This is a genomic window from Pseudomonas sp. Z1-29 (assembly GCF_051131995.1).
GTDB lineage: Bacteria > Pseudomonadota > Gammaproteobacteria > Pseudomonadales > Pseudomonadaceae > Aquipseudomonas.
In genome coordinates, this window is sequence record NZ_CP071645.1 from 3,433,547 (window position 1) to 3,491,217 (window position 57,671).

A 57,671-nucleotide genomic window follows, 5' to 3' on the forward strand; every position below is an offset into this window, starting at 1 on the left:
CAGGCCCGAGTTGAGTCCCTGCCCGGCCCAGGGCGGAGAAATGTGCGCCGCATCGCCCACCAGCGCCACGCGGCCGGCGACAAACCGCGCCGCCACTCGCGAGTTGTGGGTGTAGGCACGGATCCGGATGATTTCCAGCTGATCCACCGCATCGCCGATATGGCCACGGATCAGCTGTCGGATCGTTGTTTCTTCGCACATGCGGGCCTCGTCCTCGCCTTCCAGCAGCATGAACTCCCAACGTCGTTGCTGGTACGGCAAATAGATGCACACGAAGGGCCGCTGGGGATCGGCATGCAGGGCTGTGTACGGCGCATCCAGGGTGTCGTTGGCCGTGTCGACCACCACCCATTTGCGCGGATGGGTCAGCCCCAGCAGCTCGATACCGAGTTTCTTGCGCACGCTGGAGCGGCCGCCGTCGGCACCGATCACGTACTGTGCACTCAACTGATACAGCTCACCCTGGGCATCGCGCACCTGCAAGGTCACGCCCGCTTCATCCTGCTCCAGGTCGAGCATTTCATGGCCTTGACGCAGCTCGACGCCCGCGTGCTTGCCCAACTGCTCACGCAAGGTGCCTTCAAGCAATTGCTGCATGAAGATGTTGCGCATCGGCCAGCCATAGTGGGCCGTGCTCGGCTTGACCTCGGCAAAGCACACACCGCGTGCGTTGTAGTAACGCAGGGGCACGTTGCAGATCATGTCCCGCGCAGCCAGCTCCGCAATGCCGATGCCTTGCAGCACGCGCAGCGCTTCATCGTCCATGCCCACCGCCCGGGGATACGGCAGGATGCCCTCGGCCAATTCGAGGACGATGCAGTCGATGCCGTACAGCCCCATGTAATGCGCCGCCGTGATCCCGTTCGGGCCGCCGCCCACGATGACAACCTGGGTTTTGTCCTGCTTCATCGCTATCCACCGCTTTATTGTTGTAGTTGCAAGAGTTGATCACGCAGGTAATCCGCGACAACCCGGTTGAACACGTCGCCCTGGTCGTCATGGACATAATGGCTGGCGTCCGCGATTTCCGCCGTCAGCACCCGCGGATTGGCCTCGCGCATCGCCTCCAGGGTTGCCAACGGAAGAAAATCCGAACGCGCGCCACGGATGAACAGCGTCGGGCAGTCCAGCGCCCGCACCGCGGGCCACAGATCAGTCGGGGTGATGCTCAGGCGCGCCTCGGCAATGCCCTTCTGGTCATGACGCCATTCGATGCCCGTCGGCGTCTGCTTCATGGAAAAGCGCAATCGGGACGCCAGCGCATCGGCCGACAGACCCGGTCGCGACTGCCGCCAGAACTGCGCGGCGCTGTCCCAGTCGGGAAACACCAGCGGCGTCTGGCTCATCTCGCGGCGGATACGCTCGGCGCCCTCGCCACGGATCGACGAACCGGGGCCGATGTCCTCGATTACCAGCGCGTGCAGTCGCCCTGGATTGAGCCGGGCGTACTCCAGCGCGTTGGTGCCGCCGAGGGAATGGCCCACCAGGACAAAACGCTCCAGGCCCAGATGAGCCACCCAATCTTCCAGGTCGCTCACATAGCGCTCGGTGCGATAGCTGGACGCCTCGGCCCAGTCACTCTCGCCACGGCCGCGCTGATCCAGCGCATGGCAGACATACTGCTCGCCCAGCGCAGCGGCCAGCGGCGCCCACGTCTGGGCGTAGGAGCGCAGCCCATGGAGCAGCAGCAGCGGAATTGCTGACGGGTTGCCCCAGCGCACATAACGCAGGCGCATCCCCGTCCGATTGGTGAAAAACTGGCTGTTTGCCGACATACGTTTGCTCCCGCGATCAGCGCGCTTCAGTACAGGCCGTCGTTGCCCTTGACGTCCGCTGCCTGGAGGCCGCCCAGACGCGCATGCAGACGTCCGCGCGTGGCGAAGGCCCAGATGATGATCAACTCGTCCGCTGAAGGACCGTCACCGAACGAAAGCGAAATGCTGTCGTAGTGCGAACGCACATACAGCGCGTCCTTGTGGGCCAGCGGCACATCGATGGCCGTACCCGGCCCACCGCGCTTGCCGGTGGAAGGCACCCAGGATTTGCCGCCGCCCAAGGCCAGGCGAATCGGGTCCGCCGCCGGGTTGGTCAGTAGCGCATTGCCGTGTTCGTACTCACCCTGGCTGCCCACCAGGCAAGCCTTGCCGTAGCTGATGATGTGCCGCCCGCCCGCCAGTGCCTGGATACGCCGGCCGAATTCCTCGCCCAACAACGGTGACGGTTCGATCAGCTCGGCCAGGCTCTCGCTGAAGCGTCCGGCATAAGGATTGGCGATCACCGCACCGATGGCGTATTTGAACAACGGCTCGCCATCGGCGAGCTGGCCGGTTTCGTTGGCCAGGGTTTCCTCGACGAAGCTGTACCATTTGCGGATGTGGTAGCTGGCGAAATTCGCGTTTTTCATAACGGAAGCCTCTTTCAAAGTGGGTCGAGATCGAAGTGCCGGCTGGGCGCGCCAGCGGCCTTGAAGCGGGCCTTGCCGCGCTCGTCGTCGTGTTCGGACTCGAGGAAAAATTCCATGCGATTGCCATCGGGGTCGTTGAAATACACGCCGTTGCCGATCTCGTGATCGGTGATTTTCACCACCTCGACGCCCTTGTTCAGCAACATGCCGTAGAGCTGGCGCAGGGTGGTCATGTCACCCGCGATCTCCAGCCCGTAGTGCTGCAATCCCAGGCCGCCCTGATGGGCCCCCGGTGCTGCGCGGATCAAGGCGATGTCGTGGTGCTTGGCACCGAAGGCCATCATGATCCAGCTTTCACCGCGGGCACTTTCATGCATGCCCAACACGTCGGCGTACCAGCGCGCCGACACTTCAGGGTCGCTCACGAACAGCGACAGATGAGTACGAACGACCTCGACTTTCATCGCGCGATACCTCAGTTTTTCTTGACGATGGATTGATGCCCGGACTTGATCTGCGCCACGGCGGGCGTCCAGAGCACATCAGCGATTTCGCTGAATTCACGCCACTGCTTCTGCCAGCCATCACCGCCGTTCTCGGAGGTGAACAGGTGTCCGTACTTGGTGCCGGCGACGATCTGCCGAGGATCAGCCGGGTTGAAGGCAATCGCCCAGACACACGAGTTGGGTTGTTGCGACAGCGGCAACACTTCCCAGCTCAAAGCTGCGTCCCGGGAAACCAGCACCTTGCTGGTGGTGCCTGGCGTGCCGTCGGAGATGCTCAGGTACAGGGTGTCCTCGCTGCCCAGCGGCGCGTTCATGGCGCGCACGTAATACAGGCCGAAGGTTTCCCGGGCGACGATGCCGGTCCAGGTCTGCCCCTCGTCGAGGCTGCGGTAGACGGCATTGACACAGACCACCACGATGACTTTTTGCCCATGGTTGGGCAGGACCAGGATGTTGTGCACATCCGAGTTGTAGTCCCACAACAAGCGGTCATCGACGCGGGTCCAGCTGTCGCCGCCATCGCGGCTATGGAACAGCCCGCCCTCTTCCAGGCCGAACCAGAGCTGGTTGCGATCCGTCGGGTCGTAGGCGAAGGCCAGCAAGCGTGGACGACTGACGCCGTCGCAGAACTCCGGGATCTCAACCGGGGCACGGTCCCAGCTCTGGCCACCGTCGAGGGTGCGCCACAGCACCGCCCGGGAAGGCGCGCCGGTGCCGACGAAAATGCGTTGTGCGTCCTGCGGATCCACGGCGACCTTCCAGACGGTCTGGCCATTGAACGGCGAATCCACCCGCTGCCAATAACCACCGGCATCCCGGCTGATGCACAGGCCGACGTCGGTGCCGGCGTAGATCACTTCGGGAGTGCCTGGGTGGAAACTCAGGGACCGGGTGATTGCATCGAATTCCAGATCCTGGCCCAGGCCCAGGCGATGCCAGGTGCGGCCATCGTCGGCGCTGCGGATGACCGCCTGCCCTACGGTGGCGACTAAAAGCGTTCCGTTACTCATCACTGCTGCTCCTCAAATGAAGATGCCACGGGTCAGGCCGCCATCGATGCCGATGGATTCGCCGGTCACCGCGCCGGCCTTGGGGGACGCGAGGAAACCGATCAGCCAGCCCATTTCGATCGGCGCCAGGGTGCGCCGGATCGGCGTCGCGTCGATGTAGCCCTGCTCCACCTGCTCGGGCGTCTTGCCCTGCTTGACCCCTTCGCGCTCGTACAGCTCCTGGATGTGCGGGGTGTCGACCACGCCGGGGTGAATCAGGTTGACCGTGATGCCGGATGGGCCCAACTGATCGGAAAGGGTCTTGGTCATGTGGGCGATGGCCAGGTTGCGCATGCCCGAGAGCACCTTGCTGCCGCGCCCGGTCAGGCCACCGATGTTGATGATGCGACCGAAGCCGCCGGCCTTCATGTGCGGGGTCACGGCCTTGGCGCACCGGAAATAGCCGATCACCTTGGTGTTCAGGTCCGAGAGCAATTCGTCGTCGCCGGCATGCTCGATGTCGTTGCGCACCACGCCGGACGGGGCCGCGGCGCCGTTGACCAGGATGTCGATCCGGCCGAAGTGCTTGTGCGCGGCCTGGACCATGTCGGACACGGCCGACATCTGGTTGGTGTCACAGAACAGCGGCAGCACGTCGTTGCCGGTTTCGGCGCTGATCTCCTCGGCGGCTTGCTGGAGATACTCCATGCGCCGCGCGCAGATCACCACCTTGCAGCCCTCCTGGGACAGAAAACGCGCGACTTCCTTGCCGATACCCATCCCACCGCCGGTGACGATTGCCACGCGGCCTTGCAATTCCAGATCCATAACAGTTCCTCTTGTGATTATTCGCTCAGGCCAGATCGACAAAGACACTTTTGGTTTCGGTGTACGCATCGATCACGTTCTTGCTCATTTCCCGTCCCCAACCGGATTGCTTATAGCCACCGAAGGGCGACGCCGGGTCGACGACGTTCCAGCAGTTGATCCACACCGACCCGGCCTTCAACTGCGCGGCCACGCGATGGGCGGAACGCAGGTCACGGGTCCAGAGACCGGCCGCCAGCCCGTACGGCGAGTCGTTGGCGCGCAGCACCAGTTCATCGATTTCGGTCCAGCTCATGACGGTCAGCACCGGGCCGAAGATTTCTTCCCGGGCGACGCAGGCGCGCTCGGCACGGTCAAGAAACACGCTGGGGCGAATGAAGTGGCCCTGCTCCAGGTGGTCCGGCCGGTCGCCGCCGCAGATCAGTTCGGCACCCTCCTCCTGGCCCCGTTGCAGGTAGCCACGGACCGTGCCCAATTGCCGGGCCGAGACCAGCGGGCCCATGCTGCTGGCCGGATCCAGGCCTGGCCCGAGGACATGCGCGGCCGCGTGGCGCTGGAGTTCTTCAAGCACTTGGTCGAGGACGCTGGCGTGTACGTAGAGACGCGAGCCGGCGGTGCAGACCTGGCCCTGGTTGTAGAAGATGCCGTCGGCGGCACCCTTGGCGGCGCGGACGATATCGGCGTCCGGCAAGATGATGTTCGGCGACTTGCCACCCAGTTCCAGGGAGACCTTCTTCATGTTGCCGGTGGCCGCCTGGGCGATCAGCCGGCCGACCTGGGTCGAGCCGGTGAAGGCGATCTTGTCGACGTCCGGATGCCCGGCCAGCGGTGCACCGGTCTGGGCACCGAGGCCGGTGAGCAGGTTGACGACGCCGGCCGGGAATCCGGCGGCCTCGATCAACTGCACCAGGCGAATCGCAACCAGGGGCGTCTGCTCGGCGGGCTTGAGCACCGCGACACAACCGGTCGCCAATACCGGGCCGAGCTTCCACACGCACATGGTCAGGGGGAAGTTCCACGGCACGATCAATGCGCAGACGCCCACCGGTTCGCGCAGGGTGTAGTTGAGCATCGGTGCGCCGCTGGCGGGCGACACTGGCAGCGTGCTGCCTTCGATCTTGGTCGGCCAGCCGGCGAAGTAGCGAATGATGTTGGCCGCGCTCGCCGCTTCTCCACGGGCCGTGGCAATCGGCTTGCCGTTTTCCAGGGTGATCAGTTGCGCCAGGTCTTCGCGATGCTGATCGAGCAGCTCCGCCAGACGAAACAGCAACAGGCCGCGCTGGGCCGGCGACTGCTGCGCCCAACTGCCGGTGAAGGCTGCGCGGGCGGCAGCGACCGCGGCGTCGACGTCCCGCTCAGCGCCTTCGGCCACTTCGGCCAGGGTCTGTTCGGTGGCCGGGTTTTCCACGGCGAACCGGCGGCCGCCGGTGGCGTCCTGCCAGGTGCCGCCAATGAACAGGCGCCCCGGCTGCGACAGGAACTGCTCGATGGCAGGTAACAATTGGATCTGGCTCATATCCGCTCCTTCACAGCGCCATTTCGATCAGGCACGGGCCGCCGTCGGCCTTGGCGTTTGCCAGGGCGCGCTGCAACTCGCCATTGGTATGCACCGTGCTGGCCGGCATGCCGTAGCCTCTGGCCAGGGCTTTCCAGTCGATGCGTGGACGGTCCAGCACCGTCAGACTCAAGGCCTCGGGGCCCAGCTCGGTCATGCCGAAGCGGCGCAGTTCGTTCTGCAGGATCGCGTAGCGATGGTTGGCCGCGATCAGGATCACCACCGGCAATTGTTCGCGGGCGATACTCCATAACGTCTGGATGGTGTATTGGGCGCTGCCGTCCGATTGCAGGCAGAACACCTTGTTGCCCCGCTCGGCCATGGCGGCGCCGAATCCCACCGGAATCCCCTGGCCGATGGCGCCACCGGTATTGGTCAACACGCGGTGCCGCGCGGCATGGGCCGAGGCGGTGAAAAACGGATAACCGCACGTGCCGCCTTCGACGGAAACGATACTGTCGTCCGGCAGCGACGCGGCCAGCACCTGCCCGACCGACTGAGGCGTCAGTTCAGCCTCGGCGGCGGGCAGCTCGATCCCGATCGGCGTAGGTATATGCGCCGGCGCCTCAAGCGCATCGGCCAGTGCGGTGAGCGCTCCGGCAACGTCGTCGCCCACCTCGGCCAGACACAACAGCCGCTCACGCTCCGCCAGCCGCGACGCAATGCCTTCGTAGCCGAAATAGCTGATGGGCTCGGGGACGCCGGCGCAGACCACGGCGTCGTATTGGTCGAGGATTTCGATGGCCACTTCGGGAAAATAAGGCAGGCGATCCAGGTCCGGCAGGCCACCGCCGCGATAGCTCAAGCGCGGGAAGGTTTCGGCGAACATCCGCACGCCGGCCAACCGGGCCAGGCGCCCCGCCGCTTCCAGGCCGGCGACCGAGAGACCCTGGTCGCCAACGATGAACACCAGCCGCCGACCGTCACGCAGCGCCCGCGCTACTGCCTCGACCCGATCACCGGCAAAGCGCCGGACCGGGGCCTGCAAAGAGCTGAAGGCTTTTTCCCGCTGCACCGGGCTGGCTTGCAGATCCATCGGCAGGATCAGGCTGGCGATCTGGCCCTTGGCTTGCCAGGCGGCGCGCACCGCTTCCTGGAAATCTTCGCCAATGCCCGCTGCCGTGCGCGAGGTGCGCACCCAGCCGGATACGCTCCCGGCCAACGCCTGGATATCACTCGCCAGCGGCGGATCGTAATTGACGTGCCATGAGGCGTGGTCGCCGATGACGTTGACGATCGGCGTGTTGGCGCGACGGGCGTTGTGCAGGTTGGCGATGCCATTGGCAAAACCCGGCCCGAGGTGGGTCAGGGTCATCGCCGGCTTGCCGGCAATCCGGCCGTAACCATCGGCGGCACCGGTGCATACCCCTTCGAACAACGACAACACCGGCTTGAGGGCTGGCGCGCTGGCCATGGCCGCTACCAGGGGAATCTCGGTCGTCCCGGGGTTGGCGAAGCAGTACTCGATACCGCTTGCCACCGCCGCCTTCACTATCAGTTGCGCACCATTCATTTCCAGCCCTCTTCATCGAGCGTTTGCAGTGGCTGAGATTTATCACACATGAAAATCGACAAAACAAGTTATTTTTTAACGTAAAACTCGTATTTTGAGATTTACGTGATTTTATCGAGCTTAAACGTCGGTCTTGAGACTTGTATTTCTCAGGTATTGGGTTACCTTGGCAGCGCACGCATGGACGACCTCGCAGGCTTTTCATCAGCGACGCGCCTACCTATAGTGCTCACCCAAACGGCCACCTACGCGCCACTCCCCCTTTAGGAGCGAAATGAGCAGCCTGAGCAAAATGCTGAGCGTCCTGGACCTCTTCGGCCCGGATCGACTGAAGATCGACCCCGATACCATTGCCGAACGCATGGGCCTGTCGCGGGCGACCGTGTACCGCTACGTCAAGGACTTGTGTGACGCGGGCCTGTTGACCCGGGTGGATGCCGGCAGCTACGGCCTGGGGCCGCGCATCATCGAGCTTGACTGGATGATGCGTCAGTACGACCCGATCCTCGTCGCCGGGCGCGAGCTGATGCACGAGCTGTCCGAACAGACCGGCCTCGCCGTGTTCGCCAGCGTTTTTTATGACGGTCACATCATCAATACCTACATCGCCGACCCGAATGACACCTACCAGTTCTCATTCGGCCGCGGCCACCCGCTGCCGTTTTTTCGCGGTGCCCAATCCAAGGTATTGATTGCTTTCCAGAAAGGTCGGCGGCTGCAGCGGCTGTTCGACGAGCACCTGGCCAACGACCCCGCGAACACCTACGACTGGGCGGGCTTTTCCAAGGCGACAAAAAAAATCCGCAAGGACGGCTATTGCCTGACGCACGATGAGCTCAATCAAGGGCTGACCGGTATCGCGGCGCCGATCATCAATCCCGGGCTTGATGAAGTGGTGGGCAGCCTTTCGGCCGTCGGCAGCACCCACAGCTTCAAGCTGCTGCGCCAGGAGACCGTGATTGAAATGGTCATGGAGACTACTCGGCGGATTGCCGAGCGGATGCAACATCCGCCTGCTGTGGGCTAGAAAGGGATCTTGCGCCATACCGACCACTTAAAAAAACACCCAACCTGTGGCGAGGGAGCTTGCTCCCGCTGGACTGCGTAGCAGGCCCAAAAAAGAGGGGCCGCTGCGCGACCCAGCGGGAGCAAGCTCCCTCGCCACAGGGTTTAGCGAACAGCCCCTGCCTCAGAACGGCACTGCCACCGTCACTTGGCTGTACACGTTGGTGCCGTTACCGCTCACCTGATTGCCCCCTGTCGTCGCATCCCGATCCGGTTTGTAGAGGCCCACCAGCGGCGTGACGATCAAATGCTCGTTCACCGCCCACTCGGCGTACAGGTCCAGCTCCCGGGCATCCAGGTTCACGGCGTTGTCCTTACGCACCGTGTTGAAGTCGAAGTACAACGCACCGAGGGTCAGGTTCTCCAATGGCCTGGCGGTCAGGCCTAGATGGTGGATGCCGGTACTACTGTTGAACGGGCCGGCATAGTTCCCCGCGACTTCGCCCTGGAACCAGGTGCCGTAACCGGTGCTCTGGCCGGTGAACAGCGAGTCCCATTTTTGCGAATAACGGGTGTAGCGGTAGGTCAGCTTCGGCGTCCAGGCGATATCGGCAAAGGTGTAGCCGGCCTCGGCGTACCAGGCGCTCTGCGGGCCGGCGTCCTTGTCTTGCCAGGCGTATTCGAAGGCCAGGCTGGCGTTCTCGATGCCGGCATCGCCCTCGCCGCGAACACTGTAGACGTCCATGCCCTTGCGCTGGCGCTGGAAATCACTGGCCCAGCGGTCGTTCACGTCCATGCCATGCACCCAGGTCAGCCCCAGCGTACCGGCCTGGGTGGTGTAGTCCAGCGTGCCGGCGGCCAGTTCGGTTTCGGCCTGGGCGCGGTTGTCGGACTTGAGCCACAGCACACTGCCGTGCAGCCCATCCTGCCCGCCCAGGCGCAACACGGCGGTTTGGTCGAACGCATGCCGGGCGGCCAGGTAATAGGCGCCACCGCGGTTCAAACGTCCGTCCGCCGGGCCTTTGCCCAGGTTGGGCCCGTCATCGTTGATCAGGAATCCCCGGCCCAGCTTGACCACCTGGCGGCCGCCGGAGATATCGATACCGTCCCGTCCCAGCACCGGGAACAGATCGGCTGAGCGCCAGCCCAGGTAAGCGTCTTCGATCTTCGTCGTGCGCTCGCTGCCCAGCGTATTGCCGGCCGCGTCGCCATCGCCCCAAGTGGCCGAACTGACCAGATTGAACGCACCGTAGGCGGTGCCACGGTCGGCAAGACCCTGGTCGCCGCTTAATCCGTACTTGATGAAGCCCTCACGCCAAGTCGAACCGCCGGACCTGCCGTTGTAATTCTTGCGGCTGTTGAAATGGCCGAACACCGCCAGCATGTCGGCGTTGAGGTGTGTGTCGTCATCGGCATACAGCTCATAGGCCTGGACCTGGCTCGCGGCGCAGAGCGCCAGCGTGCAGGCAAGACCACTGCCGAAAAATTCCATACGCGCTAGGGACCGCATGGCTGAGCTCCTTGTGGTGCGCCTTTGCAGGCTGCTTTTTTATTTGGGGAGCCGGCGCAGCACGCTACGCCGGTGGACCGGGTCAGCGGCAGTTGGCGAGCGCGTCATCCAGCGCGTCGACCATCAAGCCGGCCTCATCGGAGGTGAGGGTTAGCGGCGGCGAGAGGACGATCTTGTTGCCGATCGGGCGCACCAGCACGCCGGCGCGGCGCGCATGCTCGGCGATGCGCGAGGCCAGCCCGGTGGCCGGGTCCAGCGGTTCACGGGTGGCCTTGTCCGCCACCAGGTCGAGAGCGATCATCAAGCCCTTGCCGCGTGCTTCGCCGACCACCGCGTGACGCTCAGCCAACGGTTGCAGTTGCTCCAGCAACTGGGCGCCGACCTTGCCGGCGTTGCGCGGCAAATCTTCGGCCTCGACGATGTCCAGCACCGCCAAAGCCGCGGCGCAAGCGGTCGGGTGTCCGCTGTAGGTGTAGCCATGCATGATCACGCTGCTGAAACCCGGCCCGTTCTCGATCGCCTCGACGATGCGCCGGTTGAACACGGTAGCGCCCATGGGCACGTAGCCGGCCGTGATGCCCTTGGCCAGGCACAGTACGTCTGGCGAGACGCCCCAGCCACGACTGCCGAGCATGCAGCCGGTGCGGCCGAAACCGGTCACCACTTCATCGGCGATCAGCAGGATGCCGTGGCGATCGCACACCTCGCGCAGGCTCTTCCAGTAGTTGGCCGGCGGGACGATCACGCCGCCGGCGCCCTGCACTGGCTCGGCGATCAGCGCGGCGATGGTCTGCGCACCGAGCAAGGCGATCTGGTCCTCCAACTGACGAATGCAGTGGGCGGTGAGCTCCTGCGGGTCGCGGCAGTCCCAGGGGTTGCGATACAGCCAGGGCGTGTCGAGCAAATGGCAGCCGGCCAACAGCGGCCCATGGTTGTAGTGATAGACGCCGTTGCCACCCACCGAGGTGCCGCCCATGTGCACGCCGTGGTAACCGTTGCGCAACGACAGAAAACGGGTGCGTCCGGGTTCGCCGCTGGCGATCCAGTATTGGCGGGCCATTTTCAACGCGGTCTCGACTGCGTCGGAACCGCCGGAACTGAACAGCACCCGCTCCATGTTTTCCTCGGCAAACATCGACGTCAGCCGCTCGGCGAGATCGAACACCCGAGGATGCGCGATGCCGTCGAAGGTCTGGTAATACGCCAGTTCATCCATCTGCGCGGCAATGGCCGCCTTCACCGAAGCCCGGTTATGGCCGACGTTCACGTTCCACAACCCGCCGACACCGTCGAGCATGCGATGGCCTTCGATGTCGGTGATGTAGTTGCCGTCGCCCCGGGCAATGACCAATGTCTTCGAGCGGTTCGCGGGGGCCGATGAACTCATCGGATGCCAGAATTTCTTTTGCGCTGTCTTGTAGTGCTCGTACATGGTTGCAGTCCTCACTGTGTTTCACGCTTGCGTACGTACAGCAGTTGCTGGCCGGTGAATTCCAGCAACCCCTCAAGGCCGAACTCGACGCCGAACCCGGACATCTTGCTGCCGCCAAACGGCGTATTCGGCTGGATCTGCGCGTGGCAGTTGACCCAGGCCACGCCGCTTTCAAGACGACTGGCCAACGCCTGGGCCTGCTCGATATCGCTGCCCCAGACCGAGCCACCCAAGCCCATGTCGCCGGCATTGGCGCGGCGCAGGACATCCTCGACGTCCTGATAGGCGATCAATGGCAACACCGGGCCAAACTGTTCCTCGTCCACCAGGCGATGGCCATCGGTGACGTCGGCGACCAGGGTTGGCGGGTAGAAGAAGCCCGGCCGGTCCAGTCGCGCACCGCCACACAGCACCCGCGCGCCATGGCCACGGGCGTCGGCTACCAGCGCCTCCACCAGCGCCAATTGTTCAGCGTTCTGCACCGGGCCGAAGGTCACCTCGGGCTCCAGGCCATCGCCCACTACCTGGCGCGCCGCAATGCCCGTCAACGCATCGGCAAAGGCCTCGTATTGGGATTGATGGACGTACAGACGCTTGAGGGCGGCGCAGGTCTGGCCCATGTTGAGGAAGGCCGCCTGGAAAATATCCTCGGCCACCGCCTCGACCGGCGTGCCGGGCAGCACGATCGCAGCATCGTTGCCGCCCAGCTCCAGGGTCAGGCGCTTGAGGTTGGCGGCGGCGCCGCGCATCACACTCTGGCCGGTGGCGGTCGAGCCGGTGAAGACAATCTTCTGAATGCCGGCGTGGGCAGTGATCGCGCTGCCGAAACCTTGTTCACCGGTCACCACATTGATCACGCCATGGGGCACATGACCGGCGATGATTTCCACCAGGCGCAGGGTGCTCAAGGGTGTCAGGCTTGAAGGCTTGCTGATCACGCAGTTGCCGGCCCGCAACGCCGGCATGATGTGCCAGACGGCGATCATGAACGGCCAGTTCCACGGTGTGATCGAGGCCACCACGCCCAAGGGTTTGCGATGCAGCTCGATGCGCTGGGCCGGGGTCTCTTCCACCAGTTCGACGGGAATCTGCTGCTCGGCGGCATAGCGGGTCCAGGCCGCCGCGCCCATGACTTCGGAGAACGCCAGCGCCAGCGGCTTGCCCTGCTCCAGGACGATGAGCCGGGCCAATGCGTCGGCCTCCTGCTCGATATCATCGGCGATATCCAGCAAACGTCGGCGGCGGTCTTCGTGGCTGCTGTGTCGCCATTCGATAAAGGCCGACTGGGCCGCTTCGACAGCAAGGTCCAACTGGGCCAGGGAACCGGCCGGGCAACGGGCGAACGCGGTACCGGTGGCCGGATTGAGCACATCGAAGTGGCCATTTTCACCGTTGACCGGGAGCCCATTGATGAGCATTTGATAATCGTGCATGGAACCTTCCTTTCACGCACTGCCGGACCGTGCGGAACGGCAGCGAACGGGTTTTCTGGGTGACTGGCGTTGCCGGGTTGGCGCCCTAGAGCTTGTGGCTACCCAGTGCGCTATATCGCTCGGGCGCGACCTTGCGCAGTCGGGCGGCGAGGAACACACCGACGATCAGCGCGACGGGAATGACGGCGCACAGGCCGTAGGACAAGAGCTGGCTGGCGCCGGTCAGCACATCGAAATGCAGCACGGCAAGGACTAGCACCGCGAGTAACGCCAGGCATGAAAAGCCGGGAAGGATCCGACCGCGCCACAGCCCGAGTTTCAGTTCCGGGTGTTTGCGGAAATAGACCAGCACCGCAGCCGAAGTGAGCGCCATGAGCAGGATGACGCAGAGGGTGGCCAGGTTGGAGAACCAGGCGAACAGTTGCAGGATCGGGTCGGCGTCCAGCGCGGCGAAAATCAGCACCACCACCGCGGCAATCAGGCTTTGCAGGACCGAGCCCATGTGTGGGCTCTGGTGAACGCGATGGGTCGTCCCCAACCGGCTATGCAGCAGCCCGTCCCGGCCGATGGCGTAGAAGTAACGCGCCGCGGCATTGTGGAACGCCAGCAGCCCGGCGTAGATGCTGACCATGAACAGCACGCGGATGACCTGGGTCAGCTGCGGGCCGACAAAATGATCGGACAGGCCGTAGATGAACGTGGTCGGATCCTGCAGCGCCTGCAGGGTCGGGACGATCTTGTCGGCCCCGACGCCGATGACCATGGCCCAGACCGACAGCGCATAAAAACCACCGATCAACAGCACCGACGCGTAGGTGGCAATGGGAATCGTGCGCTGCGGGTTCCTCGCCTCCTCCCCGTAGATCGTCGTGGCCTCGAAGCCGATGAAGGCGGCAAAACAGAACAACAGGCCGATTGAAGGCGTGCCGCTGAATACGTGGCTGCGGTCAAACGAATCGAGGTTGATGCCACTGTCGCCACCGGACTTGAGCATGGCGAAGTCCAGCGTCAGGATCGCCAGGTATTCGGCAATCACCACTACCGACAACACACGGGCCGACAGGTCGATCTTGCGATAGCCGAGAATCGCCACGCTCGCCATCGCCAGCAGCGAATAAGCCCACCACGGCAATTCCAGGCCGAACATGCTGGCCATCGTGCCACTGACCACACCGCCAAACATCCCGTACAGGCCGACCTGGAGAATGTTGTAGGCAAACATCGCCAACACGCCTGCCGCCCCGCCCGCCAACCCACCGAGGCCACGGGAGGTAAAGGCGTAGAAGCCCCCCGCATTGGTCATGTGCCGGGACATGGCGGTGTATCCCGCCGAAAAGGCCAGCAACACCAACAACGCCAGAAGCAGCAGCGCGGGCGTACCGGCGCCGTTGCCGAGCATGATGCCGATGGGAAAGCCACCGGCGATCACGCTCAGGGGGCTCGCCGCCGAAATCACAAAGAAGATGATGAAGCCGACACCCAGGGCGCCGCGCTTCAACTCCGTCGAGCCATTGATCGGGAAAGATACGCTCATTGTTCTTGACCTTATTGTATGAGGCAGTGTTGCGGGATCGGGACGGCCAACGGCGCCGTTCGCCAAAAGCTTATTGTTCTGGTTGTACGCTGGAATCGATGCTATGCCCTCGCCAGAACCCTGCGCTATCCCAAAACGGCAGCATCCGAAGCGACGCCCCAAAACTGCTCAGCCTGTTTGGTCCGGGGACATGGCGGACCTGTGGCGAGGGGATTTATCCCCGTTGGGCTGCGAAGCAGCCCTGAAGCAGTGAAATCAATCTTCCTGGCACACAGAGCGGCCTGGTTTGGGGCCGCTTCGCAGCCCAGCGGGGATAAATCCCCTCACTACAAATTCAGCGTGCTCTTGAGTGACGCGTATTGGCCCGATGACGACGCACAACGGCTGCCGATTCGGGATAACCGGCAGGCGTTTCCTGGCGCAAGATAACGTTGCCCACCGGTCAAACGACGCGGAGCCCAAAACAATAAAAATCCCCAAGCGCAGGAAACCTCAGCATGTTCTTCGCTCGTCTCTCTATCCAATGGCGGATCACGCTGTTGAGCGGTCTGTGCCTGCTCGCCGTGGTCGGGGCATTGACCGCTGCCTCTCTGTATCAGAACCAGCAAGGCGCGACGCTGCTGAAGCAGCAAAGCAGCCAGCTGCTAGGGCAATCGGCCTTGGAAGGCCTGCGGGCACAGGCCCTGGCACACGGTCAGCGGGTGGAGCGTTTTTTCAGCGAAACAGCGATTTATGGCGAAGGCTTTGCCCAACAAGTGCTTCAACTGCGCACCCAGGCATTGCACGGGCGACTGACGCCAGGGCAACTGCGCCAGGACCTGATCGCCGCAACCCGCCAGGCCCTTGCGAATCGCGAAAAAGTCCTCGGTTTCTACGTGGTGCTGCTTCCCGACGCGCTGGTCGGTCCAGACGCCGGTTTCTCCGGGCAGCGCGACCTGGCCGGCAATGAAAACGGCCGCTTTGCCCTGTACTGGTCACAAAGCCAACCCGGCCATCTGGTGCAAGAAGTGCTCAGCGAAGCCCAGATCAGCGCCAACACCGCGCCACCGGGCAGCGAGCCGGCAAATGCCTGGTACATCTGCCCGCAGACCCAGGGGCGCACATGCGTAACAGAGCCCTACGCGATCGAAGTCGAAGGCCGCAAGACCCTGATGAGCAGCATTTCCATACCGCTGCTGGACGAGGGCAAAGTCATCGGTATCGTCGGCATGGACATCAGCCTGGATACCCTTCAGCAACTCGCCGCCAGCCTTGCCGATGACTTGTACCCCGGCCACAGCGAGATCAGTATTCTCTCCCCCTCCGGGCAGATTGCCGGCCACAGCGGCGCCGTGGCGGGCGCTTCGGTCGATGTGCAGCAAACGGTGCAAACCGCTCCGGCCAACAATCCCTGGCAATTGCAGATACGCGTGCCGGAAGCACTGGTGCAGGCGCCCGCCCTGCACATGCAGGCGCAACTGGACGACAAGCAGCGCCAGTCCAACGGGTTCAACCTCAGCCTCGGCTTGCTCTGCGCCGGGCTGGGACTGTTGCTTGTCTGGCTTAGCGCATACGGCGTGACCCGGCCACTGCTGAGGGTGGCACATATGCTCGATGCGATTGTCGAAGGCGACGGTGACCTCACCCAGCGGCTGCCGAACACGCGGCACGATGAACTGGGTCGACTGGCCGACGGCTTCAATCGCTTTCTCGACAAACTGCAACCGATCATCCGGGATATCCAGCAAGCCTCCCTCGACACCCGGGAGACCGCCGACACCTCGGCGCGCGTTGCCCGCGAAGTCAGCGCGGGCATGCAGCAGCAATACCGCGAGGTAGAACTGGCGGCGACGGCTTTGCACGAAATGAGCGCCAGCGCCCAGGAGGTTGCCCGCCATTCCCACCAGGCCGCCGATGCCGCAACGGTAGCCCAGAATGCCAGTCGATCGGGGCAGGAGATGTTCGCCAGTGCCGTCAACAGCATCGATGCCCTGGACCAACGGCTGGAGGCAACGCTTGGGCAGGTCAGAGTACTGGCGGACAACAGCCAGCAGATCAGCCAGGTGCTCGACGTCATCTGCGCCATCGCCCAGCAAACCAACCTGCTGGCCTTGAATGCCGCTATCGAAGCGGCCCGCGCCGGCGAACAGGGCCGCGGCTTCGCGGTGGTGGCTGACGAAGTCCGGCATCTGGCGAGCAACACGCAGAACTCGGTCGAGCAGATACGCACGGTGATCGAAGCGTTGCAGCAACTGAGCCAGGAGGTGGTGCACAGCACCCAATCGAGCCGCGAGCTGGCCAGGGGCAGCGTGGTCCAGGTCGAGCAGACCCACGGGGCACTGCAACGTATCACCCGGGCGGTGGAAGTGATCGAACAGATGAGCCAGCAAATCGCCAGCGCAGCCCTGGAACAAAGCTCGGTCGTGGAGGACATCAGCCATCGGGTGAGCGGCATTCGCGGCATCAGCGAAACCTTGAGCGGCCAGATGCACGAAGCCTCCGAGGCCAGCCACTCGCTGCATGCCATGGCCAACCATCAACAGCAGTTGGTGGAGCACTTTCGGATCTAGCGCGGTTACACAATTTCACAGAGCGCCTACAAAGCTTCACCCCTGACCTTGGCTCCGGTCCCTACCATGGGCGGTTCAATATTGGGGAAGCACCATGTCCAAGATTCCTTTCGTCACACTGGGCCTGTTGGTCGGGGCGTTGCTGAGCGGCTGTGACAGCGCCTCGACCCCGGAAGAATCCGCGCCGCTGGCAAGCGTGCGTATCGAGACCGTCCAGGCCGGGCCACTGTCGATCAGCAACGAACTGAGTGGCCGTATCGCCGCGCCACGGGTGGCCGAGGTCCGTGCACGGGTAGCCGGCGTGGTCTTGCAGCGAGTGTTTCGAGAAGGCCGCGACGTCAAGCAGGGCGACGTGTTGTTTCGCATCGACCCGGCGCCGTTCAAGGCCGACCTGGACAGCGCCGAGGCGGCATTGCGCAAGGCCGAGGCCAATGCGTTCCAGGCCCGGTTGCAGGCGCAGCGTTATGCCCAGTTGATCGATGACCAGGCGATCAGCGGCCAGGAATATGACAATGCCCGGGCCGCCGTGCGCCAGACCGCAGCCGACGTCGCCGCCAACAAGGCGGCCGTTGAACGGGCGAAGCTGAACCTGGGCTACGCCACGGTGACCGCACCGATTTCCGGGCGCATCGGCCGGGCCCTGGTGACGGAAGGCGCGCTGGTGGGGCAGAACGAAAGCACGCCACTGGCGCTGATCCAGCAGTTGGACCCGATCCACGCCGACCTCACCCAATCGACCCGCGAACTCAACGAGCTGCGTCGCGCGTTCCGTGCGGGGCAGCTGCAAGCCGTCGGCCAGGGCCAGGCCAAGGCCACCTTGATCGAGGACGACGGCAGCCCTTATCCGCTGCCGGGCAAGTTGCTGTTCACCGACCTCAGCGTCGACCCGAGCACCGGCCAGATCACCCTGCGCAGCGAGTTCCCCAACCCCGACCTCGATCTGCTGCCCGGCAGCTTCATTCGCGTACGCCTGGAACAGGCGGTCAACCGCCAGGGAATCACCGTGCCGCAACGGGCGATCCTGCGCGACAGCGCCGGCGTCGCGCAGGTGCTGCTGCTGGACGCCGAGCAGAAGATCAGTCAGCAACCGGTGCAACTGGGCGCGGCGCAGAACGATCGCTGGATCGTCACGCAAGGCTTGAAGCCGGGCGATCGCATCGTCGTCGAAGGCCTGCAGCATGCCCGCCCCGGTGAACAGGTCCGGGTCGACGACGCCCCTCTCCCCCTCGCCCAGGTTCCCGGGCCACAGGCAGGACACTAAGCCATGCCGCATTTTTTCATCGACCGCCCCGTCTTCGCCTGGGTCGTCGCGCTGTTCATCCTGCTAGCCGGGATCCTGGCCATTCCGCAACTGCCGGTGGCGCAGTACCCGGTCGTGGCTCCGCCGCAAATCGAGATCTACGCGGTGTACCCGGGCGCTTCGGCGCAGACGGTGGACGAAAGCGTGGTCAGCCTGATCGAGGAGGAGCTCAACGGCGCCGACAATCTGTTGTATTTCGAATCCCAGAGCAGTCTCGGCAGCGCGACGATTACCGCGACCTTTCAACCGGGGACGAACCCGGAACTGGCCCAGGTCGACGTGCAGAACCGCCTCAAAGCCGTGGAGTCGCGCTTGCCGCAGGCGGTTACCCAGCAGGGCTTGCAGGTCGATAAGGTTTCCGCCGGCTTCCTGCTGCTGATCACCCTCACCTCCAGCGACGGCAAGCTCGACGACGTGGCGCTCAGCGACTACCTGGCGCGCAACGTGATGAACGAGATCAAGCGCCTCGACGGTGTCGGCAAGGCCCAACTGTACGGTGCCGAGCGAGCCATGCGGATCTGGATCGACCCGCAGAAGTTGCTGGGTTTCAACCTGACCCCGGCCGACGTCAACGCTGCCATCGTGGCGCAGAACGCCCAAGTCTCGGCCGGCAGCCTCGGCGACCTGCCGAGCCGCAGCACCCAGGAAATCACCGCGACCATCGTCGTCAAGGGCCAGCTCTCGAACCCGCAGGAATTTGCCGACATTGTGCTCAAGGCCAACCCCGACGGTTCCACGGTGCGCATCGCCGACATCGCGCGGGTGGAAATCGGCAGCCAGGAATATCAGTTCTCCACGCGCCTGAACGGCAAACCCTCCACCGCCGTGGCCGTTCAGCTGTCGCCGGGCGCCAACGCGCTGAACACCGCCACTCTGGTGCGCGCGAAAATGGATGAGCTGTCGCGCTACTTTCCGGCCGGCGTGGAGTACAAGATTCCCTACGACACGTCGCCGTTCGTCAAGGTCTCGATCACCAAGGTGGTCTATACCCTCGGCGAGGCGATGCTGCTGGTGTTCGCGGTGATGTTCCTGTTCCTGCAGAACATCCGCTACACGCTGATCCCCACCCTCGTCGTGCCAGTGGCGCTGATGGGCACCTTCGCGACCATGCTCGCGCTGGGGTTCTCGATCAACGTGCTGACCATGTTCGGCATGGTGCTGGCCATCGGCATCCTGGTGGACGACGCCATCGTAGTGGTAGAAAACGTCGAGCGCATCATGGCCGAGGAAGGCCTGTCGCCCAAGGAAGCGACGCGCAAGGCCATGGGCCAGATCACCGGGGCGATCATCGGCATCACCCTGGTGCTGGTGGCGGTGTTCATTCCGATGGCGTTCATGCAGGGTTCGGTGGGCGTAATCTACCAGCAGTTCTCGCTGTCGATGGCGACGTCGATCCTGTTCTCGGCCTTTCTCGCGCTGACCTTGACCCCGGCGCTTTGCGCGACCTTGCTCAAACCGATCACCCAAGGCGATCACCATGCAAAGGGTGGTTTTTTTGGCTGGTTCAACCGTGGCTTCGACCGGTTCGGCAACCGCTACCAGGGTTGGGTCGCCTACGCGATGAAACGCAGCGGCCGCTATCTGTTGATCTATGGCGTGCTGCTGGTGGGCATGGGCCTGCTGTTCAGTCGCCTGCCCTCCTCGTTCCTGCCGGTGGAAGACCAGGGCTACACCATCACCGACATCCAGCTGCCGCCGGGTGCCAGCAAGAATCGTACGGTGCAGGTGGTGGAGCAGATCGAGGCGCACAATGCCGGCGAGCCTGGGGTCGGCGACAGCACGGTCATCCTCGGCTTCAGTTTCTCTGGCAGCGGGCAGAATGCGGCCCTGGCATTTACCACGCTGAAAGACTGGTCGCAGCGCGGTGGCGACGATTCGGCGGCGGCCATCGCCGATCGCGCCAACCAGGCCTTCGCTGGAATCAAGGACGCCATGGTGTTTTCCGTGCTGCCACCGCCGGTGGACGGTCTCGGCACCTCCAGCGGTTTCGAGTTCCGCTTGCAGGACCGCGGCGGCCTCGGCCACGCCACGCTGATGCAGGCCCGCAGCGATCTGCTCGCCGCCGCGGATAAAAGCCCGGTGCTGATGAATGTGCGCGAAAGCGCCCTGGCGGAAGCGCCGCAGGTGCAACTGGAAGTGGATCGGAAACAGGCGAATGCCTTGGGCATCTCCTTTGCCGACGTCGGCAGTGTGTTGTCCACGGCGGTGGGCTCAGCCTACATCAATGACTTCCCGAACCAGGGCCGCATGCAGCGGGTGGTGGTCCAGGCCGAGGGTGACCAGCGCAGCCAGGTCGAGGACCTGCTGAAGATTCACGTACGCAACAGCAGCGGGAAGATGGTGCCGTTGTCGGCGTTTGTCCAGGCGCGCTGGACCCAGGGGCCGGCACAGTTGACTCGCTACAACGGCTATCCAGCGGTGAGTATTTCCGGAGAACCGGCGCCGGGCTACAGCACCGGGCAAGCCATGGCCGAGATCGAACGGCTGGTGGCCCAGGGGCCCAAGGGCATGGGTCAGGAATGGACCGGCCTGTCCTTGCAGGAGCGCTTGTCCGGCAGCCAGGCACCGATCCTGCTGGGCCTGTCGCTGCTGGTGGTGTTCCTGTGCCTGGCGGCACTGTACGAGAGCTGGTCGATCCCGACCTCGGTGTTGCTGGTGGTACCGCTGGGCGTGCTCGGCGCCGTAATGGCTGTTTCGTTGCGTGGCATGCCCAACGATGTGTTCTTCAAGATCGGCCTGATTACCATCATCGGCCTGTCAGCGAAGAACGCCATTCTGATCATCGAATTCGCCAAGAGCCTCTACGACGATGGCCATGACCTGCTCGACGCCACGCTCCAGGCCGCGCGCCTGCGCCTGCGGCCGATCATCATGACCTCGCTGGCGTTCATCCTCGGCGTGGTCCCGTTGGCGATCGCCACCGGGGCCAGCTCGGCGAGCCAGCAGGCGATTGGTACCGGCGTGATCGGCGGGATGATCAGCGCCACGCTGGCGGTGGTGTTTGTCCCGGTGTTTTTCGTGGTGGTGATGAAGCGGGTCGCGCGCAGCAAAACGCGTTGAGGCTGGCTACGCTAATTGCCCTGTGGCACAGCCTGGCTCTCGACGCTGGCCAGGGCTTTGTCCGCCAGGCGTCGTACCCAGCCGGCGTCCCTGTCATTGACGACCGCATAACGGTCCGGCGGGAAAAACATCCAGTGATGGGCAATCTGCGCGAGTCGCTTGATCTCATCGGCAGACATCCAGTAAGACGTCTGCGTCATTGGCAAAGGCTCACCGTCGAAACGCCGGCCAAGCGCCAACTGGGTGCCGGGAGCGAAGGCAATCGCCAGTTGCTGCTTGGGTTGCATCTGCTTCTCCGGCGCGGGGATCTGCCCTACCCGTCGGTAGCAGAAATCACCGGGAAATTCCTCCTTGAGCACCAGCCAATGGCCGGCCGTGGTCATCGCCAGGATCCACTGCGACACGCCGGAGCTTTGCACCCGCTCCAGCTTGTCGTTTTTCCATAACATCAGGCTGCTGCAATCGGGATCAAAGTCGTTGGCCCACAGGCTGATGGCCGAGACCAGCGTGTGACGCTCAAGCTCGACCAGCCCTTGATCGGGCATCGATTGCCAATAGTGCTTGGTCGGGTCGCGCGAATCGCGCAGGTAATTGGACAGTATCCACGCCGCCACGAAAAGCAGCGTCGCCAGCGCCAGCCAGCCCAAGGAGTCGCCGACGATCCGATCAACGTCCAGGTCCGGGGCGAACAACTTCTGGACCAGGCCCAGGCCCGCCAGGAACACCACGCCCGGCAGCACCGGGCCCATGCTCAATGGCGGCAGCAGTACGACCAACCAACTGAAGTCATGCATGGACGCACGGTCCCGCGCCCAGGCCAGCTCCTGCGCAAGCATCGGTGCCTGCTCTCGCGGCCCGATGGCTGGATCAGGGGTCTGGAAGCGGAAGAACTGCGTGTGGGAGTCGTCGCGCATGGAGGGCGTCATTTCTCTTGAAACGGGTCGCGCATCTTGGGCGATTTTTGATTGCGCGAACAGTCTCTCCAGAGTTCCCATTCCTGTGTGGCCGGACCCGCGTCTTCGCGAGCAGGCTCGCTCCCACAGGGAGGCGGAAATTCTGTGGGAGCGAGCCTGCTCGCGAAGACGGCGGTAAGCCAGTGATCAGTCCGCCTGCACCGTCACCTGACGCTGTTCACCCAAACCTTGAATGCCCAGGCGCATGGTCTGGCCCGGGCGCAGGAACACCGGGTTGGGCTTGATGCCCAGGCCGACACCCGGTGGCGTCCCGGTCGAGATCACGTCGCCGGGCTGCAGGCTCATGCACCGGCTCAGGTAGGCAATCAGTTGCGGCACGCTGAAGATCAGCGTCCGGGTATTGCCGTTCTGATAACGATGTCCGTCGACTTCCAGCCACAGATCCAGCGCGTGGGGATCGGCGATTTCGTCCTTCGTCACCAGCCAGGGTCCAAGCGGGCCGAAGGTGTCGAAGCCTTTGCCCTTGTCCCAGGTGCCGCCGCGTTCGAGTTGCCACTCGCGTTCCGACACATCGTTGATGACGCAATAACCGGCGACATGCTCCATGGCGTTCGCTTCGTCGATGTAGCGCCCGCCCTTGCCAATGACCACGCCGAGTTCGACTTCCCAATCGGTCTTGAGCGAGCCACGGGGAATCTGAACATCGTCGTTCGGTCCGCAGATGGCGCTGGTCCACTTGTTGAAGATGATCGGTTCTTTCGGCACCTCCATGTTCGACTCGGCGGCATGGTCGGCGTAGTTCAGGCCGATGCAGATGAACTTGCCGACCTGTCCGACGCACGCGCCGATCCGCGGCTGCCCGCCCACGACCGGCAGGCTGCGCGGGTCGATGGCGGCGAGTCTTGCCAGGCCTTCAGGAGCCAGGGCTTGCCCGGCGATGTCTGGCACGTGGCCCGACAGGTCACGGATCTGATTGTCATCATCCAGCAGCCCGGGCTTTTCCGAACCTTTTTCGCCGTAACGCAACAGTTTCATGAAGTGCTCCTGCTCAAATGAAAATTCAGAGGCTCATGCCACCGTCAATGACGTGTACCGTCCCGGTGGTGTAGGCAGATGCGTCGCTGCCCAGGTACAGCGCCAGTTGCGCGACCTCCTCGGTGTTGCCGATGCGCCCCATGGGCTGGCGGTCGAGAAACTGCCGGTAGACCTGTTCCTCCTCGACCCCCTGCTGCGCCGCCTGGTCGGCAATGCGCTGGCGCAGCGAAGGCGAATCCACGGTGCCGGGGCATATCGCATTGCAACGGATACCCTGACTGACGAAGTCGATGGCGACGGACTTGGTCAGCCCGACTACCGCCGCCTTGCTGGCAGCATAGGCGAAACGATTGGGCACGCCCTTGATACTGGACGCCACCGACGACATGTTGATGATCGACCCGCCGCCACGCGCCAGCATACCCGGCAGAAACGCGCGGATCATGCGGTACATGGCGCTGACATTGAGGTCCATCGAGCGCGCCCAGGCGGCTTCGTCGCAATCGAGAATGGTGCCGCTGTGCACGTAGCCGGCGCAGTTGAAAAGCACGTCCAGCCCGCCAATCCGCTCGCGGGCGGCGTCGATGGCGCTGGCCGAGGTGACATCCAGGAGCATCGGCGTGACCCCCTCGATGCCCGCCAGCGCGCGAATATCGATGTCACTGGCGAACACCTCGGCGCCGGCCCGGGCGAAGGCCACGGCGCTGGCCAGGCCGATGCCCTGTCCCGCCGCCGTCACCAGCACCCGCTTGCCTCGCAGGTTCATGCGGTCTCCAGTTGCGCGGCGGTGGGCGCGGTCTTGGGGGTCCTGCCGAGCATCGAGGCGGGAATCGCCAGGATCAACCCGCCGCTGACCAACAGGCACAGCGCCAGGACGTACGTACCGTTGTTGATGTTACCCGTCAGGGTTTCCGCCACGGCCGTGATCATCGAACCGGTGAAGCCCGACAGGTTGCCGATCGCGTTGATCATGCCGATCCCGGCTGCGGCGGCAACGCCCGACAGCACAGTGCCCGGCAAGGTCCAGAAAATCGGCATCAGGCTAAGGATCCCCGAGGCGGAGACGCTGAGGAACAGCACCGACAGCACCAGGTTATCGGCGAAAAACGCGCTGAGGATCAGCCCGGCGCCACCAATGAATGCCGGGATGGCTGCGTGCAGGCGCCGTTCGCCGGTGCGGTTGGAGTGCCGCGCATTGAGCAGCATCGCCACGATTGCCACCGAGTAGGGAATGGCGGTGAGCAAGCCGATGTGCAGGCTATTGGTGATGCCGGTGCTCTTGATGATCGAGGGCATCCAGAAGGCCAGGCCGTAGAAACCGGTGTTGAAGGTCAGCAGGATCAGCACCAGCAACCAGACGCGAGGGTTGAAGAACACTTCGCTCAAGCGCGAAGCCTTGCCCTGGTTGTCGGTTTGCAGGTTGGCCTTGAGCATGGCCTTTTCCGCTGCCGACAGCCACTTGGCCTTGTCGATGTTATCGGCCAGGCAGACGATCACCACGAAGGCCATGATGATCGAAGGGATGCCCTCGATGATCAGCATCCACTGCCAGCCGGACATGCCTTGCACGCCCTGCATGCTGTTCATCAGCCACCCGGACAGGATCCCGCCCAGTGTCAGGCTGACCGGCAACGCCAGCAGGAACCCGGACATCACCCGGCTCTGCCGGTGGGTCGGGAACCAGTAGTTGAGGTAGAGGATCACGCCGGGGAAAAAGCCTGCTTCACAGATGCCTAGCAGGAAACGCAGCACATAGAACATCGTGCTCGATTCGATGTGGAAGAACGCTGCCAGCGGCACCGTGTAGGCCACGGCCATGGAGATCACCGCCCAACTGAGCATGATCCGGGCGATCCAGAACCGCGCGCCCAGACGATGCAGCAACAGGTTGCTGGGGACCTCGAACAGGAAATAGCCCCAGAAAAACATACTGGCGCCCAAGGCGTACACGGTGTTGCTGAATTGCAACTCGGCGAGCATGTCGAGCTTGGCGAAGCCGATATTGACCCGATCAAGGTATGCCGCCATGTAGCACAACAGCAGCACGGGCAGGATCCGCCAGATCACCTTGCGGTAGGTCCGGTCTTCGAAATCCAGTTCGCCGGCTTGCGCCTGGGCAGGCAACGGCTCGGAGATGGTTTGCATGAGGTAACCCCTGATTGTTGTTATTGGGTCACGTCGGATGAGCGGCTCATCCGGCGATTGAACGAGGACTCTACTGTCGCGGATCGATTCTTTCCCAATGGCATTTTTGGATTAGTTGATAACCAGTTGTTATCGGAATCCGAGGGGCTACTGCGTAGCCCAGCGGGAGCAAGCTCCCTCGCCACGGGGTTTGGTGCTGGCTGGACCCATGTCTTCGCGAGCAGGCTCGCTCCCACCGGGGTTGTGATTTACCTCAGTAGAAAATCGACTGTGGGAGCGAGCCTGCTCGCGAAGGCGGCGGCACTGTCAACCACTCTGGCGGGCGTTGTCCTTGAGAATCTCGGCAAACTCCAGCGCCGCGCCCACCAGCGGCTCGTCCTTTCGCGTGAGGATGCCGTAATCCTGCGGCACCAGGTGCAACGGGGTATCGAGGGTCTTGAGCTGGCCGCTTTCCAGCAGCGGATCAACCATCGCATTGGGCAGCATGCCGATCATCGGGCCGCGTTTCAGCACCTGGAGGAAGGTCTGCATGGAAATCGTATCGATGGTGTTGCGCGGCATCCGCACGCCCGCTTCGGCGAACGCCAGTTCCATGCGGGCGCGGATCGGCGTGCCGACCGGGTAGAGAATCCATGGCAGGTCCACCAGTTGCTGCAGCGATATCGGCCCGGCGTCTGCCAGCGGATGCCGGTCGTTGACGACGATGCAGAACGGTTCCGGAGCCAGGGGCTGGAAGTCGTAGCGCTGCTGCTGGCTCTGCTCGGTAAACCGCGCCACGGCCAGGTCGAGCTTCTTCTCTTCCAGCATCTTCATCAGGTGATTGCTGGTCTGCTCTACCACCTCGATGGACAACAACGGCCAGCGCTGCTTGATCTGCAGGATCGCCTCGGGCAGGGCCACCGCGGTCGCGGCAAAGATCCCGCCGACCTTGAGATAACCATGGCCGCCCTCCCGCAGGCTGCTGATCTGCTCGACGAACGAGCGCGCGTCATTCAAAGCGATCTGTGCGTAGCGCAGCACATGCTCACCCAGCGCGGTGGGCGGCATGCTGCGCGGGCGCCGCTCGAACAGGGCAAAGCCGAGCAGGCTCTCGATTTCCTTGAGCATCTTGCTCACCGCCGGCTGGCTGAGGTTCATCTGCTCGGCCGCCAGGTGCATGTTGCAGGTGCGGCCCAAGGTATCGATCAGCAGCAGATGGCGGAATTTGAGCCAGCCGCAGAAGCTGGAGAAGGACAGATCGGACATGGGCAACCCTCACGATGCAATAACCGGACGTTATCAGATACTGAATATATCTCATTGGAGTTCATCACCAGCGCGCCCTAGCTTGAAAGCTTTACGAACCAGGAAGACTGCCCATGTCGCTGATGCTTACCCCCGAGAACACGCTGCCGGTCGATGGCCTGGCCGGCACCCTGATTGGTCGTGCCTGGGTCCCTGGCCGGGTCGCCGGGCCTTCGCCAATCGTGCTGCGCAGCGACGGAGTGTTCGACCTGTCGGAGCGTTTCGCGACGTTGAGCGATTTGCTGGAAACGCCCGCGCCGCTGACAGCGGTCAGGCAAACGCCTGGCACGTTCATCGCCAGCGTCGACGCGCTGCTGGCCAACACCGGCATGCATGCTGACCCGACCAAGCCGTTCCTGTTGCCGCCCTTGGACTTGCAAGTGATCAAGGCCGCCGGCGTGACCTTCGCCGCGAGCATGATCGAGCGGGTGATCGAGGAGCAGGCTGGCGGTGACGCGGCCCGGGCCGAAGCCGTGCGCGCGACGGTGCACAGCGTCATTGGCGACAACCTGCGCTCGATCGTCCCGGGCTCCGAGCAAGCCATGCGCCTCAAGGCCTTCCTTATCGAACAGGGCATGTGGTCGCAGTACCTAGAGGTCGGCATCGGGCCGGACGCGGAAATCTTCACCAAGGCGCCGGTGCTGGCCGCCGTCGGCAGCGGCAGCCAGATCGGCATTCATCCAGCCTCGCAATGGAACAACCCGGAACCGGAAGTGGTGCTGGCGGTGAATAGCCGCGGCCAGATCCACGGCGCCACCCTGGGCAACGACGTCAACCTGCGGGACATCGAAGGCCGCAGCGCGTTGTTGCTGAGCAAGGCCAAGGACAATAATGCCTCGTGCGCCATCGGGCCGTTCATTCGGCTGTTCGATGAACACTTCAGCCTGGACGACGTGCGGGCCTGCGAGGTCGATCTGCAGGTACACGGCGAAGACGGTTACCGCCTGCACGGCTGCAGCTCCATGAGCCAGATCAGCCGCGACCCGCAGGACCTCGCAGGCCAGACACTCAACGCCAACCACCAATACCCGGATGGCTTCCTGCTGTTTCTCGGTACCCTGTTCGCCCCCACCGAGGATCGCGACCACGCCGGCAGCGGTTTCACCCACAAACTGGGCGACCGGGTCAGTATCAGCAGCCCGTTGCTCGGCTGTTTGCATAATCAGGTGACTCACAGCTGCGAGGCCGCGCCCTGGACCTTCGGCGTCGGCGCCTTGCTGCGTAATCTCGCCGCGCGGGGGCTGCTCGATCGCTGAGCCCGACAGATCGTCGATTCATCCAATTACAAGAGAGAAATGAATCATGAGTGACACGCCAAAACGCCGCCTGCGCAGCGAGCAGTGGTTCAACGACCCGGCTCACGCGGACATGACCGCCCTGTATGTCGAGCGCTACATGAACTACGGGATGACCCGCGAAGAGCTGCAATCGGGCCGGCCGATCATCGGCATCGCCCAGACCGGCAGCGACCTGACGCCCTGCAATCGTCATCACCTGGAGCTGGCGCAACGGGTCAAGGCCGGCATCCGCGATGCTGGCGGCATCCCGATGGAATTCCCGGTGCACCCGATCGCCGAACAGTCGCGCCGGCCCACTGCCGCCCTGGACCGCAACCTGGCCTACCTGGGCCTGGTGGAAATCCTCCATGGCTACCCGTTGGACGGCGTGGTGCTCACCACCGGCTGCGACAAGACCACCCCGGCGTGCCTGATGGCGGCGGCGACCACCGACCTTCCGGCCATCGTGCTCTCCGGCGGGCCGATGCTCGACGGCCATCACAAGGGCGAACTGATCGGCTCCGGCACCGTGCTCTGGCACGCACGCAACCTGATGGCCGCCGGCGAAATCGACTACGAAGGCTTCATGGAAATGACCACGGCGGCATCGCCCTCCGTGGGCCACTGCAACACCATGGGTACCGCGCTGTCGATGAACGCCCTGGCCGAAGCCCTGGGCATGTCGCTGCCCGGTTGCGCGAGCATTCCGGCGCCCTATCGCGAGCGCGGGCAGATGGCCTACGCCACCGGCAAGCGCATCTGCGAACTGGTGCGCCAGGACGTGCGCCCATCCCGGATCATGACTCGAGAGGCGTTCGAAAACGCCATCGCCGTCGCCTCGGCACTCGGCGCATCAAGCAATTGCCCACCGCACCTGATTGCCATCGCCCGGCACATGGGCGTCGAACTGAGCCTGGACGACTGGCAGCGGATTGGCGAAGACGTGCCGCTGCTGGTCAACTGCATGCCGGCCGGCAAGTACCTCGGCGAAGGCTTCCACCGCGCCGGTGGCGTGCCGGCGGTCATGCATGAACTGCAAAAGGCCGGACGCCTGCACGAGCACTGCGCCACGGTCAGCGGCAAATCGATTGGCGAAATCGTCAGCAGCAGCCTGACCAGCAACGCCGATGTCATCTACCCGTTTGATACCCCGCTCAAGCATCGCGCTGGATTCATCGTGCTCAGCGGCAATTTTTTCGACAGCGCGATCATGAAGATGTCGGTGGTCGGCGAGGCGTTTCGCAAGACCTACCTGTCCGAGCCCGGCGCCGAAAACAGCTTCGAAGCCCGGGCGATCGTGTTTGAAGGACCGGAGGATTACCACGCGCGGATCGACGACCCGGCGCTGGACATCGACGAGCGCTGCATCCTGGTCATTCGCGGCGTTGGCACCGTGGGTTATCCCGGCAGCGCCGAGGTGGTGAACATGGCGCCGCCCGCAGCGCTGATCAAACGCGGTATCGACTCCCTGCCCTGCCTCGGCGACGGCCGCCAGAGCGGCACCTCGGCGAGCCCGTCGATCCTCAACATGTCCCCTGAAGCGGCGGTGGGCGGCGGCCTGGCGCTGCTGCAAACCAACGACCGGCTGCAAGTGGACCTGAACACCCGCACCGTCAACCTGCTGGTCGACGAGGCCGAAATGGAACGGCGCCGTCGCGAATGGACACCGAGCATCCCGCCCTCGCAAACGCCCTGGCAGGAACTCTATCGGCAACTGGTCGGGCAGCTGTCCACCGGCGGCTGCCTGGAGCCGGCCACGTTGCATTTGCGGGTAATCGCCCGGAGTGGCGAGCCGCGGCATTCGCACTGACTCGGAGCGCCCGGTCGTGAGTGGCCGGGCGTTTGGGAGCACTTAAAGAAGCCTCCTACATCACCCGTCTCCTTGTCTGACTTATTTCCCTAGCCTTCCTCGGCAAAGTCTCGCGCACCCCGATTTTTCGCGAGACGCCTGCCCATGTTCGACCGATTTTTCCTGCTGGCCGCTGATCAGACCGCTTCCTGATGGATCAGGTGCGCCGCATCGAGGCGGAACTCGACAGCTTCAAAGACAGCCTTTCCCTCTACCGCGAACAACTCGACCGCTGGTACGCCCGTGCGGCGGACCGGGCCAGCCAGACGGCCGACTTGCCGTCGCTGATGGGCATGGAACGGGTGCTTCTTTTTGGTGGCAGCGCCACGACGGTCAGCAGCCGCGACAGTGATTTCCACTCGACCGTGGCCCGGTGCCCCAAGGGTGGGGTCCTGACGATCGAGAGCAAGCTCGAATCGGTGTACGACATTCCGCTGGGCGACATCGTGGTGGATGTAGTGTCGGTGGACAGCGGCGAGGTCACCCCCGTCCAGCTGAATGCCCAGGGTGTCGGGACCTTCAAAGGCGAAGCGGGTCGCTACTACCGGGTTCACGTTCAAAGCGAAGTCACCCCCAGGCAGATCGAGGACCTGTTTTCTTCCTACAACGGCCTGACTGCTGATCTGACGGACTGGCTGCGTAGCGAATGGCAGGGCTTCAAGCCGCAATGGGCGCAGCAATCGTCGGCGACGTCGACGGCCGCGGTGGGCAACGGCCTGCTCGCCGGCGGTTGGGCGGCCATCGAAGGTGTGTGGGACAGCATCAGCTTGCTCTCGGACATCCTCAAGGACCCGAGCCGGTTTGGCGATCAATTGGGCAGCGGTGCGGCGGGCCTGATCGAACTTGCCGAGTCGTCCCCGCAGATCATGGCCAAGCTGCAGTTGCTCGCCAGCGACGAAGCGGCGCTGTGCCTGCTGGTGCGCACCGCGAGTCTCTGGCTGGACATGCTGCCGCCCAGCGAAGTGGCCGGCGGCACGGCCGAAGCGTTGTCCATGGTAGTCGTGCAGCTGGTGATCGACCTGCTGATCGGCGTGGTATTGACCTTCGCCGGGGCGGGCGCCGGGATTGCCTACCTGTCGATGCGCCTGGTCCGGCACAGCGCCCGGCTACTGGACGCGATGACGCGTTTCATCCGGGCGATCTTCGCGGTGGTGAACGGGTTCATGGCCTACGTGGACCGTTACAAAACCGTGGCGGCGCGAGGCATCGCCGCTGGCGTGAAAAAAGGCCGGATGCAATTGCGCTGGGACGCGCAGCGCAACACCACGCTGAAAAAAGACGAAGCCCACGACGACGCCCCGACCCCATCGAAAAACCCCAACGGCGACCCCGCCGACAGCGCCGCCCAGACCCGCACCGACGGCTGCCCGGTGTCGATGGTCACTGGCGAGGAACTGCTGACCCTGGAGGACGGCACCCTCGACGGGCGCTTGCCCTTCGTCTTCACCCGTCTCTATCGCACCAGCGCCGCCGAGCTGGACGTCGGCCTCGGCCGTGGCTGGAGCCATGGCCTGGCCCATCGCCTGGTGATCGAGGGCGAACAGGTGACCTGGATTGATCAGGAAAACCGCCGCACCACCTTCCCTCGCCCCAACCTGCAACGCCCGGCGATCCACAACAGCCTGGCCCGCGCGGCGATCTACCTGAGCTGCGAGCCGGACGAACTGATCATCGCCCAGCCCGGCGAAGACGCCCCTTTCCTGCACTTTCGCGACGGTCATCTGACGGCGCTGAGCGATCGGTACGACAACCGCCTGACCGTCCAGCGCAACATCTACGGCGACATCAGCCGCCTGGACAACGGCGCCCGGCGCGGGCTGCGGTTGCGCTACGAGCATCGCCACCTGGTCGCCATCGACTATCAGAGCTTTGACCCGAAACAGCATCCGGACGAAGCCTGGCGCACCGAACAGACGCTGGTGACCTACCGCTACGACGGCCGTTTCCGACTGGTAGAGGCGACCAATGCCGCTGGCGAAAGCGAGCGCTACGACTACGACGACCAGCACGTCATCCTCCAGCGGCAACTGGCCGGCGGCGCAAGTTTCTACTGGGAATGGCAAGGCCTCGGCCCGGCGGCGCGCTGTGTGCGGCACTGGGCGTCGTTCGCGCAGATAGACAGCCGCTACTACGCCTGGGGCGAAGACGGCAGCGTCACGGTCCGGCATCAGGATGGCAGCCAGGAAGTGTACGTCCACGACGACCGGGCGCGGCTGGTGCGCCAGGTCGATCCCGTTGGCGGCGAACAGCTCAAGGCTTATGACGAGCAGGGTCGGCTGACCGCCGAGCAGGATCCGCTGGGCGCGGTCACCGAATACCGCTACGACGAAGCCGGACGGCTGGTGGCGCTGATTCCGCCTGAAGGCGAGCCGACGTCCTACGAATACCGCAACGGTTTCCTGCACGCCCGACAGCGCGGCAAAGCCGTGTGGACCTACCGGCGTAATGCCCAGGGCGATGTGGTCGAGGCCATCGACCCGGATCGTCACAGCACCCGATACGCCTATGACGCCCAGGGGCAACTGCTCTCGATACGCTACCCGGACGGCGGCACCCATCATTTTGTCCGCAATAGCCAAGGCCAGCTGACTGAAGAAACCCTGCCCGACGACAGCCAGCGGAGTTTTTCCTACGACACGTTGGGGCGGCTGCTGACCCGCAAGGACGAACATGGCGCGATTACCCACTACCAGTGGGATGCCGTCGGCCGCTTGCTGGAAACCACCCTGCCCACCGGCGCCACCCGCGCCTGGAGCTACAACGCCTACGGCAAGGTCACCGCCGAACGCGACGAACTGGGGCGCATCACCCGCTACGAATACGCCGACGATCTGCACCTGATCAGCCGGCGGCTCAATCCCGATGGCAGCGAACTGAAGTATCGCTACGACTCGGCGCGGCTGCTGCTCACCGAAATCGAGAACGAGGCCGGCGAAAAATATCAGTTGGCCTACACGCCCAACGGATTGATCCGACAGGAAACCGGCTTCGACGGCCAGCGCACCGGCTACGCCTACGACCTCAACGGCCACCTGCTGGAAAAGACCGAGTTCGGTGCCGATGGCAGCCAGCGGCTCACCGCTTATCAGCGCGACAGCGCTGGCCGCCTGTTGCGCAAGACCTTGCCCGACGGCAAACCGGTCGAGTACCGCTACGACGCCCTCGGCCGGCTGGTCAGCGTCGACGACGGCCACTGGCCGCTGGCCTACGAATACGACAACCAGGACCGCCTCGTCGCCGAACACCAGGGCTGGGCCACCCTGCACTATCGCTACGACGAGGCCGGCCGGCTGACCTACTGCCGCCTGCCCGACCGCAGCACCCTCAATTACCGCCACCTCTATGGCGGCGCGCTGCTGGCCATCGACCTCAACGGCGAGTGCCTGACCGAACACCGCTTCACCGGCACCCGCGAACGGCAGCGCCAGCAAGGCCTGCTACTCAGCGACTACAGCTACGACGAACAGGGCCGCCTCAAGGCCCAGACCGTGTGGCAGACCCAGCAGAAGCAACTGTTCTGGCGCGACTATTCCTACAGCGCCAACGGCAACCTCGCCACGCTGTCCGACACCCGAAACCGACGCGCCTACCACTACGACCCGCAAGATCGCCTGCTGCGCATCGACTACGCACACAGCCAGCCCCCCGAGCACTTTTCCCACGACCCGGCCGGCAACCTGCTGCTGCACGACCGCCCCGGCCCGACCACCCTCAAGGGCAACCGCCTGCTGATGGACGGCGACCGCCACTACGACTACGACGCCTACGGCAACCTGGTCCGCGAGCGCCGCGGCAAAGCCCAGTGCCTGGTCACCGAATACCGCTACGACAGCCAGCACCGCCTTATCGGCCTCACCACCCCGGACGGTAACGAAACGTCCTACCGCTACGACGCCTTCGGCCGACGCATCGAAAAGACCGTGGACGGCCAGACCACCGAATTCATCTGGCAAGGCGACCAGCTCATCGCCGAAAGCAGCGACCATCATTACCAAAGCTACGTCTACGAGCCCGGCACCTTCCGCCCCCTCGCCCTGCTCAAAGGCCAAGGCCCAAACAACGCCACGCCGTTCTACTACCACAACGACCACCTCGGCACACCGCAGGAGCTGACCAGCCACCAGGGCGAAATCGTCTGGGCGGCGCGCTACACCGGCTACGGCAAACTCACCAAGCTGGCCCACGGCGCCGGCAAACAACTGACCCAACCGCTGCGTTTCCAAGGCCAATACCACGACCTGGAAAGCGGCCTGCACTACAACCGGCATCGCTACTACAATCCGGATACGGGGCGGTACCTGACGGCGGATCCGAGCAAGCTGGCGGGTGGGCTCAATGGGTACCGGTACACCCTGAACCCGACGGGGTGCGTGGATCCGTTGGGGTTGGAAGATTGCCCGGGGGACGGATGTAAGAAGCCGGCGGTTGGGGAGCAGGATCCGGCGGCTAAGGTTGGAGTGGATGAGGGTGAGCCGGCGCTGCCCAAGCCGACCACCGAAGAGTTGGCTGAAAAAGAAGTGAGACGTTTAGACCGTGAACAAGGCATGCATATGGTTAGTAAACATAGCCCTGCGGTTTCAGATCAAGTGTGGAAACGGCGCGCAATAGATGGTACAGACCCGTTAACTGGCAAGACCCCATGGCATAAGAAGGGCAATCCTAGTTCGAGATTTTACAGCTGGGAACTTCAGCTAAAAGCCTACGAGGTATTAATTGCAAAGAAAAATAACGACCACAAATTATTAATAGATAAAAGCGGAAGCAAGTATATACGATCAGAATTTCCAGGTGCGGGAGAGGGCTACATCCCAAACCCTAAAAATCCAAGCGACCCGAAACTGGTAACAATGAATCGAATAGAAATGAAGTTTGATCGAGACACCGAAGTTCCATTTACACTCTACCCAATTAAATAGGATAAAACAAAGTGATCGACCCTAGCACTGGCCAACCATATCTACCCACGCCCGCGTATTTTTTGGGATGTTTTGACATCTACGATCGCGAGGAGACACTAGGGGAAGAACTGGCAAAATTTGACCCTAACAACCCAACGGATCGAGAGATCCTCATCCTAAACTATTCGCTATCTAAGCGCTGGAAAATAACGCACAGACAAAAGTTTGCACTGTACAAAAGCTTAGAGGAAGCATTGCACGACGGTAGTTATGATTTTCAGGCTTTACTAGAACATGACTGCCAGGAATGCTCATCACTCCCCTGCGGATGGGACACCATGGATAATCCCAGGGCTTTTTTTGAAGATATATATAGATTGGCGACTACATTATGGGCAGACGATCTAAAAAAAGCAGAAACCGAGGACCAATCTACTTGGGATTATATATAGTCGCTTATATTTCCGAGAGAGTTCCTTACCACACTACAGGTTTTATTAACTGGCCACTCCATCGACAGATTCGCTCTCCGTGGCGAGGGAGCTTGCTCCCGCTGGGTCGCGAAGCGGCCCCAAAACAGCTATGAGATCAGCCAGACACACCGAAGTGCTTTGAGAGGGGGCTGCTACGCAGCCCAGCGGGAGCAAGCTCCCTCGCCACGGGGGGTTACAGGCACATGTAAGTTGCACACTCATAGATCAAACTTTCATGCCCCTACTCACATATTCCCAACCATCTCCCACAACGACGCCCCTACCCCGGTAATGCTCTCCCCCGCAATCAACCCCGCCGCCGCCGTAATAGCGAACCGTTCCGTGAGGCTTGGCCAGCGGCAGCTCACCAGCCAGGTGAGTACGGCGCCGAGGGCCATCATCAGCGATACCGAGGCCGGCAGGACAAAAGCCAGGCCCAAGGCCGCCGTGCTTGGCAGGTAGCGGGCCCGATGGGCCGGCAGCAGGCTGTCGAGGATGCCCAGCAGCAAGCCGGCGATGGCGCCGATGAAAATCGCCCAGCGGATGCTGGTTGACAGTGAGTCCAGGCCATGGGTGAGGGTCTGTGCCACGGCTTTCCAGGTGGCGACCGCCGGGGCCGGCCACTCTTCGGTGAGGAGCATGGTCTGGGGGTCCGGGATCAGCGCCAGATAGGCCAGCACGCCGACGATGCTGCCAATGAAGATTCCCAGGGTCTGCGCCTGCAGTTGTTTGCGCGGCGTGGCGCCGATCGCTCGGCCCACCTTGAAATCGTTCATCAAGTCTGTGCATTGCCCGGCCGAACCGCCGGCGGTATTGGCACTCATCAGATTGATCGGCACCTGGCCCGGGGCGACGATGCCGAAACTCAACTGGGACAGTTGCCCGATGGCACCGATAGGCGGAATACCCGTGGCGCCAACCACACGGGCCGCCACCGCCGCCAGGCAAATGGCCAAGGGGATGGTCAGCAGCGCCATCCACGGATTGATGCCGAACAACAGCGCTTGCAGGCTTACCACCAGAAAGATCGCCAACAGGAAACCGAGGGCGGGGCCGGCCTTGGGAACCACCCAGGTCGCCGCGCCGCTGGCCTTGGTGGAACCGTGCAAGGCCCACAGGCGAATCGCCAGGGAAGCCAGCGTCGAGCAGACCATCAGGCTCACCCCCGGCCACAGCAGCCACTCCACCAGCACCGCAAATTGCGGTCCACTGCTGCCGGGCGGTAACTGCACCAGGCCATTTTCCAGCAGCCACGGCGCCAACCCGCCCCACGCCAGCAGCGCGCCGAGCAGCAGGGTCAAGCCGACGCGGATGCCGATGATGCCGCCGAACCCCACCAGCAACAGCGAAGGGTCTGCGGTAAAGGTCAGGCGCTCCAACTGGGCGTTCGGCGACCAACGCGCGATGGTCCACCAAAACGTATCCACCCACTTGGCGAGCCCGGACAGCAGCGCCGCGCCGAGCAGCACCTTGAGCCGCGTCGCGGCTTCCTGGCCATGGTTGTAGATGTGCAGGAGGGTTTCCAGGGTCGCCATGCCTTCGGGAAACCTCAGCGCCTTGTCATTGAGCAATGACGGCCGCAGGTACCAGGCAATCCAGATGCCCAGGAAGCTCACTGAAAACACCCAGGCAACCATCGGCACCGGGTCCAGTTGCTGGCCGGTCAGCAAGGTGTACGCCGGAATGGGCGCGACCAGCCCGCCAGAGATGATCGACGCCGCTGCCGACGCGACGGTCTGGTTGATGTTGCTTTCGTGCAACGTCCACGGCAGCGCCGCAGCCGAGCGTTTGGCCAGGCCCTGCCAGATGCCGTAGCCGACCAGCAAGGCAATGATCGACATGTTGAACGACCAGCCAATTTTTAATCCGGCATAGACATTGGAGGGCGTCAGGAGGATGCCAAGCACGATCCCCGTGATGACCGCGCGCGGGCTGAATTCGCGTTCGACGGGGAGGACATGCGGGCTCGAAATCTGGTCCATGCGAATTCCTTATCGGCAAAAAAACAGTCGGCTCAGCCGAGGCAACTACCTGACAAGTGAGTGCCGTATCGACGCAAGGTTCACCGACGATGGTTCTGGCGACCACGGGATAGAGCCGTCAGCCCCGACAATCGAACGCTCTCCTCAAGCAGCCCCCCGCCTGGCCGATAACCTGTGTGACGGCGGCCCTCCGGCCTCGTCAGGCTCTGCTGGTCGCATAGGGTGATGATCAATGGCTTTGCAGCTTAACCGCTTACTGATGTTTGGCGTCCTGATGCTCCTGCTTGCAGGTGGGTCGGCGTTGGCCATCGCGGCTGAGCCGCCGCTGCGCATCGTCACGGAGGAGTTGCCGCCCTACAACATGACGCAGGACGGACGCGTGACCGGCATGAGCACCGAGGTCGTCGAGGCCGTGCTCAAGGAGATCGGCGTCCAGGCGTCGATCCAGCCCATGCCCTGGGCCCGCGCGTACGAGTTGGCGCTCAACGAAAGCAACGTCCTGATCTATTCGATCGTCCGCACGCCCGCACGCGAAGCGCTTTTCCAGTGGATCGGCGCCATCGCCCCGACCCAGTGGTACATCTACTCCCTGGCTGAGCGGCCAGTGAAGCTCAGCTCCCTGGCCGATGCCCATGGGCACCAGATCGCGACCGTCAATCAGGACGTCGGCGAGCAATACCTGGTCTCGAAGGGGTTCCGCATCGGCGAGGATCTGCAATCGAGCACCCGATACGAACACAACTACCGCAAGCTCAAGGTCGACCATGTGGAGTTGTGGATTTCCAACGAACTCAACGCGCTGTACCTGACTCGGCAGAATGGCGAAGACCCGGAAAAAGTCCTCATCCGGTCATTGCCGCTGCCCGAACTGAGCAGCGCCGACGGCTTGAACATGGCATTCAGCCGCAACACGCCGGCGCAAACCGTCGAGAAATTCCGCGCCGGCCTGGAGGCCATTCGTCGCAACGGCGTCTACGATGCCATCGCGCGCAAGTGGTTATGAGATGGACGGCAACTTCGCCCCGGCGCCCTTTCAACGACCACAGGCCAAGGCCCTCAGCTCCCTGGGGCGTCGACTGGTGCTCGCGACGCTGCTGTTCTGTCTGATTTTCACCGTGGCGATGGTGACATGGCGCACCTGGCTGGCCTGGGAAAGCAACCTGGCGGAGATGAATTCCGAGCTGGGGCTGATTGACCAGGTGTTCCAGGACACCCTGGCCCACGCCATCTGGGAAATGGATCGCGAGTCCCTGGACAAGCAGCTCAACAGTGTCGCCAGTGCCGCGCCGGTCGGACGCGTGGTCCTGAATGTCCTGCGGCCCGGCCGCTCACCGGAAATCATCGAACTCAACCGCTACACCAGCGGTAACGCCGGCTCGGCACCGGTGTTGCAGCGCCAGCTCATCGCGCAACCCTATCTCGGCGCCCATGAAAAAGTCGGCGAGCTGATCATCGAGGGCGATAACCAACTGCTCTGGGAGCGCCTGTGGGGCGAAGCACGCACCATCGTCATCACGCAAATCATCCAATCGATGCTCCTGGCCGGGCTGGTCATGACCATGTTCAACCGTCTGGTGACCATCCATGTGGTGCATATCGCCCGGCATTTGGGTGAGCTCGCTCCGCAAACTCTCAAGCGTCACCTCAAATTGCAGCGCTCGGTCAACCGCCAGGACGAACTGAGCCTGCTCGAAACCCAGGTCAACGAACTGCAGGACAATCTCCACGCGCACCTGGAACGCCAGCGTTCGGACGAACTGGCGATCGCCGCCAGCCGCGATCAACTGGTCGAACTGGTCGAGGCGCGCACGGCGGAACTCAAGGCCGCCAACCAGGCCCTCGAAGCGTTGTCCCGCCACGACGCCTTGACCGGCCTGGCCAACCGTCGCCACTTCGACGAACTGAAGGAAGTCGAATTCCGCCGCGCCATGCGTCACAGGACGCCGCTGGCGGTGCTCATGTGCGACGTGGATTTTTTCAAGATCTACAACGACACCTACGGCCACATGAACGGCGACCTGTGCCTGCAACAGATAGCCGAAACCCTGCGTGACGTGTTCGGGCGCTCCGGCGAGCTGACCGCACGGGTGGGTGGCGAAGAGTTCGTCGTCGTGCTGCCCAACATCGACGCGCAGCAGGCCTGCGAGGCAGCCGAGAGGCTGCGCGCCGCCCTGGCCGAACGCAAGCTGCCCCACAGCGGCTCATCGGTCTCGCCCTTCGTCACCCTGAGCATCGGCGTCGCCGAGCTGGACCCCGAGACCATGGATCATTTCGATCCACTGATGCAGCGCGCCGACCAGGCGCTGTACCGGGCCAAGCACCAGGGACGCAACCGCGTCTCCCTCTGAAGATCCGTCAACGTCGAGGTCTGTATGCGCCACTCTCTGCTGCTCTGCTCCTGCGTACTCCTGGCCTTGATCAGCCTCACAAGCCAGGCCGAAACGATCGAGGTCGTGACCGAGGACTCGCTTTACGCGTATCTGCGCGATGACAAACTCGTCGGCCCCGGTATCCATATTGCGTCCGACACGCTGCAACAGGCCAACCTCAGCGATTTCCGCATGGCGCTGTATCCCTGGGCGCGGGCTTATGAGATGGCCTTGCGCGAGCCCAACGTGCTGATTTTCCCACTCGATCGCACCCCGGCCCGGGAACAGCTGTTCAAGTGGGTCGGTGAAATCCATCGTTCCACCAGCCGGCTCTACAAGCTGCGCGACGCCGACCCCATCACTGTCCGCAACCTTGAAGAGGCCAAGCAGTACAGCATCGGCGTGATACGCAATGACGCCAAGCAGATCTATCTGCAAGAACGTGGCTTCAGTCGTCTGGTCGTGTCGGCGAACAACCACGACAACTTTCAGAAACTGTTGAACCGTCAGGTCCAACTGGTGCCGATGCCGGAGAACACGGCACGCCTGATGAGCCAGGATGCCCAGATGGATTTCAATCAGCTGGAGGAAGTCTATGCCCTAGACGAGCAGCCCCACCGGGTCTACCTGGCTTTCAGCCTGAGCACACCGGACGAAACGGTCGCCCGTGCCCAGCGCGCGTTTGAAGCGCTCAAGGCATCGGGCGAAGTCGAGCGGATCATGAAGGAGAAGCGTTGACGAGCGGCACCGGTCAGCGACGTTGAACTCTCGCATCGCAAACATCGTCTAGCCCATTAGATTCTGTGGGAGCGAGCCTGCTCGCGAAGACGGCGGCACATTCGACATCAGTGTCGTCTGTCACACCGATTCGCGAGCAGGCTCGCTCCCACATTCCTGGGTTCGGCTACAGCGATGGAGATGTATCGATGAGCACACTGAACTCGGCATCGGAGTCCATTCAGACCCTGATGCTGGAACGCAACGATTGGGTACCCAACCACCCGCGCCTGCCGGTGATCATCTACCGTGACGCGATGACTGCCCAGGCAGGTGACCTGGCCGCCCAGCTGGAAGAGATGTTTCGCAGCAACGGCTGGCCGCCGCAATGGCGCTACGGGATCTACGATTTCCACCATTACCACACGGAGGGCCACGAAGTCCTGGGCGTCGCCAGCGGTCAGGCGCGCTTGATGCTTGGTGGCCCCGATGGCCAAGTGATCGGCGTCCAGGCAGGCGACGTGTTGCTGCTGCCTGCTGGCACCGGGCATTGCAACCTGGGTTCCAGCGAAGATTTCCTGGTCGTCGGAGCGTATCCACCGGGCCAGCAGGCCGACATCTGCCGGGAAGCGCCGAGCGCGGCGCAACTGGCAAACATCGACGCGCTACCGTTTCCTGATCGGGACCCCGTGCAGGGATCACCGGGGGCCGTCGGCCGATATTGGACCAAGCCCCGTTGAGCCTGCCGGGCCCGGCTAGATCATCGGCGAACTGCTCACCACCCGCAGCGCCAACCCCTCGAACGCATCCAGAGTAATGGTGAACTCACCCTCGGGCGTGAGATCCCCTTCGACCCGCTCATTGATGATGTCCACCACCGGCCCCGGTGCGATACCTGGCAGGTGCAGGGTTTCGGTGATCGGCGTCGAACCGAAGTTCAGCGCGGTGATCTGCGTGCCTTTGCCGGCTGGCAGTTCGTGAACCATGATCAGCAGCCCCGGATGCTCGACGTCCGGGATGAGGATCTGGCGGCTCGCCGCGATGTCGTAGGCGCGGCGCGCGGCCAGGATCCTGCGCAATTGCGAGGCGAACGAATCCGGATCCTTCAACTGGCTCGGCAGGCTGCCGTACAAGGTCTTTGGACGTGGCATCTGCCCGGCTGACAGCGGCGCTTCCGGGTTGAGGTCGACCAGGTCGTAGGCACCGCGATGAATCCAGCGCGTGTCGCCGTCGCGCATCAGGTGCTCGACCTGTTCCGCCGGCAACGGCAAGGCCCCCACCAGATCCCAGCCAGACAAGGCGAACACGCCCGGTTGCATGGCGTTGAACATCACCAGCAGCAGATGCACCTGGCGAATCTGCTGGATATCGGCCGCTGTGATCGCGTCGAGGTCGCGAATGCCCAGGGCGGCGGTGATGATGCTCGCCGTGGTGCAAGACACGCCGTTGGTGACGAATTTCAGGTTGTAAGGCGCGTGCTCGCCGGACAGGCGTTCGTACATCTGCTCGCGGATGTGCTCGCGCAGGATGCTGCCGGGAAACGTCTGACCTTGATACAGGTAGGTGTCGTGGGCATGCAGCGTCCAGAAATGCACCAGCTCCAGGGTCAGTTCATCGTGATTCTGCAAGGCGTGGATCAGCGAGCCCGGGTCGATGCCGAAGCTGTGCATCTGGCGCAGCATCAAGCGCAGGAATTCGGTGTCGCCCATCAGCAGGGCGTGCTGGTAGGCCGGTCGGGTGATGAAGTCGTAAGACAGGTCCGCCCCGCCGTGGGACATGGCGGCAATGTCGTCGAGGGTCAGGTTCAATTCCTGGAAGCTGAAACCGCCGGCCTTGCGAATCGCCCCGCCGAGCAACTGGTTGCCGGTGATCGACAGCGGATGGCTTTCGGACCAGGCGGTGCCATCGAGCTTGCGCTCCACGCCGAGGAATCCGTTGGCGTCCAGCCGGAGGATTTTCGCCCCCATGACATCGATGGCGTGCAGCGCATCGCCAATGATCATCTGCTGCGCGGCAAAGGTCGGGTCCAGCCAGTTCAGCGACGGCTGCCCTTCCTTGAAATAGTGCAGGTAAACCCAACGCCGTGGCTTGCCGTCGACGCCCAGGATGATCGGCGTCGCGCTCCAGTCGGTTTCCTTGACGCCAGGCTCGAAGAAAATCACTCGCTGCAACTGACCGACGATGTAGTGCTTGTCACGCAGGGCATCCACCTGTTGGGCGGTGAGGTTCTGGGCATCACGACCCTCCCCGACCTCGGGCAGCAGCGGCCAGTCTTCCTCGCGGATTTCCACCATGTGGTAGAGCCCCGGATAGTCTTCGTAAGCCATCTCCGCCAGACGAAAATCGGCGCCCTTGCCGGTGTGGGACGGGATGACGTCGTCGATGACCACCGCGTTGTGCGCAGCGGCCATGCGGGTCAGGGCCTGGAGTTGAGCGTCGGAGCCCAGCTCAGGGTCGATGTCGAAGCTGATGCGGTCGAAATTGCCATCGATGGTTGGCGTGTAGTCAGTGCCGCGCAGGCCGCCGGATCTTTTCAGCGGACCGTTGTGGATGCCCTGGATGCCGATTTTCGACAAGGCGTGCCACAAGGTTTCGTCGCCCAATGCCTCGAGCACCGTGCCATTTTCCCGGGTGACGATGGAGGCTGGGTATGCGGTAAACCACACTGAGGAAAGCGCTGAAGCATCACGGGGCCGGGTGTGCGCATAGGGCTGCTGCCACAAGCGTCCTTGCCCCGAATAGAGCTTGGCCCGCTGCCGCGCCGCGTGGAGCATCGATTGTTCGACCAGCCAGTCGACATGATTTTTCTCAGCCATCGTCATAAAAATCCCTGTCGTGAAGAAAAAACCGGACCGGCTGCCGACATCGGCGGCGCCGCTCATTAGTCATATGAGGCTCTGTCCCGGTATTCGTTGCATTGAGGCGCGAAGCGGTGGGTATTCGATGGGTGAACCCGAACCAAGGTGGGAGCGAGCTTGCTCGCGATGGCGTCAGCCCAGACGCCTCAAAACTCGTGGCGAGGGAGCTTGCTCCCGCTCGGCTGCGCAGCAGTCGCAAAACCGGTAGATGCGGTCTGCCTGAAAGACTGCCGGGGCCCGCTTCGCAGGCCAGCGGGAGCAAGCTCCCTCGCCACGGGGTACCTGCTCTGACATGGCGGCTCGTGTTCAGGCCGATGTCCCGCCGCAAATCGGACTGATCCACCCCTGTGGGAGCGAGCCCGCTCGCGAAGGCGCCAGCCCAGACGCCTCAAAATCCCGTGGCGAGGGAGCTTGCTCCCGCTCGGCTGCGCAGCAGTCGCAAAACCGGTGGATGCGGTCTGTCTGAAAGACTGCCGGGGCCCGCTGCGCAGGCCAGCGGGAGCAAGCTCCCTCGCCACGGGGACCTGCTCTGGCATGGTGGTCCGCGTTCAGGCCGATGTCCCGCCGCAAATCGGACTGATCCACCCCTGTGGGAGCGAGCCTGCTCGCGAACGCGCCAGCCCAGACGCCTCAAAATCCCGTGGCGAGGGAGCTTGCTCCCGCTCGGCTGCGCAGCAGTCGCAAAACCGGTGGATGCGGTCTGCCTGAAAGACTGCCGGGGCCCGCTTCGCAGGCCAGCGGGAGCAAGCTCCCTCGCCACGGGGGGCCTGCTCTGGCATGGCGGCTCGTGTTCAGGCCGATGTCCCGCCGCAAATCGGACTGATCACCCTGTGGGAGCGAGCCCGCTCGCGAACGCGCCAGCCCAGACGCCTCAAAACTCGTGGCGAGGGAGCTTGCTCCCGCTCGGCTGCGCAGCAGTCGCAAAACCGGTAGATGCGGTCTGCCTGAAAGACTGCCGGGGCCCGCTGCGCAGGCCAGCGGGAGCAAGCTCCCTCGCCACGGGGACCTGCTCTGGCATGGGGGTTCGTGTTCAGGCCGATGTCCCGCCGCAAATCGGACTGATCCACCCCTGTGGGAGCGAGCCTGCTCGCGAAGGCGTCAGCCCAGACGCCTCAAAACTCGTGGCGAGGGAGCTTGCTCCCGCTCGGCTGCGCAGCAGTCGCAAAACCGGTAGATGCGGTCTGCCTGAAAGACTGCCGGGGCCCGCTGCGCAGGCCAGCGGGAGCAAGCTCCCTCGCCACGGGGGACCTGCTCTGGCATGGCGGCTCGTGTTCAGGCCGATGTCCCGCCGCAAATCGGACTGATCCACCCCTGTGGGAGCGAGCCCGCTCGCGAAGGCGCCAGCCCAGACGCCTCAAAATCCCGTGGCGAGGGAGCTTGCTCTGGCATGGCGGTTCGTGTTCCACAGCCTGCGTTACCGCCTTCGCGAGCAGGCTCGCTCCCACAGGGGGTTGAGGTGGCATGAAACAGACTCAGTCGTCGTTGAACGGTGCTGCCACGTCTCTTTCGCCTGGCGCACCGGGGTTCTTCAGGATGGAGCAATTGGAACCATGCTCCTGTCCATCGAACCAAGCCTCGACAAAGGCGAACACGTCGTCCAGCGAACCATGCAACACCCCGTCATGCCCCAGGCCTTCATACGTCCGCCACGTCACCGGATTGCCAGCGGCACACAACGCCGCCGCGACCGCGTATTGCCGCTCTGGCGTAATGGTATGGTCCGCCTGGCCCGTGGCAATGAACAACGGGAAGGCTATCGACGCCTGGGGCATATCGGTCGTTGGAATGCGCGCAGCGTTCAACGCCTCTGGGGTAATCGTGAACAGCTCGGCAAACGAACCAATCTGCAACGCCTTGGACTTTTGCCCAATATCACCGGTACAGCCTTGCCGGGCGACGCTCAACAGTTCGAGCCCCTTGCCCGTCAGGATGCCTTCGATCGGTGGCCCGTCCTCACGCAACGCGCCTGACGCCATTGCCAGGAACACCGTATTGGACTGGCGCGGCGGCAGCTTGATGGGGCCTTCGGGAAATGTGCTGTTCGGTGCCGTGAGCACCGCGCCCAGAATGGGCAGTTCCGGTGCATAGGTGCCAGCAAGGATCGCCGCGCCCAGTGCCGCCCCACCGCCCTGGGATTGTCCGGCCAGGACCACGCGATTGGCGATCAGGCCTGGCTTGAAGGCTTGGGCAGCGCGAATCGAGTCCAGGACCGAGCGTCCCTCGGCCTGCCAGAACGTATAGGGATGAGGTCCTGGCCCTCCCAAGCCTTGATAATCGCTGGCAACAACCGCAAAGCCCCGCGCGAGCCAGCGATTGATATACGCCGCGTCACGCTCACGCAATCCCGCCCAGGAAGGCGCACAGGCATCGGCGATGCCCAGCGTGCCGTGAGCCCAGGCCAGCAGCGGCCAGCCTCCGGCCGGAGGATTTCCTGCCGGCAGATATAACGCCCCGCTGACCGGAACGAGGCCGGACCGCCAGCGCTGATCGATGGAGCTGTAGAGCAGACGCAAGGCCCGCGCGGCGGCAGGCAGTTGAGCCTGAACCGCCATGGCCTCGCTGCGCAGCAGCACGCCAGGCTGCGCAGGCATCGCGTCCGGCCAGCGATAAAACGGCGACAGCTGCATGTCTCCGGCAGCGGGACCGACGGGAAGCGTGCCGGCCGCCATCGCGTTGGCTGCCACGACGATGACCGCCCCCACGCAAATTCCTCTGAAGGCTTGGCGAATACTCATGGAAAGTTTCCCCGACCGGAAAATGCCTTGCGCAAGGCGTTGCCCTGCGCAGCGATGACGTTGCGTGCGACAGGAGCCACCTCATTGAAGCGAATGAACCCGTGAGGCATGTTCGCGAGTACTTGCAGATGTGTTGCCACGCCCGAGCTTTGCAATCGACTCGCCAGCTCGCGGTTTTCGTCCACCAGCGGATCCAGTTCACCGACCACCAATCGCACCGGCGGCAGGCCCGCCAAATCGGCAATGATCGGCTGCACCCGCCAGTCATCCTCGTCATTGGCCAGGTAACTGGCCCAGTAAGCGCCCATGGTCTCGACCGACAGATTCTGGCCGCCGTAGCCGCCCAGTCGCTGCCAGGAATCGGAGGTCAGGTCCCGCGAATAGCTGCCGTAGAACAGCAATAACTGCCGCAACGCATCGATTCCCGCGTCGCGTAGCGCAATGGCGACGCCCAAGGCGAGATTGGCGCCTGCCGAATCGCCGCCCAGGGCATAGCCGCGTACCGGGCAGTCGGTGATAGCGCCGAGCTTGATGACCCGGCTGACGATCGCCACCACCTCGTTGAACGCCACCGGAAAGCGATGTTCCGGCGCCAGCGCATAGTCGATGGAGAGCACCGCCAGGCCACTGTCGCGCACCAACTGGCGCAAAGGTGCGTCCCAGCCGGCGAGCGAACCGTGGCGGAATCCGCCGCCATGGCAGTAGAACATCAAGCAAGGCGTCTCATCGCCCTCCGGCCAATAGAGTTTGCAGGGCACCGTTCGCCCATCAACGGCAAAGCCCAGGGTGCGCTCGTAGGACAGCGGCACGCTGCGTTGCGCCGCCCAGGCATTGATCCGTTCCAGATGCGCCCGGACGCTGTGCACGTCCCCATGAACGACGGGCAGCAATCCCTGCTCCCGGAGCGCGCCGACCACGGCCGCCAGGTCGGGATGCACCGCCGGATTTTCCTCGCGACTCATGGCCGGTTATCCACGCGGCTCTCGCAGCTGACAGTTCGACGTCCGTCCGCGATGACGCAATGGCTGGGCGGGCTGCGTCCTTCCAGGACGGCCACCGCGCATTGGGCGGCGATCAGATTGGTGCGATTGAGCCCCTCCACCGTGGACGCGCCGACATGGGGCGTTACGATCACGTTCGGTAGCTGAATCAGTTGTTCGGTCACCGGCAAGAGCGAGGGGTCCGACTCGCTTTCAAAGACGTCGAGCCCTGCCCCTGCGATTCGCTTTTCGCGCAGGGCCCGCAGCAGATCGGCGTCGCGCACCAACCCGCCCCGCGCGGTGTTGATAAGCACCGCGGAACGCTTCATCAGGTTAAGCGCGCGCTCATCGATCAGCCCCTGGGTCTGCGGATTGAGCGGCGCGTGAAGGGTAATGAAGTCGCTTTGCCTGAGCAGCGTATCCAGGTCAACAAAATCACCGTCGGCCTCGGCGCCGCCTGGATGAGGCGTATAGATCAGCGGCCTGACTTCAAACCCGGACAAGCGCTGCAGGACGCCCCGGCCAATCCGGCCCAATCCGACGATGCCAACCGTCTTGCGGTACAGATCACCGCCCAGGGGGATCGACCAGTCATTGGCCGACAAGCCCATTTGGCAGCGCTTGAGTTGACGGCAAACGGCGAGCATCAGCGCAACGGCGTGGTCGGCGACGCTGGCATCGTTGCCGCCAGTAGCAATGGTCGCCACCTTCCCTGCCGCTGCCACCGCTGCCGTATCGACCCGCTCATAACCGACGCCGCGACGGGCGATGACTTGCAGGCGCGGCAGTGCACCCAGCAGGCTGGACGTGACATTCGCGTGCCCGACGATCCAACCGTCGGCGTCTGCCAGCAGGTCGATCAGCTGCCGTTCACTCAGGTCACCATCGGCTTGGCCGGGAGCCAGCTCTGCGACAACCACCTCACAACCATGGCTGTGTAGAAAGTCGCTGGCCATGGCGTCGAAAAACCGCTGTGTAACCACTATTTTATGGCGATGTTCAAACATCACGGACCTCTTGATAGAAACGTCCAGCGTTCAAAATGCGTAATCCAGATACACCCTGGCCTCCGAGCCGCTGACCACGTTGTCGGGTTGTGCGGATATCAATGCGACAAAGTCCTGGTCAATCCGGTAATCGATATAAATCAAGCCGACTGAGAGCCCGGCGTATTCCTTTTCATCGAAGCGATAATAGAGACGGTATTCATTCTGTCGCTCGGTCACATCGGTGCGTCGGCCGCTGAATGGATCGGTGGCGTCAAACTGACCTTGCTTATAAATAGTCATGACTTTGAAACCGTCCAGCGAAGCCCCCAATAAAGAATGTCCGCTCAAGTCATATTCGGCGCCGATTTGCCAGGTTCGCTCGCCATCGTTATTGAAGTCGTTGCCGGAGCGTGTCCAGGCATCCATCCTGCCGTCGACATTGTCCGCATGATCAAAGTAGGCATAACCGAGTTGCCCATTGCTCAACTCGGCTTTGGTCTCGGAAAACGAAACACCCAGGCGAAGTTTGTCGAGCAACAAACCAACGTTGATATTCAACCAGCTCGCATCATCGTCATAAGCGGCCTGGCCGGCCTGCCAATCACGCTCCCAGATACGTCCGGCCTTTTCGAACTCATAATATTGAGTGTCCAGTACGATCCCGGCTTTATCGCCGAGAGGCGCTTTCAACGTGAGTCCGTATCGAGTGTTTTCATTGAAGTCCCGCGATACGCCATGGTCGTAGCCAAGTTCGATGGCCTTCAGGTCGTATTTGACGCCGTAGGTGTACAGGTCTTTTATTTCCTCGCCCGACTGACTCAACAAATGCTCGAACTCTTCTCTGTCCCGAGGCGACGTACGGTTGATATAGGCCGTTTCGAACCCCAGCGTGCCGGGAAGCGGACCAATGCCCATCTCGGTGAAATTCAGATGAGCCCGACCTCCCTGGTAGGACCCAGGTACAATCCGCGTGTCGAGCGTGACCAGCGTTCCCGCATCGAACCGGCCCCGCCCTATCTGGGAGTCGACGTTCCAGCCATTCCCCTCATAACGCAATTTGAAATAACTCTGCCCGACTTTTGCGAAACCGCCATTGGTGCCATCGCTGTCATCGAACAAGTCCCGGCCGTTATCTTTGGAATCGATCATTGCCACGCCATACAGCGAGGCGTCAAACCCTACGACGCCGGCCCAATAACTTGAGTTGTAATCCAGAATTGCGCCGATTCCGGTACCGCCCAGTTTGTTGCCGTCCGGAAAACCGCCAAAACGGTCTTCGATCAAATCGTTGGATATTCGAGTATTGATATAAACCGAGCGCAGATAAGCATTCAACTTTCCTTCATGCTGGAACCGGTCCGGATAACTGATTGTTGCTGAAAGAGCCACTTCAGCCATAAACATTGTCGACAGCAACGTCATAGCGACGGCGTTAATCGATTTCATCGACCACCTCATCTATTATTTTTATTTTGACGTGAGCAGACGCAACTCGGCGTCCTTCAAACTTCGGCGCTACGCGTTAATGAATCAGATAATCGCCCGGGTAACGACCGCGGTTACAATCAAGACAAGGCTGCTGCCGATCGCCCAGAGCAGGCAATAACGTTGCATGTCGCCCATGTCACGCTTGATGATTCCGCTGATCAGATAAACCGCCGCCACCAAAGGGCTTAATGCGTGAACCGGTTGGCCCAGCACCGAGGCCCGCGCTATGTGCATCGGGTCAATACCGTATTCGACGCCCGCCGCGCCCAGTACCGGCAAGATGCCAAAGAAAAACGCGTCATTGGACAACAGGAAGTTGAGTGGCAAGGCGACGAGCGCGGTAATGATGCTGAAATATTGGCCGTGGTCGTCGGGAATCAATTGCACAATCTTTTCGGACATCCCATCAACCATGCCGGTACCTGACAAGATCCCGGTAAACGCACCTGATGCAAATATCAGGGCGATGACCATCAGGACACTTTCAGAGTGCGCCGCGACTCTGGCCTTCTGTTCCGCCAGCCGTGGATAGTTGATCAGCAGCGCCAGGGAAAGCCCCACCATCATCAACATCGGCAAAGGCGCCAGCCCTGTCGCCATCGCATACATGAGCCCAGCGGTGAGCGCGAGATTGACCCAGAAAAGCTTCGGCCGATGCGTCTCGGAATGCGTGGTCGGCAAGACGACATCTTCCGGAGCGGCGTCCTTGGCAGCGGGCGTCCAGCCCAAGCGGCGGCGCTCTCTGCGACCGATCCAGAACGCCACGACAAATGCATAGGCAAGGCCCGCGAACACGGCCGGCACCAACCCCAGGAACAACTCGGCCACATCCAGGTGAAGCGCACTGGCGGCGCGGGCCACCGGCCCTCCCCAGGGAATCAGATTGACCACGGTATTGGTCAACAACAGCATCAGCGCCAGAATCAGCGGGTTCATGCCGAGGCGAAGGTAAAGCGGCAGGAACGCAGTGGTTACAATCAAGACCGTCGTTGCGCCATCACCATCGAAAGAAATGACCGTGGCCAGCAGCGCAGTGCCCAGCACCACGCGCAGAGGATCGTTGCCCACGTAACGCAGAATCTTTCGTACAGCGGGTTCAAAGAGCCCCGCGTCAAACATGATTGCGAAATAGAGGATTGCAAACATCAACATCAGCGCGGTGGGCGCTACTTGCTTGACGCCGCTCATCACCATCGCGCCCAGTTCCGGTCCTGCTCCACTGGCCAGGCCAAACGCGACCGGGACAAGAATGAGTGCCGTCACAGCGGAAAGTCGCTTGCTTATGATCAATGCCATAAACGTGACGACCATTGCGAAACCTAACCAAGCCATGCGTTTCACCTTTTCGTTTTTATTGTTATCGATCTTCGAAAATCAATGTGAACAACTCTTGCGCAGCCGAAATCTACATAGGGGGCGAAACGCTGTAAATCTTGATTTTTTCCGTCAACATCCCTGCTGAATAAGGCTCGTCAGAGACAGCCTGGGTAGAAAAAACCAAGTTGAAACCCGGCGCCGATACACATTGACTACAGGACGGTAAATCCAATAAACATGTATACCTCTCGATCAATCCGGTTGGACCCGTCATGCCAGAACAAGAAGGCCTTTACCTCTCGGCAGAAGAGGCGGCAGCCATACTCCGGGTCAGCCTGCCGACGCTGTACGCCTATGTCAGCCGTAAAAACATCCGCTCCATCAAGATTGCCGGCTCGCCCAAGCGGCGCTACTGGGCAGAGGACATTCAACGACTGGTGAAAGTACCGGCGCAAGACAAGCCCGTTGCCAAGCGTACGACGCCGGCGGACAGCGCGATTACGCTGATAACGGACGATGGCCTGTTTTATCGCGGCCACAATGTCGTCGAGCTGGCTGATCGTTCAACCGTCGAAGAAGTCGCCGAGTTGATCTGGCAGGTGCCTTCGGCGTTCGGCACATCGCTGCCTCGGACACCGAAGGACGCTGCCAGGCTGTTGAAGATCTATGAACACACGTCCGCCCAGGAAAAAGCCATCGCGCTGTTTCCTCTGGTGCAGCGCGAAAATCCCAAGGCCTTCGACCTTTCCCCTGACAGTTACGCCCGCACCGGCGCCGATGTCGTGCGCTGGTTTGCCGCGTTGGTCGTGGGGGCGACCGAACCGAGCAACCAGCCCTTGCATGAGTTCATCACCCAGGCCTGCGGCGCCCCGCCAGCACATGCCGATCTGATCCGGCGCCTGCTGATTCTCAGCATCGATCATGAGCTGGACCACACCACCCACAGTGTCCGCGTCGCCGCCACCACCGGCGCTACGCCCTATTACGCGGTCATTGCAGCGCTCGCCGCCGCGCGAGGCCACAAGATCGCCTACGGACGAAATGAAGCCGCCAGCCGGATGATCGAGGAAATCTGTACGGCCGCGGACCCTACTCGACCGATCCTGCAGCGCTACAGCCAGGACGGACACATCGTCGGGTTCGGCCCCAATGTGCATTCGATCAACGACCCGCGAGCCAGCAACCTCATGGCCGCGTTGACTGCAGTATTTGATGGCGACAGTGAATTCATCAGGTTGCAGAAAGCCTTTTCGGTGGCCTCGGAACTCGTTGCATACCCGCCTGAATTCATTCTCCTGGTGAGTTTCATCGGCAGAAAAATGGGACTGCGCGGACAGGAAATTTCATTGGCCGGCGTCGGTCGCTCGATCGGCTGGATAGCCCATGCCAGCGAGCAATACAACCAGCACCACGAGGGCCGGCCTCGCGCTCGTTATACCGGGACGTTGCCAACGGCGACCGACATTGGGCGCCGTTGAAGTCCGCTCCGGGCGCGCCTGCGGACGAAAGATATTCCCTGCCTGTGAGGCCTCTTCGCGAGCAAGCTCGCTCCCACCTTAGATCTGCGCCATCCAGAACATCCATGCACGACACATGACCTGTGTGGTAGCGAGCTTGCTCGCGATGGCGGCGTTTCAGGCGATGGGGATGTTGGATGGACTGGCCTCTTCGCGAGCAGGCTCGCTCCCACAGTAGGTCTGCGCCATCCAGAACATCCATGCACGACACATGACCTGTGTGGGAGATTCTATGGTGCAGGGCTAGCCCCTAAATGCCTTTTGGTAAGTATTCGCTCTGGTTCTTCAACAGAGCGAATACCACTCGGGCAAGCTTGCGGGCCAGCGCTACCAATGCCTCGGTTGTGCTGAGCCCTCGGGACCTCAAACCCTCGTAAAATCCCTTCCACGCCGCTGTGCGACTCGCCGACATCGCGGCGTTGTGCATCAATCGGCGTGCCTCCGGATCACCTCGCTTAGACAGGCAGCGGCGTCCCTTCTTTTTTCCCGAGTCCGATATGCGCAGGTCCAGACCCAGAAAAGCGATGAAGGCATCGGCATTTCTGAAATCTCCACGCTGAAACGACGTAAGTAAACGGGCACCGCTTAACAGACCGATGCCTTCGACTTTCATGCAGCGCTTGAGCTGACTGCCCAAACCGGCTGCATCCAACTGCGTCTGGATTGTTTTCTCAAGCAAAATTTCGAGTCTTTGCATGGCCTTTATCTGGTTCTCGAAGGCCGTTTTGAGCAACGGTTCGTTCGACCAGCTTTGCTTGAGGCTGACACGCGCCTGAACCAAGGCTGCCCGTCGCCGGAAAAGGCTTATAAGCCTGCAATACAGGGGCGATGGCGGGGACCAAGGGTGCAACTGGTGGCCTTCGTTGTTCAAGTAGCGAGCCAACAACCGAGCATCCAGCGCATCGGTTTTAGCGCGCACTTTCACACCTTTGCGGTAATGACTGAGTTCGTAACCGCCGATCATATAAATCACACAGCCATGCGCATAAGCCAGATCGGCGAAGTCCTGGTGATAGATATTGGTGGCTTCGATGGCGACATCCACTGGCGCAGGTAATGCCTTGAGCCACTTCTTAATATCAGCTTTGGTGTTGGGGATCGTTTCGAGTCGATCGGATTGGGCGTGATAAATCACCAACTCATCTTTGGCGACATCCACACCTACGATCGGCTGGGCGGTGGCGACGGGCATTGCCATTGAAAATCCTCCGGGCTAAGGTTTGAACACTTGAAGGGTTCACCCAGAGGCGCAGGCTTGTTCCTATCGTCGGTCTAGGCCAGATGCATTCTTTATCGGCGCTTGGGTGAAAGGAGGAGGGGTGAAATCTCCCACGGTCTGTACTGCGGCTAACAGTCAGAATCGAGCCTAGTCCCTCCTCCTCCCTTCAAGTCCTACCATACAAGCGAGCCTGCTCGCGATGGCGGCGTTTCAGGCGATGGGGATGTTGGATGGACTGGCATCTTCGCGAGCAGGCTCGCTCCCACCGTAGGTCTGCGCCATCCAGAACATCCATGCACGGCACATGACCTGTGTGGGAGCGAGCTTGCTCGCGATGGCGGCGTTTCAGGCGATGGGGATGTTGGATGGACTGGCATCTTCGCGAGCAGGCTCGCTCCCACCGTAGGTCTGCGCCATCCAGAACATCCATGCACGACACATCACCCTGTGGGAGCGAGCCTGCTCGCGATGGCAGCGTTTCAGGCGATGGGGATGTTGGATGGACTGGCCTCTTCGCGAGCAGGCTCGCTCCCACCGTAGGTCTGCGCCATCCAGAACATCCATGCACGACACATGACCTGTGTGGGAGATTCTATGTTGCAGGGGAACCCTGCAGCATAGAATTAGGGCGATATTCGCTCTGGTTTTTCATCAGGGCGAATGCCACCCGGCACAATTTACGGGCGAGGCTCACCAGGGCTTGGGTTCTGGCGAAACCTCTTGCCAAGCAGGACTCGTAGTAAGGTTTCCAGACAGGAGACCGGCTAGCCGCCATTGCCGCGGTGTGCGCCAAGCGTCGCAGTTCGCCATCTCCTTTCTTGCTTAGGTGCCTGGGGCTGTGTTTTTTTCCGGAATCCTTTGGCCTCAGGTCCATCCCTAAAAAGGCAATAAACGCATCGCCGCTGGCGAAGTCACCTCGCATGAAGGCTGTCGCCAGACCTGTTGCCGTCAGTTCACCCACGCCCTCAATGGCTTTGCAGCGGTTGATGTTTTCAGTAATTCCCGCCTCTTGGCTGGCCTCGCGCAATAGCTTCTGGATGGCCCGATCGCTTTGCTTGAAGGCCTCCAGTTGCTCGGTCAGGATATCCTTCAGAAGCGGTTCGCCCGACCAACTCAGCATGAGGCTGACGCGCGCTTTGATGAGTTCTGCGCGCTTGCGTAGCAGGCTCTTTAATACTTTGTAGGCCTGCGGAGGTGGGGTCCAGACGCGTAGCCGTTGCTGTTCGTTTGTCAGATAGCGCGCCAGCAAACGTGCATCGCAAGGATCGGTTTTGGCCCGCTGTCCAATGCTTTCGCGGTAGTGGGCCACCCGATAGGCATCCACAACGTAAACCCTGTGCCCCATCCCATGAGCCAGTTCAGCCGTGTCCAGGTGATAAAAGCTGGTGGCTTCTAGTGCAATCAAACTTTGCGCTGGCAACGTTTCGAGCCAACGAACAAGGGCCTTACGGTCGTTATCAACAATCTGAATGCTTTTTAGATCTTCGCGATAAGCCACGATTTCAGCCTTGGCGACATCAATACCGATAACCGCTGGGGAGGTAAGGATTGTCATCTCGAATCCTCGGAGCTAGGGTTTAGATGCTTGTCGGGGTCTACCGTAGCGCTGGCTTGCTTCTATCGTCGGTTTACCGATGAATTCCTTATCGGCGCTTTAGGTAGAAAGGGCGGGACGAGAAGTCTCCCACGGTCCGTACTGGCTAGAGTCGGAATCGAGCTTTTAGTCCCGCCCACCCCTTCAAGTCTAAACATACAAGCGAGCTTGCTCGCGATGGCGGGGTTTCAGGCGATGGGGATGTTGGATGGACTGGCCTCTTCGCGAGCAGGCTCGCTCCACCGTAGGTCTGCGCCATCCAGAACATCCATGCACGGCACATGACCTGTGGGAGCGAGCCTGCTCGCGAAGCTTCTCAAAGGCGCAGTGCAGCCGGTTTCTGGTCCGCAATGGGGGCGACAGCCATCGCCGCAAACAACGAATTGAACTGCGTCTGCCGCTCAAGCCCGGCGACGAACCCAAGCACCAGGTCTTGTGCCGACGCGTCGATATGCGGCATCGCCATGCGCCGGAATTTCCGCTCGAAATCCCCATCGGTCATCGGCGTTTCGACTGACCCGGGGCCGGTGATCATTTCGCTCACCACCTGCTCGCCGCAGACCAGCGTCACACTGACACGATTGGCAAGGTGCCTTGGAAACAGCGCCGTCAACGCCGGATCCTCCGTGACGCTGACCTTGTCCATCAAGGCAATCGCCGCAGGGTCGGCGATTTTTTCCGCGGAATACGAAGCGATGGTGATATCCCCGTCGAGCAATGCCCGAGCCACGTTATAGGGCAGGCTGTGGTCCGCCGTCTCGCGGGTTTTCGGCAACCATTTCTCCGCGGTGTCCGCGAGGACACGACGGTTGAATTCGGACGTTTCGATGGTAATGGCAGCGATGTCATTCACGTTGTCGATGCGCTTGCGGATATCCAGCGCGGCCCAGACGGCGGTGTGCAGCTCGCCGTTGGCGGGGAATGTCTTGGTCAGCGAGCGTCGTATCGCATAGTCGCCATTGTCGGGCGTAGCAAAACGATCAGTGTCCAGCTCGAACGGCCCTGAAACCAGCTTGAAGAACCCCATCTCGCCCTCGAAGACCGGCGACGGCCCGGTCATGCCATGGCGCGCCAGCTGGGCCGCAAAAACCGCGTTGCGCGCGGCATTGGCGGCCGAACAGCCCTTCCAGTCGGACAAGGTTCCACTGCGCACCTGGCGCATTGCCAAGTGCCCGCTCAAGGCGATGTTGATGGCTTGCTCGGTCTGCGCAACGTCCAGCTTCATCAGGTTGGAAGCCGCCGCTGCCATCGCGACGTTGATGTAATTGACGTGGTCCCAGCCACGCCTGTTCAAGCTTGCCGCATCCTGCAAGCGCATCTGGATCTCATAGGCCAGGACGATGGCCGAAATCAGTTCGGCGCCGGTAGCGCTCTCGGCTTGCGCCACGGCGAGGCAGGCCGGGATGTTGTCACTCGGATGGCCCGGCTCCAAGCCCATGTAGCCATCGTTGTAGTCGAGGAAACGAACCATCAGGCCGTTGGCGAAGGCAGCAATTTCCGCTGTCGTTTGCAGGTTCGAGCCGAATATGCCGGCGGTTGTCGCGGGGTTGGCAGCCGCATAACCCAGCGCAGCCTTTACCGGGGCCGCCCCGTAGGCGCCCAGCACGCAGGCCAGGCTGTCGATGAAGCGCTGGCGTACCAGGTGGATGATTTCGTCGGGCAGGCGCTGTTTCCTGAATGCGTGGGCATAGCGTGCCAGCCGCATCGCAACGGTTGAATCCGTCATGATTACCTCGGGTAAATGGATGGGTCAGTCCTCGTCCATGAGGCGAACAGAGCAAAGCGCGAACGGGCCTCAGTCGATGGTCACATCAAGCAGCCGGACGTATTGCTGGCCGGCATGCATGTCGCGCTCGACCATTCCGCCCTGGGGTGTTGGGCGGGGAAAGGAAATCTTGACCATTTCCAGGTTCGCCACCGGGATGTGCTTGACCCGCTCGGGATCAGTGCCGTAGAGCTTCGCGAATTGCGCCGGGGAAAGTGCCGCGCAATCGGAATAGCGCTCGAAATTCTCCCGCCCGTTGAAAAAGATATCGAAGGTGATCCAGAACGGCCCCGCTTGCTTGGATCGGACATGCCGGCATACATCACGCAACTTGGTCATTGTGCAAGCTCCTTCCTGGCCACCGAGGTAGCCGATAAATCAATCCACTCCAGACGAACCAACTCCATGGGATCCTCAAGTTCCACCACGTGATTCAACTTGAACTCGAAAATCTGCCCACGCGGTATATCAGCCGGGGTAAAGGCAAATCCATACGACGGCAGTTCCTTGCCCATGACACTCGGGTAATGGAAGAAATAGGGATTACACGCGTGGGCAATGGTGTTGGCGATTTCCTGGGTTGCGGCAGTTGCCACAAACAACATGCCAAGTTCCGGCGGCGGTAATGTTCCCGCAGGCGGCGTTACA

General features: G+C 62.4%; 40 protein-coding genes and 2 pseudogenes (2 of these 42 running past the window's edge). 13 read left to right on the plus strand and 29 right to left on the minus strand.

The annotated features are described in order from the left end of the window. The 8 genes in view from J3P84_RS15435 to J3P84_RS15470 are tightly spaced (at most 26 nt apart) and all read right to left on the minus strand, a layout consistent with a single transcriptional unit that may run on beyond the window. On the minus strand, window positions 1-909 hold the 5' portion of the coding sequence (locus J3P84_RS15435; RefSeq protein WP_434624130.1) for a bifunctional 3-(3-hydroxy-phenyl)propionate/3-hydroxycinnamic acid hydroxylase. Its footprint begins 699 nt before the window's first position; the window shows 909 of its 1,608 coding nt (coding positions 1-909); its start codon is at window positions 907-909; its stop codon lies beyond the left edge, outside the window. Window positions 910-923: 14 nt separating this feature from the next. Continuing rightward, entirely contained in the window at window positions 924-1,775 is an 852-nt protein-coding gene (locus J3P84_RS15440) for an alpha/beta fold hydrolase (protein ID WP_434624132.1), read from the minus strand. 26 nt (window positions 1,776-1,801) lie between these two features. Next, window positions 1,802-2,404, minus strand: coding sequence for an amino acid synthesis family protein (locus tag J3P84_RS15445; RefSeq protein WP_434624134.1), 603 nt, complete (start codon window positions 2,402-2,404; stop codon window positions 1,802-1,804). A 14-nt stretch (window positions 2,405-2,418) separates the two neighbouring features. Beyond that, complete coding sequence (locus J3P84_RS15450) at window positions 2,419-2,868, minus strand: VOC family protein (protein WP_305495050.1); 450 nt, start codon at window positions 2,866-2,868, stop codon at window positions 2,419-2,421. An 11-nt stretch (window positions 2,869-2,879) separates the two neighbouring features. Beyond that, entirely contained in the window at window positions 2,880-3,920 is a 1,041-nt protein-coding gene (locus J3P84_RS15455; RefSeq protein WP_434624136.1) for a VPS10 domain-containing protein, read from the minus strand. A 12-nt stretch (window positions 3,921-3,932) separates the two neighbouring features. Further along, window positions 3,933-4,727 (minus strand): SDR family NAD(P)-dependent oxidoreductase, encoded by a 795-nt coding sequence (locus tag J3P84_RS15460; RefSeq protein WP_434624138.1) that lies wholly within the window; start codon window positions 4,725-4,727, stop codon window positions 3,933-3,935. A 25-nt stretch (window positions 4,728-4,752) separates the two neighbouring features. Further along, complete coding sequence (locus tag J3P84_RS15465) at window positions 4,753-6,243, minus strand: aldehyde dehydrogenase family protein (protein ID WP_434624140.1); 1,491 nt, start codon at window positions 6,241-6,243, stop codon at window positions 4,753-4,755. Between the two features lie 10 nt (window positions 6,244-6,253). Further along, the gene (locus J3P84_RS15470) at window positions 6,254-7,795 is read right to left on the minus strand and encodes an acetolactate synthase large subunit (RefSeq protein WP_434624142.1); all 1,542 of its coding nucleotides are present in this window, start codon (window positions 7,793-7,795) and stop codon (window positions 6,254-6,256) included. Between the two features lie 274 nt (window positions 7,796-8,069). On the opposite strand from J3P84_RS15470, the gene J3P84_RS15475 reads away from it, so the two are divergent. Continuing rightward, window positions 8,070-8,822 (plus strand): IclR family transcriptional regulator, encoded by a 753-nt coding sequence (locus J3P84_RS15475; protein ID WP_434624144.1) that lies wholly within the window; start codon window positions 8,070-8,072, stop codon window positions 8,820-8,822. Window positions 8,823-8,984: 162 nt separating this feature from the next. On the opposite strand, the gene J3P84_RS15480 is transcribed toward J3P84_RS15475, so the two are convergent. The 4 genes from J3P84_RS15480 to J3P84_RS15495 form a co-directional block, all read right to left on the minus strand. Then, window positions 8,985-10,310: a hypothetical protein gene (locus J3P84_RS15480; RefSeq protein WP_434624146.1), complete on the minus strand. Its 1,326-nt coding sequence runs from the start codon at window positions 10,308-10,310 to the stop codon at window positions 8,985-8,987. Window positions 10,311-10,392: 82 nt separating this feature from the next. Beyond that, on the minus strand, window positions 10,393-11,742 hold the full coding sequence (locus J3P84_RS15485) for an aminotransferase class III-fold pyridoxal phosphate-dependent enzyme (RefSeq protein WP_434624148.1): 1,350 nt from the start codon (window positions 11,740-11,742) through the stop codon (window positions 10,393-10,395). Window positions 11,743-11,753: 11 nt separating this feature from the next. Then, a complete protein-coding gene (locus J3P84_RS15490) occupies window positions 11,754-13,175 on the minus strand; it encodes an aldehyde dehydrogenase family protein (protein WP_434624150.1) in 1,422 nt (473 codons plus the stop codon). 85 nt (window positions 13,176-13,260) lie between these two features. Next, entirely contained in the window at window positions 13,261-14,709 is a 1,449-nt protein-coding gene (locus J3P84_RS15495; protein ID WP_434624152.1) for an APC family permease, read from the minus strand. Between the two features lie 497 nt (window positions 14,710-15,206). Here J3P84_RS15495 and J3P84_RS15500 point away from each other — a divergent pair. From J3P84_RS15500 to J3P84_RS15515, 4 genes and pseudogenes are all read left to right on the plus strand, one after another. After that, window positions 15,207-16,352: pseudogene (locus J3P84_RS15500) on the plus strand (PDC sensor domain-containing protein); the annotation flags it as partial. A gap of 309 nt (window positions 16,353-16,661) precedes the next feature. Then, window positions 16,662-17,258 (plus strand): annotated as a pseudogene (locus J3P84_RS15505) (methyl-accepting chemotaxis protein); the annotation flags it as partial. Window positions 17,259-17,352: 94 nt separating this feature from the next. Next, on the plus strand, window positions 17,353-18,519 hold the full coding sequence (locus J3P84_RS15510; protein ID WP_434624154.1) for an efflux RND transporter periplasmic adaptor subunit: 1,167 nt from the start codon (window positions 17,353-17,355) through the stop codon (window positions 18,517-18,519). Between the two features lie 3 nt (window positions 18,520-18,522). Then, window positions 18,523-21,618, plus strand: a complete 3,096-nt coding sequence (locus tag J3P84_RS15515) for a multidrug efflux RND transporter permease subunit (protein WP_434624157.1) — start codon at window positions 18,523-18,525, stop codon at window positions 21,616-21,618. Window positions 21,619-21,629: 11 nt separating this feature from the next. On the opposite strand, the gene J3P84_RS15520 is transcribed toward J3P84_RS15515, so the two are convergent. The 5 genes from J3P84_RS15520 to J3P84_RS15540 form a co-directional block, all read right to left on the minus strand. Continuing rightward, the gene (locus J3P84_RS15520; RefSeq protein ID WP_434624159.1) at window positions 21,630-22,532 is read right to left on the minus strand and encodes a hypothetical protein; all 903 of its coding nucleotides are present in this window, start codon (window positions 22,530-22,532) and stop codon (window positions 21,630-21,632) included. Window positions 22,533-22,718: 186 nt separating this feature from the next. Then, window positions 22,719-23,567, minus strand: a complete 849-nt coding sequence (locus J3P84_RS15525; RefSeq protein ID WP_434624161.1) for an ureidoglycolate lyase — start codon at window positions 23,565-23,567, stop codon at window positions 22,719-22,721. 25 nt (window positions 23,568-23,592) lie between these two features. Next, a complete protein-coding gene (locus tag J3P84_RS15530) occupies window positions 23,593-24,333 on the minus strand; it encodes an SDR family oxidoreductase (RefSeq protein WP_434624163.1) in 741 nt (246 codons plus the stop codon). Then, on the minus strand, window positions 24,330-25,712 hold the full coding sequence (locus J3P84_RS15535) for an MFS transporter (protein ID WP_434624165.1): 1,383 nt from the start codon (window positions 25,710-25,712) through the stop codon (window positions 24,330-24,332). The genes J3P84_RS15530 and J3P84_RS15535 overlap by 4 nt, the downstream gene beginning before the upstream one ends. Before the next feature lie 306 nt (window positions 25,713-26,018). Further along, the gene (locus J3P84_RS15540) at window positions 26,019-26,957 is read right to left on the minus strand and encodes a LysR family transcriptional regulator (protein WP_305495087.1); all 939 of its coding nucleotides are present in this window, start codon (window positions 26,955-26,957) and stop codon (window positions 26,019-26,021) included. Window positions 26,958-27,070: 113 nt separating this feature from the next. Here J3P84_RS15540 and J3P84_RS15545 point away from each other — a divergent pair, with 113 nt between their 5' ends. The 3 genes from J3P84_RS15545 to J3P84_RS15555 all read left to right on the plus strand — a co-directional run bounded on the left by J3P84_RS15545 (window position 27,071) and on the right by J3P84_RS15555 (window position 35,038). Beyond that, window positions 27,071-28,252, plus strand: coding sequence for a fumarylacetoacetate hydrolase family protein (locus J3P84_RS15545; protein WP_434624168.1), 1,182 nt, complete (start codon window positions 27,071-27,073; stop codon window positions 28,250-28,252). Window positions 28,253-28,298: 46 nt separating this feature from the next. Then, window positions 28,299-30,083, plus strand: coding sequence for an IlvD/Edd family dehydratase (locus J3P84_RS15550; RefSeq protein ID WP_434624170.1), 1,785 nt, complete (start codon window positions 28,299-28,301; stop codon window positions 30,081-30,083). 191 nt (window positions 30,084-30,274) lie between these two features. Then, window positions 30,275-35,038: an RHS repeat-associated core domain-containing protein gene (locus J3P84_RS15555; protein ID WP_434624172.1), complete on the plus strand. Its 4,764-nt coding sequence runs from the start codon at window positions 30,275-30,277 to the stop codon at window positions 35,036-35,038. A gap of 700 nt (window positions 35,039-35,738) precedes the next feature. Here the strand turns inward: J3P84_RS15555 and J3P84_RS15560 are convergent. Beyond that, entirely contained in the window at window positions 35,739-37,475 is a 1,737-nt protein-coding gene (locus tag J3P84_RS15560; RefSeq protein ID WP_434624175.1) for an OPT family oligopeptide transporter, read from the minus strand. Between the two features lie 232 nt (window positions 37,476-37,707). Here J3P84_RS15560 and J3P84_RS15565 point away from each other — a divergent pair, with 232 nt between their 5' ends. The 4 genes from J3P84_RS15565 (at window position 37,708) to J3P84_RS15580 (ending at window position 41,301) form a co-directional block, all read left to right on the plus strand. Next, window positions 37,708-38,478 (plus strand): substrate-binding periplasmic protein, encoded by a 771-nt coding sequence (locus J3P84_RS15565; RefSeq protein WP_434624177.1) that lies wholly within the window; start codon window positions 37,708-37,710, stop codon window positions 38,476-38,478. A 1-nt stretch (window position 38,479) separates the two neighbouring features. Beyond that, window positions 38,480-39,823, plus strand: a complete 1,344-nt coding sequence (locus tag J3P84_RS15570; RefSeq protein ID WP_434631348.1) for a GGDEF domain-containing protein — start codon at window positions 38,480-38,482, stop codon at window positions 39,821-39,823. A gap of 24 nt (window positions 39,824-39,847) precedes the next feature. Further along, window positions 39,848-40,582 carry a substrate-binding periplasmic protein gene (locus tag J3P84_RS15575; RefSeq protein WP_434624179.1) on the plus strand — a complete coding sequence of 245 codons (735 nt, stop codon included), beginning with the start codon at window positions 39,848-39,850 and terminating at the stop codon, window positions 40,580-40,582. Between the two features lie 188 nt (window positions 40,583-40,770). Next, the gene (locus J3P84_RS15580) at window positions 40,771-41,301 is read left to right on the plus strand and encodes a cupin (protein ID WP_434624181.1); all 531 of its coding nucleotides are present in this window, start codon (window positions 40,771-40,773) and stop codon (window positions 41,299-41,301) included. A gap of 15 nt (window positions 41,302-41,316) precedes the next feature. On the opposite strand, the gene treS is transcribed toward J3P84_RS15580, so the two are convergent. The 6 genes from treS to J3P84_RS15610 all read right to left on the minus strand — a co-directional run bounded on the left by treS (window position 41,317) and on the right by J3P84_RS15610 (window position 50,943). Next, entirely contained in the window at window positions 41,317-43,383 is a 2,067-nt protein-coding gene (gene treS / locus J3P84_RS15585) for a maltose alpha-D-glucosyltransferase (protein ID WP_434624183.1), read from the minus strand. A 1,508-nt stretch (window positions 43,384-44,891) separates the two neighbouring features. Continuing rightward, complete coding sequence (locus J3P84_RS15590; protein WP_434624185.1) at window positions 44,892-46,154, minus strand: alpha/beta fold hydrolase; 1,263 nt, start codon at window positions 46,152-46,154, stop codon at window positions 44,892-44,894. Beyond that, window positions 46,151-47,116 carry an alpha/beta hydrolase gene (locus J3P84_RS15595; protein WP_434624187.1) on the minus strand — a complete coding sequence of 322 codons (966 nt, stop codon included), beginning with the start codon at window positions 47,114-47,116 and terminating at the stop codon, window positions 46,151-46,153. Before J3P84_RS15595 ends, J3P84_RS15590 begins: the two co-directional genes overlap by 4 nt. Continuing rightward, complete coding sequence (locus tag J3P84_RS15600; protein WP_434624189.1) at window positions 47,113-48,141, minus strand: phosphoglycerate dehydrogenase; 1,029 nt, start codon at window positions 48,139-48,141, stop codon at window positions 47,113-47,115. The genes J3P84_RS15595 and J3P84_RS15600 overlap by 4 nt, the downstream gene beginning before the upstream one ends. 30 nt (window positions 48,142-48,171) lie before the next feature. Continuing rightward, the gene (locus J3P84_RS15605; RefSeq protein ID WP_434624191.1) at window positions 48,172-49,569 is read right to left on the minus strand and encodes an OprD family outer membrane porin; all 1,398 of its coding nucleotides are present in this window, start codon (window positions 49,567-49,569) and stop codon (window positions 48,172-48,174) included. 84 nt (window positions 49,570-49,653) lie between these two features. After that, a complete protein-coding gene (locus J3P84_RS15610) occupies window positions 49,654-50,943 on the minus strand; it encodes a CitMHS family transporter (protein WP_434624193.1) in 1,290 nt (429 codons plus the stop codon). Window positions 50,944-51,200: 257 nt separating this feature from the next. Between J3P84_RS15610 and J3P84_RS15615 the strand changes: the two genes are divergently transcribed. Then, the gene (locus J3P84_RS15615) at window positions 51,201-52,406 is read left to right on the plus strand and encodes a citrate synthase (RefSeq protein WP_434624195.1); all 1,206 of its coding nucleotides are present in this window, start codon (window positions 51,201-51,203) and stop codon (window positions 52,404-52,406) included. Between the two features lie 289 nt (window positions 52,407-52,695). On the opposite strand, the gene J3P84_RS15620 is transcribed toward J3P84_RS15615, so the two are convergent. The 5 genes from J3P84_RS15620 to J3P84_RS15640 all read right to left on the minus strand — a co-directional run. Next, entirely contained in the window at window positions 52,696-53,643 is a 948-nt protein-coding gene (locus J3P84_RS15620; protein WP_434623735.1) for an IS110 family transposase, read from the minus strand. Window positions 53,644-54,256: 613 nt separating this feature from the next. Beyond that, window positions 54,257-55,219, minus strand: coding sequence for an IS110 family transposase (locus tag J3P84_RS15625; protein WP_434624197.1), 963 nt, complete (start codon window positions 55,217-55,219; stop codon window positions 54,257-54,259). Window positions 55,220-55,574: 355 nt separating this feature from the next. After that, window positions 55,575-56,984, minus strand: coding sequence for an MmgE/PrpD family protein (locus tag J3P84_RS15630; protein WP_434624199.1), 1,410 nt, complete (start codon window positions 56,982-56,984; stop codon window positions 55,575-55,577). A 69-nt stretch (window positions 56,985-57,053) separates the two neighbouring features. Then, on the minus strand, window positions 57,054-57,362 hold the full coding sequence (locus J3P84_RS15635; protein WP_434624201.1) for a DUF4387 domain-containing protein: 309 nt from the start codon (window positions 57,360-57,362) through the stop codon (window positions 57,054-57,056). Continuing rightward, a protein-coding gene (locus J3P84_RS15640; protein WP_434624203.1) for an acyclic terpene utilization AtuA family protein crosses the window boundary here: on the minus strand, window positions 57,359-57,671 show its 3' end. It continues 1,103 nt past the right edge of the window; only the last 313 of its 1,416 coding nucleotides appear in the window; the start codon falls outside the window, past its right edge; the stop codon is at window positions 57,359-57,361. The genes J3P84_RS15635 and J3P84_RS15640 overlap by 4 nt, the downstream gene beginning before the upstream one ends.

Bases quoted from the DNA above. Each gene is read 5' to 3' on its own strand.
- J3P84_RS15440 (WP_434624132.1), bottom strand. From the start codon at position 1,775: ATGTCGGCAAACAGCCAGTTTTTCACCAATCGGACGGGGATGCGCCTG.
- J3P84_RS15445 (WP_434624134.1), bottom strand. From the start codon at position 2,404: ATGAAAAACGCGAATTTCGCCAGCTACCACATCCGCAAATGGTACAGC.
- J3P84_RS15450 (WP_305495050.1), bottom strand. From the start codon at position 2,868: ATGAAAGTCGAGGTCGTTCGTACTCATCTGTCGCTGTTCGTGAGCGAC.
- J3P84_RS15455 (WP_434624136.1), bottom strand. From the start codon at position 3,920: ATGAGTAACGGAACGCTTTTAGTCGCCACCGTAGGGCAGGCGGTCATC.
- J3P84_RS15460 (WP_434624138.1), bottom strand. From the start codon at position 4,727: ATGGATCTGGAATTGCAAGGCCGCGTGGCAATCGTCACCGGCGGTGGG.
- J3P84_RS15465 (WP_434624140.1), bottom strand. From the start codon at position 6,243: ATGAGCCAGATCCAATTGTTACCTGCCATCGAGCAGTTCCTGTCGCAG.
- J3P84_RS15470 (WP_434624142.1), bottom strand. From the start codon at position 7,795: ATGAATGGTGCGCAACTGATAGTGAAGGCGGCGGTGGCAAGCGGTATC.
- J3P84_RS15475 (WP_434624144.1), top strand. From the start codon at position 8,070: ATGAGCAGCCTGAGCAAAATGCTGAGCGTCCTGGACCTCTTCGGCCCG.
- J3P84_RS15480 (WP_434624146.1), bottom strand. From the start codon at position 10,310: ATGCGGTCCCTAGCGCGTATGGAATTTTTCGGCAGTGGTCTTGCCTGC.
- J3P84_RS15485 (WP_434624148.1), bottom strand. From the start codon at position 11,742: ATGTACGAGCACTACAAGACAGCGCAAAAGAAATTCTGGCATCCGATG.
- J3P84_RS15490 (WP_434624150.1), bottom strand. From the start codon at position 13,175: ATGCACGATTATCAAATGCTCATCAATGGGCTCCCGGTCAACGGTGAA.
- J3P84_RS15495 (WP_434624152.1), bottom strand. From the start codon at position 14,709: ATGAGCGTATCTTTCCCGATCAATGGCTCGACGGAGTTGAAGCGCGGC.
- J3P84_RS15510 (WP_434624154.1), top strand. From the start codon at position 17,353: ATGTCCAAGATTCCTTTCGTCACACTGGGCCTGTTGGTCGGGGCGTTG.
- J3P84_RS15515 (WP_434624157.1), top strand. From the start codon at position 18,523: ATGCCGCATTTTTTCATCGACCGCCCCGTCTTCGCCTGGGTCGTCGCG.
- J3P84_RS15520 (WP_434624159.1), bottom strand. From the start codon at position 22,532: ATGCGCGACGACTCCCACACGCAGTTCTTCCGCTTCCAGACCCCTGAT.
- J3P84_RS15525 (WP_434624161.1), bottom strand. From the start codon at position 23,567: ATGAAACTGTTGCGTTACGGCGAAAAAGGTTCGGAAAAGCCCGGGCTG.
- J3P84_RS15530 (WP_434624163.1), bottom strand. From the start codon at position 24,333: ATGAACCTGCGAGGCAAGCGGGTGCTGGTGACGGCGGCGGGACAGGGC.
- J3P84_RS15535 (WP_434624165.1), bottom strand. From the start codon at position 25,712: ATGCAAACCATCTCCGAGCCGTTGCCTGCCCAGGCGCAAGCCGGCGAA.
- J3P84_RS15540 (WP_305495087.1), bottom strand. From the start codon at position 26,957: ATGTCCGATCTGTCCTTCTCCAGCTTCTGCGGCTGGCTCAAATTCCGC.
- J3P84_RS15545 (WP_434624168.1), top strand. From the start codon at position 27,071: ATGTCGCTGATGCTTACCCCCGAGAACACGCTGCCGGTCGATGGCCTG.
- J3P84_RS15550 (WP_434624170.1), top strand. From the start codon at position 28,299: ATGAGTGACACGCCAAAACGCCGCCTGCGCAGCGAGCAGTGGTTCAAC.
- J3P84_RS15555 (WP_434624172.1), top strand. From the start codon at position 30,275: ATGGATCAGGTGCGCCGCATCGAGGCGGAACTCGACAGCTTCAAAGAC.
- J3P84_RS15560 (WP_434624175.1), bottom strand. From the start codon at position 37,475: ATGGACCAGATTTCGAGCCCGCATGTCCTCCCCGTCGAACGCGAATTC.
- J3P84_RS15565 (WP_434624177.1), top strand. From the start codon at position 37,708: ATGGCTTTGCAGCTTAACCGCTTACTGATGTTTGGCGTCCTGATGCTC.
- J3P84_RS15570 (WP_434631348.1), top strand. From the start codon at position 38,480: ATGGACGGCAACTTCGCCCCGGCGCCCTTTCAACGACCACAGGCCAAG.
- J3P84_RS15575 (WP_434624179.1), top strand. From the start codon at position 39,848: ATGCGCCACTCTCTGCTGCTCTGCTCCTGCGTACTCCTGGCCTTGATC.
- J3P84_RS15580 (WP_434624181.1), top strand. From the start codon at position 40,771: ATGAGCACACTGAACTCGGCATCGGAGTCCATTCAGACCCTGATGCTG.
- treS (WP_434624183.1), bottom strand. From the start codon at position 43,383: ATGACGATGGCTGAGAAAAATCATGTCGACTGGCTGGTCGAACAATCG.
- J3P84_RS15590 (WP_434624185.1), bottom strand. From the start codon at position 46,154: ATGAGTATTCGCCAAGCCTTCAGAGGAATTTGCGTGGGGGCGGTCATC.
- J3P84_RS15595 (WP_434624187.1), bottom strand. From the start codon at position 47,116: ATGAGTCGCGAGGAAAATCCGGCGGTGCATCCCGACCTGGCGGCCGTG.
- J3P84_RS15600 (WP_434624189.1), bottom strand. From the start codon at position 48,141: ATGTTTGAACATCGCCATAAAATAGTGGTTACACAGCGGTTTTTCGAC.
- J3P84_RS15605 (WP_434624191.1), bottom strand. From the start codon at position 49,569: ATGAAATCGATTAACGCCGTCGCTATGACGTTGCTGTCGACAATGTTT.
- J3P84_RS15610 (WP_434624193.1), bottom strand. From the start codon at position 50,943: ATGGCTTGGTTAGGTTTCGCAATGGTCGTCACGTTTATGGCATTGATC.
- J3P84_RS15615 (WP_434624195.1), top strand. From the start codon at position 51,201: ATGCCAGAACAAGAAGGCCTTTACCTCTCGGCAGAAGAGGCGGCAGCC.
- J3P84_RS15620 (WP_434623735.1), bottom strand. From the start codon at position 53,643: ATGGCAATGCCCGTCGCCACCGCCCAGCCGATCGTAGGTGTGGATGTC.
- J3P84_RS15625 (WP_434624197.1), bottom strand. From the start codon at position 55,219: ATGACAATCCTTACCTCCCCAGCGGTTATCGGTATTGATGTCGCCAAG.
- J3P84_RS15630 (WP_434624199.1), bottom strand. From the start codon at position 56,984: ATGACGGATTCAACCGTTGCGATGCGGCTGGCACGCTATGCCCACGCA.
- J3P84_RS15635 (WP_434624201.1), bottom strand. From the start codon at position 57,362: ATGACCAAGTTGCGTGATGTATGCCGGCATGTCCGATCCAAGCAAGCG.